The following is a 55,849-nucleotide window of genomic DNA, read 5'->3' as shown; positions in this document are numbered from 1 at the left end:
AGACCTTCAGGCGGGACTCGTAGTCGCCGGTCTCGCGGTGGTCCTCCTGCTGCAGGGAGACGATCTTCTGCTGGAGGGTGCGGATCAGCTCCAGGCCGGTGCGGTCGCCCACGTGGGCGAGGCGCGGGTACTCGTGGCCGCCGAAGTTGCGCTGGGAGATCCGGCCGTCCTTCGTACGGTCGAAGAGGGCGCCCCAGGTCTCCAGCTCCCACACCCGCTCCGGGGCCTCCTGGGCGTGCAGCTCGGCCATCCGCCACTGGTTGAGGAACTTGCCGCCGCGCAGCGTGTCCCGGAAGTGCGTCTGCCAGGTGTCGTGCGGGTTGGCGTTGGCCATCGCGGCGGCGATGCCGCCCTCGGCCATCACCGTGTGCGCCTTGCCGAACAGCGACTTGCAGATCACGGCCGTGCGGGCGCCGCGCTCGCGCGCCTCGATGGCGGCGCGCAGTCCGGCGCCACCCGCGCCGACCACGACGACGTCCCACTCCTGTCGCTCGACCACGGACATCAGAAGGCCCCACTCATCTAGAAGAAGCGCGGATCGTCGAAGACCCCGGACGCGACGAGATAGACGTAGAAGTCGGCGAGCGCCACGCTCACCAACGACGCCCAGGCGAGCAGCATGTGACGGGCGTTCAGCGTCCCGACCCACTGCCACATGCGATAGCGCACCGGGTGCTTGGAGAAGTGCTTGAGCTTGCCGCCGACGATGTGCCGGCAGGAGTGGCAGGAGATCGTGTACGCCCAGATCAGCACGATGTTCACGAGGAACACCAGCGTGCCCAGGCCCATGTGGCCCCACGCGTAGTTCTCGTCGCGGAAGGCGAGCACGGTGTCGTACGTCAGGATGCCGGCGACGAGGATCGCGGCGTAGAAGAAGTACCGGTGGATGTTCTGCAGGACCAGCGGGAAGCGGGTCTCACCGGTGTACTTCCTGTGCGGCTCGGCCACCGCGCAGGCCGGAGGGGACGCCCAGAAGCCCCGGTAGTAGGCCTTGCGGTAGTAGTAGCAGGTCAGCCGGAAGCCGAGCGGGAAGATCAGGATGATGATCGCGGGGGAGATGCCCCACCAGCCGCCGAACAGCTCCCAGTTGGGTCCCCCCTTCATCGGCTCGCAGTTCTCCGCCAGGCAGGGGGAGTAGAACGGCGAGACGTACGGGGCCGCGTAGTAGTCGGCGTTCGCGAAGGCCCGCCAGGTCGAGTACACGATGAAGGCGAGCAGGCCGGCGGCGGTGGCGGCCGGTGCCAGCCACCAGCGGTCGGTCCGCAGGTGCGGGGCTCCGATCGCGGCGCGGGCACCCGACCGGACGCCGCCGCCGGGGGGATGGGGATCTGTGGTTGTGGGTTCCGTACCAGTGGCCAAGGTGTGACTCCGGTCGGTCGGGACTCGGGCCGGTCAGGGTGCGCGTCGGTCGCGGGCGCCGAGTCCCTCGTCGTCCGTGTCGACCCACAGGCTGTTGTCGTACGGGGTGTCGGGGATGGTGACGAGCTCCGGGCGCCGCTGCGCGGCCGGAGAGGTCGCCGCCTCGCGGAGCAGCGCGACACTCTCGCGCAGGTGTTCGCAGTCGGTGCGGACGCGGCGGATGTCGAGCCCGCCGGCGCCGAGCTGCTGCTCCAGGCGGCCCAGCGACCGGGACAGGTCGTCCAGGCAGCGCTGCACCGATGTCAGTTCGTCGTGCACGGACATGACGTGACCTCACTTCCGTCGGCACGGAGGCCGTGGGTGGCAACGGTCATGCGCCTGCGAGTGTTGCGCGTCACACCTGTCGCTGGGAAGGGACGTGCACCGATTGGCCGAGGCGTGCTGGTGCATCCCGTGGTGTGTTGCGCCGCACGGGTGGGCTTCCCGGCCGTGGTCGCCGTGTCGCCCGGTGTTGCCGAACCCTTTCCTCTTCAGTGGCCGTACTAAGCCGAAAACATCTGATCAGCTCCATATACCACCAAAAGTGATCGTAACCCCCGCGGCTCCCGGAGGTAAGCAGAGATGTCCCACGACGGCGTCACACTGCGCGCGGTGATGCGCTCGGTCGCCTTGCTCACCGCGGGCGTCCTCGCGGTGCCCGCACTGGCCGGGTGCGGCTCGGACGACGAGGCCGGCAAGCCGCTGGCCGGACAGGACATCGCGCCGGCCGGCCGTGCACAGGTCGCCGACGGTGGCACCCTGGTCTGGGCGGTGGACGCCGTGCCGGAGACGCTGAACACGTTCCAGGCCGACGCCGACGCGGCCACGGCGACGGTCGCGCAGGCCGTGCTGCCTTCGCTGTTCCGGCTGAACGAGAGCGGGCGGCCGGTGATCAACCCCGACTACCTGGAGTCGGCGGAGGTCGTCGAGACCGAGCCCCGGCAGGTGGTCCTCTACAAGCTCAACCAGCAGGCCGTCTGGAGCGACGGCCGGGAGCTGGGAGCGGCCGACTTCGCCGCCCAGTGGCGTGCCCTGTCCGGGAAGGACAGCGCCTACTGGACCGCGCGCAACGACGGATACGACCGGATCGAACGGATCGAACGGGGCGGCAGCAACCTGGAGGTCAAGGTCACCTTCAGCCGGCCGTACGCCGACTGGAGATCGCTGTTCTCGCCGCTGTACCCGAAGGAGATCATGGGTACGCCCGACTCCTTCAACGACGGGGCCCGCACGAAGCTCAAGGTCACCGCCGGGCCGTTCACGCTGGAGAAGGTCGACAAGAAGAAGAACGAGGTCGTCCTCGTCCGCAGTGCCCGCTGGTGGGGGGAGCCGGCCAAGCTGGCCAAGATCGTGCTGCGCGCCGTACCACTGGAGGAGCGGGCCGAGGCCCTGGCCGCCGGCACCGTGGACCTGGCCGGCATCGACGCCGCCACCGCCCGGCTCATCGACCTCGCCGGGCAGCCGAAGAGCACCTCGACACCGGGGACCGGGGCGGCGGTGCCGGCGGACCGGCAGGCGCTGGCCCGCTACGAGGTCCGCAAGTCACTGGAACCGGCCTACACCCAGCTCGCCCTCAACGGCGCCGGCGGCCCACTCGCCGACGAACGGGTCCGCCGCGCCGTGGCCCGCGCACTGGACCGCAAGGAGCTGGCGGAGGTCGTCCTCGAACCGCTGGGCCTGCCCGCGCAGCCGGTCGGCAGCCACCTCGCGCTGTCCGGGCAGGAGGCCTACGCCGACAACAGCGGGGCCCTCGGGGGCCAGGACACCAAGGAGGCGCAGGCGCTGCTCGCCGACGCGGGGTGGGTGCGCGGCGGACCGCTGAAGGAGCAGAAGAAGGAGAAGGCGGCGGGGCCGGAGGGGAAGTCGGCGTCGCCGGAGAGCGGGGAGCCCGCGGGGGAGGACGACGGGACGTACATCGTGGGGGAGGACGGGAAGGCGGGGGAGGACTCCGAGGGGCGTGACCACCGGGACCCCGGGGAGGGCGCCGGGCAGGACCGCGCGCAGGAGGGGCGGGACCACGAGGAGGACCCGCGCAACCTCGCGCAGGACGGCAAGCAGCACGTCCAGCAGGGCGGCGGGGCACAGGGGGCCTACGCGCCCAAGGGCACCGCGGCTCCGGGCGCCGCGGCCGGGCCGCTCGCCAAGGACGGCAAGCCGCTCACGCTGCGCTTCGTGCTTCCGTCCGGGCCGGGGTCCGGCACGCTGCACCGGGTCGCCGACCGGATCTCGCGGATGCTCCAGCGGGTCGGGATCACCACGGAGACCAAGAAGGTCTCCGAGGAGAGCTACTTCAAGGACCACATCGCCAACGGCGAGTACGACCTCGCGCTGTACTCCTGGCCCGCCTCGGCGTTCCCCGCGACCGACGCCCGGCCCATCTACGCAAAGCCGGTACCGGCCGCCGACGGCTCCCTGAGCATCGAGCAGAACTACACGCGGGTCGGCACGGACCAGGTCGACCAGCTCTTCGACCAGGCCGTGGGCACGCTGGACGCGGAGGAGTCCCGCGACCTCGTCCGCAAGGCCGACTCCCGCATCTGGGCCGCGGCCGGCTCCATCCCCCTCTACCAGCGGCCCCAGCTCACCGCGGCCCGCAAGAACCTCGCCAACATCGGCTCCTTCGGCTTCGAGACACCGGTGTACCAGGACATGGGCTTTTTGAAGAAGCCGAAGAAGTCGGCGAAGCCCACGACCGAGGGCTGAGCGGGCCTTCGGCCCCGCACGGCCCCGGAGCGCCCTTGGCGGGCCGCTCCGGGGCCGTCGGCGTGGGTGGGGCGTGGGCAGGGGCGCGGGGTGGCGGGCGGCCGCTCGGACGTCCCTCGGGCGTCCCTCGGGCGGCGGTTCGCGGCTGTGCGGCCGGCCCGTTCGCGGGGCGCGGTTCTTCGAGGCCGGCGGCCCCCCGGCAAGGCTCTCACCTGCACCGACGTATCCCCGCAAGCCCCACTCGCCGCGGCCCCGTACCATGGGGTGAGGCCGTGGCGTGTCAAGCCCGGCAGGGCGCGCGTAACACAGTCCTACGCGCAGCCGTCCTCACCATCCCGGGAGTACGCCGCAATATGGCCGTGTCCGCAACACGTCACGACATCCGCAACGTCGCCATCGTCGCCCACGTCGACCACGGCAAGACGACCATCGTCGACGCCATGCTCAAGCAGGCCGGTGCCTTCGCCGCGCACCAGCTCGACTCCGTCGACGACCGCATGATGGACTCGAACGACCTGGAGCGTGAGAAGGGCATCACGATCCTCGCCAAGAACACCGCGGTGAAGTACCACCCGAAGGACGGCGGGGACCCGATCACGATCAACATCATCGACACCCCCGGCCACGCCGACTTCGGCGGCGAGGTCGAGCGCGGCCTGTCCATGGTCGACGGTGTCGTGCTGCTCGTCGACGCCTCCGAGGGCCCGCTGCCGCAGACCCGCTTCGTGCTGCGCAAGGCGCTCCAGGCCCGGCTCCCCGTCATCCTGTGCATCAACAAGACGGACCGGCCCGACGCCCGCATCGACGAGGTCGTCAACGAGACCTACGACCTCTTCCTCGACCTGGACGCGGACGAGGAGCAGATCGAGTTCCCGATCGTCTACGCCTGCGGCCGTGACGGCATCGCCTCGCTGACCAAGCCGGACAACGGCACGGTCCCGGCCGACTCCACCAGCCTCCAGCCGTTCTTCTCCGCGATCCTGGAGCACATTCCGGCGCCCACGTACGACGAGGCCGCCCCGCTCCAGGCCCACGTCACCAACCTGGACGCCGACAACTTCCTCGGCCGTATCGCGCTGCTGCGTGTCGAGCAGGGCGAGCTGCGCAAGGGGCAGACGGTCGCGTGGATGAGGCGCGACGGGTCGGTCAGCAACGTCCGCATCTCCGAGCTGATGATGACCGAGGCGCTCACCCGCAAGCCGGCCGAGAAGGCCGGCCCCGGTGACATCTGTGCCGTCGCCGGTATCCCGGACATCATGATCGGCGAGACCCTGGCCGACCCGGAGAACCCGGTCGCGCTGCCCCTGATCACGGTCGACGAGCCCGCGATCTCCATGGTCATCGGCACCAACACCTCCCCGCTGGTCGGCCGTGGCGCCACCGGCAAGGGCGCCGACAACAAGGCGGCCGTCAAGGACCGCAAGGTCACCGCACGCCAGGTGAAGGACCGCCTGGACCGTGAGCTGATCGGCAACGTCAGCCTCCGGGTGCTGGACACCGACCGGCCGGACGCCTGGGAGGTGCAGGGCCGTGGTGAGCTGGCGCTGGCCATCCTGGTCGAGACGATGCGCCGGGAGGGCTTCGAGCTGACCATCGGCAAGCCCCAGGTCGTCACCAAGGAGGTCGACGGCAAGGTCCACGAGCCGGTCGAGCGCATGACGATCGACGTGCCCGAGGAGCACATGGGTGCCGTCACCCAGCTCATGGGCGTCCGCAAGGGCCGGATGGACAACATGTCCAACCACGGTTCGGGCTGGGTCCGTATGGAGTTCGTGGTCCCGTCCCGCGGTCTGATCGGTTTCCGGACGGAGTTCCTGACCCAGACCCGGGGCACGGGCATCGGGCACTCCATCCACGAGGGCTTCGAGCCGTGGTTCGGCGCCCTGCAGACCCGTAACAACGGCTCGCTCGTCGCGGACCGCTCCGGTGCCGTCACCGCGTTCGCGATGACGAATCTCCAGGAGCGCGGCGTGCTCTTCGTGGAGCCGGGCACCGAGGTGTACGAGGGCATGATCGTCGGCGAGAACTCCCGCTCCGACGACATGGACGTCAACATCACCAAGGAGAAGAAGCTCACCAACATGCGGTCTTCCACGGCCGATGTGACCGAGTCGATCGTCCCGCCGCGCAAGCTGTCGCTGGAGCAGTCCCTGGAGTTCTGCCGCGACGACGAGTGTGTCGAGGTGACTCCGGAGGCCGTTCGCATCCGCAAGGTCAACCTGGACGCGCGTGAGCGCGCCCGCGCCGCGAGCCGCGCCAAGCACGGCTGACGGCCTCCAGGGCCCTCCAAGGACCCGGCTCTCCTCCCTGACGGAGGAGAGCCGGGTCCTTGTGTTGGGCACATTCAGGAGCCCGTCAGCAGGTCTTGAAGCGCTGTTCGCATATCGGTGCTTCGGCGATCAAGTTTCGGACATGTAAACAAAAATCCCTCCCACTATGCCCGATTCGCCGGGTTGCCGTCTCACCTGTCAAGCGCGCGCAGGTGTCAATCTTTGCAATTTTTGCTCAAAAAATGGACGGTAGGGAGATCCCTGTGCCTTCCGCCCTTGACGCGCGTTGATGCACTTGGCGAAAGTTCCCCCAAACCACAGAACCTGCCGGTATCTGTGCTGCGCTCAACTCTCCAACCCCCCGGGGGAAGAACAACATGACCAGTCCAACCAAGGCCGAGGGCTCCGGGTCCGCGGTCGCCTTGGACCCAGAGCTCGAGGCGACGTCGGAAGTCGCCACGGGAGCGAAGACGCTTGAGGGTCGTTCCCCCGGGCAGTTGATGTGGCAGCGCTTCAAGCGTGACCGTACAGGGATGGTCTGCGCCGGCGTAGTGATTTTCTTCTTCGTCGTCGCGCTCGCGGCGCCGCTGCTGACGTCGATCAGCGGCACCGACCCGTACACGCTGTACGGCCAGGACCCCACCTATGCGGACCGGCCCGTGCTGGACGACTTCGGGCTGCCGCTCGGCTGGTTCGGGGGTGTCTCGGCCGACCACTGGTTCGGCGTCGAGCCGCAGTACGGGCGTGACCTGTTCGCCATGCTCGTGTACGGCATGCGCACCTCGCTGTTCATGGCGCTGGGCGTCTCGGTGCTGCTGACGGTCACCGGTGTGGTCATCGGCCTGGTCGGTGGCTACTTCGCGGGTCGCACCGACTACTGGCTCGGCCGGATCACGGACTTCTTCCTGTCCTTCCCCGCGCAGCTCTTCTTCATCGCCTTCATGCCCGTGGTGACCTCCTTCTTCGTGGACCCGCGGGACGAGACGCCCACGTACTTCCGGGCGCTGGCGATCTTGATCGTGCTGTGGATCCTCGGCTGGATGGGAATGTCCCGACTCGTGCGCTCCGTCGTCCTGGCGCTGCGCGAGCGGGAGTTCATCGAGGCCGCCAAGGTCTCCGGGGCCTCGCCGGGCCGGATCATCCGCAAGGAGGTCCTGCCGAACATCGTCACGCCGGTGCTGGTGCAGTTCACGTACCAGCTGCCCAGCACGATCCTCACCATCGCCTTCCTCTCCTTCGCGGGCGTCGGCTTCGTCGAGCCCACCCCGGACTGGGGGCGTCTGTTCGCCGCCGGCGCGAACTACACCCAGCAGGACCCCGCGTTCATCTTCTTCCCGGGTGTGGCGCTGGTGATCTTCATCCTGTGCTTCAACCTCCTCGGAGACTCGGTACGGGATGCCTTCGACCCCAAGTCCGGGCGCTGAGCCGTCCATTGGTGGGGGGTGGCTGCCGCCCCCGCGTCGGCCTACCAGCCGCGTCAGGCAGTACTCATGGATAACAACCGACAGGTAGGTGCATACACCGCTATGAAGTCGTTCACCTCACGCAGAGGGCGCGCCATTCTGGTCGCCATCGCGGCTGGTTCCCTCGCGCTCACCGGCTGCTCGGAGAACACCGGCAGCAACTCCGGCGGGAACAAGGGCGAGAGTCAGGACAAGGCCAAGGAGCAGTCCGAGGGCGTTGCCTACCTGGACGCCAAGGCCTCGACCGGTCCGGCCGAGGAGGTCCCCGGGGCCAAGCCCGGCGGCACCATCACGGTCTTCCAGGAGTCCGCTCTCTCCCACATGGACCCGGGCCAGATCTACGTCTCGGACGCCGGCCAGTTCGCCAACCTGGTCTTCCGTGGACTGACCAACTTCGAGGAGGACGGCAAGGGCGGCGTCTCGGTCGTGGGTGACCTCGCGACCGACTCCGGCAAGCCGTCCAACGACAACAAGACCTGGACGTTCACGCTCAAGGACGGCATCAAGGACGAGAACGGCAAGGAGATAACCTCCGCCGACGTCCGCCACACCGTCGAGCGCCTGTACGCGGAGTTCATCTTCGACGGCCCGACCTACCTCCAGACCTGGCTTAGCGGCCCGGACTACCGCAAGGCCCTGCCCGACGGCGGCTTCGGCAAGAAGCACCTGCCGGACTCGGTCCTGGAGACTCCGGACGACAAGACGATCGTCTTCCACTTCGACACTCCGCGTCCCGACCTGCCGATGACGCTGGCGATGCCGGGCTACTCCGTCGTTCCGGAGGAGTCCGACACGAAGGAGAGGTACGACACGGCTCCGGTCGCCCTCGGCCCGTACAAGATCGCGGAGTTCAAGGCGGGCAAGACCCTCAAGCTCGTCAAGAACGAGAACTGGGACCCGAAGACGGACTCGGTGCGCCACCAGTACGTGGACGGCTTCAACTTCGAGTTCGGCATCACCGAGTCGTCGCAGACCAAGCGTCTGATCTCCGACCAGGGTGACGCCAAGAACGCCGTCCAGTTCACCGGCGGTGTCGACGCCACCCAGATCCAGGACGTCATCGGCGACCCGGCCGTGAACAAGCGCACCATCAAGGGCTACCAGCCCTACGTGATGCAGTTGACGTTCAACTTGGACCGCGTCAAGAACAAGGCCGTCCGTGACGCCGCCACCTACGCGGTGAACTCCAAGTCGCTCATCGCCGGTGAGGGCGGCGCGTACGGTGGTGACGTCGCCCCGAACCTGTTCGCCCCGACCCTGCCGGGTTACGACGCGAAGTACGACCCCTACGGCCGTCTGAAGACGCCGGCGGGCAACATCGAGAAGGCCAAGGAACTGCTTGCGGACGTTCCGGCCGCCGAGAAGAAGCTCGTCTTCGCCTACGCCAACTCCGAGGCGGGCCAGAAGCGCAAGGTCGCCATCGAGGACGCGCTCGGCAAGGTCGGCTTCGACGTGGTCTCCAAGGAGATCGACGCCGCCAGCTACTACGAGCAGATCGGCAAGCTCAAGAACCCGTACGACATCTACATCACCGGCTGGGGCCAGGACTGGCCGTCCGCCGCGACGGTCGTGACCCCGATCTACGACGGTGACCAGGTCGCCGACGGTGCGTCGAACTACTCGCACATCGACGACCCGAAGGTCCAGGAGCTGATCAAGAAGGCTCTGACCGAGCAGCCCGAGCAGGCCGCCAAGACCTGGGAAGAGGCCCACAAGTACATCCTGGAGGAGGTCAACCCGGCCGCTCCGCTGTGGTACACCAAGCAGTTCCAGCTCTACGGCTCGAACATCGGCGGTGCTCGCTACAGCACTGAGTCCAGCTACATGGACGTCACCCGACTGTTCCTGAAGTCGTAGCTCTCTACGGCTGTTCGCGGGGGCGCGCACCAGGCGGAGCGCGTCCCCGCGGTTCCGTGAACCCGTCCACCGTCTCCGCAGAGAGCAGCCCCCCGCCATGCTTCAGTTCATCCTCCGGCGCTCGGTCGGTGCCCTCGTCACTTTGTTCCTGATCGGCGCCGCAACCTTCTTCCTCTTCGTCGCCGCGCCCTCCGACTACGCCTCCCTGGCGTGTGGCAAGGACTGCTCGCCCGCGCGACTGGAGGACATCCGGCACGCCCTCGGCCTCGACCAGCCGCTTGCCGCGCAGTTCTGGGAGTTCATGTCCGGCATCGTGGCCGGGCGCGACTTCCCGCAGGGTGACTGCCCCGCCCCGTGCCTGGGCCGGTCGTTCTTCTACAACGACAACGTCACCTCGATCATCATGGACCGCTTCCCGCTGACCCTCTCCCTGACGGTCGGCGCCCTGGTCGTCTTCCTCATCCTCGGCATCGGCGCGGGTATGCTGGCCGCCTACCGGCGCGGCTCCATGATCGACAAGGCCGCCACCGGCGCGTCCATGGTCCTCAGCTCGTTCCAGATCTACTTCCTCGGTCCGATCGTGCTGCTGATCTTCGTGTACAGCACCGGCTGGGTGGAGAACCCCAAGTACGTCCCGTTCACCGAAGACCCGTTCGGCTGGCTCGCCGGTCTGTGGATCCCCATGGCCGTCATGGCGACGATCTTCACCGGCCAGTACACCCGTATGGCGCGCTCCTCGATGATCGAGCAGCTCCAGGAGGAGCATGTGCGCACCGCCCGCGCCAAGGGCATGGGCAAGAAGTACGTGTTCTTCCGTTACGCCTGGCGCGGTTCGCTCATTCCGATCGTGACCATCCTCGGCATCGACCTGAGCGCCCTGCTCGGCGGCGGTGTCGTCACCGAGATCACCTTCGACCTCCAGGGGATCGGCCGCCTCGCCGTGGCCGGAGCGGTCACCAAGGACCTGCCGCTGACGATGGGTGTCATGCTGGTCGGAGCCTTCTTCATCCTGCTCCTGAACATCCTCGTCGACATCGCGTACGCCTGGATCGATCCGCGCGTCCGGCTCTCCTAGGAAGAACGAACCACCGTGACCACAGTGACCAAAACCGAGGACGTCCCGGCCCAGACCGGGCCCGAGAGCTTCCTCTCGGTCCGTGACCTGCGGGTGCAGTTCTCCACCGAGGACGGCATCGTCAAGGCGGTCGACGGGCTCTCCTTCGATGTCGAGCGGGGTAAGACCCTGGGCATCGTCGGCGAGTCGGGTTCCGGCAAGTCCGTCACCAACCTGACCATCCTGGGCCTGCACAACCCGCGGACCACCACCATCGACGGCGAGATCGTCCTGGACGGCCAGGAACTCGTCACCGCCAAGGAGAAGGAGCTGGAGAAGCTCCGTGGCAACAAGATGGCGATGATCTTCCAGGACCCCCTGACGGCGCTGTCGCCGTACTACACGGTGGGACGGCAGCTCTCCGAGCCGTACATGAAGCACATGGGCGTCTCCAAGAAGGAGGCGAAGGACCGGGCCATCCAGATGCTGGAGAAGGTCGGCATCCCGCAGCCCAAGGTGCGCTTCGACGACTACCCGCACCAGTTCTCCGGCGGTATGCGCCAGCGTGCCATGATCGCCATGGCGCTGATGTGCGACCCCGACCTGCTCATAGCCGACGAGCCGACCACCGCGCTCGACGTGACCGTGCAGGCGCAGATCCTGGACCTGCTCAAGGACCTTCAGCAGGAGTTCGGCTCCGCGATCATCTTCATCACCCACGACCTCGGTGTCATCGCCAGCATGGCCGACGACCTGTTGGTGATGTACGCGGGCCGGGCCGTGGAGCGCGGCAGCGTCAAGGAGGTGCTGCGCACCCCGACGCACCCCTACACCTGGGGTCTGCTCAGCTCCATGCCGCGCCTCGACGGCGACATCGACAAGGAGCTGACGCCGATCCCGGGCAGCCCGCCGTCGCTGCTCAACCCGCCGTCCGGCTGCCCCTTCCATCCGCGCTGCGCCTACCGTGACAAGGTCTCCGGCAATCTGTGCACCGAGTCCCGGCCGCCGCTGGGCGAAGGCCGGGCCGCTGCCTGCCACCTCACGACGGAGCAGAAGCAGACCATCTTCATCGACGAGATCCAGCCCCGGCTGCGCTAGGGAGAACCGAGATCATGAGCGAGAACCTCACCCTCCCCGCACAGCAGGGCTCCACGGCCACCTCCACGGAACCCCTCCTGGAGGTCAAGGGCCTGACCAAGCACTTCCCGATCTACGGCGGCTTCCCCATCAAACGCAGGGTCGGCGCCGTCCAGGCCGTCGACGGCGTCGACCTGAGCGTCGGGGTGGGCGAGAGCCTCGGCCTGGTCGGCGAGTCGGGCTGCGGCAAGTCCACCACCGGACGTCTGATCACCAGGCTCCTGGAGCCGACCGCCGGACAGATCACCTACGCCGGTCAGGACATCACGCGTGCCAAGCGCAAGCAGCTCGCGCCGGTGCGGTCCGAGATCCAGATGATCTTCCAGGACCCGTACTCCTCGCTGAACCCCCGGCAGACCGTCGGCAGCATCATCAAGTCGCCGATGGAGGTCAACGGGATCAGCCCGGAGGGCGGCAGGGAGAAGAAGGTCCGCGAGCTGCTGGAGCTGGTCGGCCTCAACCCGGAGCACTACAACCGCTTCCCGCACGAGTTCTCCGGCGGTCAGCGCCAGCGCATCGGCGTCGCCCGCGCCCTGGCCCTGAACCCGAAGCTGATCGTCGCCGACGAGCCGGTCTCCGCGCTCGACGTGTCGATCCAGGCGCAGGTGGTGAACCTGCTGCAGAAGGTGCAGCAGGAGCTGGGCATCGCCTTCATGTTCATCGCCCATGACCTGGCCATCGTGCGGCACTTCTCGCAGCGCGTGGCGGTCATGTACCTCGGCAAGGTGGTCGAGGTCGGTGACCGGGACTCGATCTACAACCGGCCGCGGCACCCGTACACCCACGCCCTGCTGTCGGCCGTGCCCGAGGTGGCCATGGACGACGAGAGCGAGCAGCGTGAGCGCATCCGCCTCGCCGGCGACGTGCCGTCGCCGATCCACCCGCCGTCCGGCTGCCGCTTCCGTACCCGCTGCTGGAAGGCGCAGGACAAGTGCGCCACCGAGGAGCCGCCGCTGCTGCAGCTCTCCGGCAACCGCGACGGTCACCTGACGGCCTGCCACTTCCCGGAGGAGCCGACGACGGAGGCCCGCGACGAGGACGTCGTCCTCGACCCGGCGCTGAAGGCGCTGGAGGAGACCCAGGCCACGGACTGAGCCGGTACCAGGCCCCCGGAAACCGATGCTCCGGTTCCCGGGGGCCTCGTCGCGTTTTCGTCGCCGGCCGGCAGAGGGGAGTGTGCCGGACGACCCCTAGCGCGCCCGCCCGGCGAAGCTGATGATCTCCGGGCTGGAGGGCGTGAACGGCTGCCTGGACCAGTCTCCGTACCGCTGCCTCACGACGAGCCCCGCCTCGTCGAGGAAGCGGTCCAGCGCGCCGACGCCGAGGAACCTGACGGTGCTGTGGCTGATCCGCGGCAGGTCCCGGCGCGGGCCGTCGAACGTCTCGGTGAACGCCACCCGCTCACCCCGGACCGGTGTCGCCGCCTCGTGCCACACCCGCACCAGGTCCCCGTCCGGGCCGCGTACCTCCCGGATCCGTTCCGGGGTCCAGTTCTCCCAGGCACGGGCGGCCGGATTGCGGGTGTCGAAGACGAACTCCCCGTCCCGCCGCAGGCCCTCGCGCACCGCGGCGAGCGCGAGCCGCAGGTCCTCGTCGCCGAGCAGCTCCTGGAACGCGTGCCCGGTCATCACGACCAGGTCGAACTCCTCCCGCCACGCCGTGCAGCGCAGGTCCCCGAGCACCCATTCCACCTCGCGGGTCCCGTCGCGGCCCTGTACGAGCATGGCGGCGGCGGGGTCGAGCCCGGTCAGCCGTCCCTCGTGCCCGGCCTCCCGGGCCCGCCGCAACAGCCGTCCGGTGCCGCAGCCCACGTCGAGGACGGAATCGGCGGACATCACCAGATCGAGGAAGAACTCGTCACCCGGCCCCCACGGATTCAGCGCGTCGTACAGCCCGGCGAGGGAGGCATCACCGAAGGAACGATCAACCATCCGGGCAGTGTGCCTGCTGTACGGCAGGTCAGTACAGAGATCGGGGATTTACGCCGGGAGAACGGAAAGCCGCGCCGCGGCCGGCCTTCCCGGCGGCTGCACGGGCCGTCCCACCCGCCACCGCGGGCGCGCCTGCCTCACTTCACTCGTGTGTCCCCGCTAGCCCAAAGGGCCGCCCGCATGTGCATTACCTGCCGTATGCGTCGATATTGGCTGATAGCGGGTCAGGACATCGGTCGACAACGGGTCAGCGTCCCGGCGCTGGCGGCAGCGGATCCTGAGGAGGCACCCCATGCGTGGAGCACGGCACGCCCGATGGGCCGCGTGTGCGGCGGCGCTCGCCCTCGTGGGCACCGCCTGCGGCGGAGGCGGCGGCAGTGGTGACGGCGGTGCGGTGCTCAGCTCCTCCTGGGGTGACCCGCAGAACCCGCTGGAGCCCGCCAACACCAACGAGGTGCAGGGTGGCAAGGTCCTCGACATGATCTTCCGTGGGCTGAAGAGGTACGACCCCGTGAGCGGCAAGGCCGAGGACATGCTCGCCCAGAGCATCGAGACCACCGACTCACGGAACTTCACCGTCACCGTCAAGGACGGCTGGACCTTCAGCAACGGCGAGAAGGTCACCGCCCGCTCCTTCGTCGACGCCTGGAACTACGGCGCGAGCCTGCGGAACAACCAGCGCAACGCCTACTTCTTCAGCTACATCGACGGCTACGACAAGACGCACCCCGAGGACGGCGGCGAGCAGAGCGCCGACACCCTCTCCGGTCTGAAGGTGACCGGCGAGCGCACCTTCACCGTACGGCTGCGCCAGAAGTTCTCCGGCTTCCCCGACACCCTCGGCTACGCCGCCTTCGCCCCGCTGCCCCGGGCCTTCTTCGACGACCACGACGCCTGGCTCAGCAGGCCTGTCGGCAACGGCCCCTACGCCGTCGACGCGTACGTCAAGGGCTCCCAGATGTCGCTGCGCGCCTGGGACGGCTACCCGGGCCCCGACAAGGCGCTGAACGACGGAGTGGACCTCAAGGTCTACACCGACAACAACACCGCCTACACCGACCTCATGGCCGGCAACCTCGACCTGGTCGACGACGTCCCCGCGGCGCAGCTGAAGAACGTCGAGCAGGATCTCGGGGACCGCTACCTCAACACCCCGGCCGGCATCCTGCAGACCCTCGCCTTCCCGTACTACGACGAGAACTGGAGCAAGTCCGGCATGGACAAGGTCCGCAAGGGCCTGTCCCGGGCGATCGACCGCGAGCAGATCACCGAGACCATCTTCCGCGGGACCCGCACCCCGGCCACCGACTGGACCTCGCCGGTCCTCGGCGCGGACGGCGGCTACAAGGCGGGCCTGTGCGGCGAGTGGTGCGCGTACGACCCCGCCGCGGCCCGGAAACTGATCGAGGAGGGCGGCGGGCTGCCGGGCGGCCAGGTGAAGATCACGGTCAACGCGGACACCGGCTCGCACAAGCAGTGGGTGGAGGCCGTCTGCAACTCCATCAACAACGCCCTCGACAACGACCGCGCCTGTGTGACCAACCCGGTCGGCACCTTCGCCGACTTCCGTGGCCGGATCACCGACAAGGAGATGACCGGCCCGTTCCGCGCCGGCTGGCAGATGGACTACCCGCTGATCCAGAACTTCCTCCAGCCGCTCTACTACACCGACGCCTCCTCCAACGACGGCAAGTGGTCCAACGAGGAGTTCGACGAGCTGGTCGACCGGGCCAACGCCGAGACCGACGCCGCCAAGGCGGTGCGGACCTTCCAGCAGGCCGAGGAGGTCGTCCGGGACGACATGGCCGCCATCCCGCTCTGGTACCAGAACGGCAGCGCCGGCTATTCGCAGCGGCTCTCCGGCGTGAAGCTCAACCCGTTCTCCGTCCCGGTCTACAACGAGATCAAGGTCAGCTGAGGCGGCGCCATGGGACGGTACGTCGTCCGGCGGCTGCTGCAGATGATCCCGGTCTTCTTCGGGGCCACCCTGCTGATCTTCCTGATGGTCAACGTGATGGGAGATCCGATCGCCGGCCTGTGCGGCGAACGCGAGTGCGACCCGGCGACGGCCGCGCAGCTCAGGAAGGAGTTCGGCCTGGACAAGCCGGTCTGGCAGCAATACCTGACCTACATGGGCAACGTCTTCACCGGCGACTTCGGCACCGCCTTCAACGGCCGGCCGGTCACCGAGCTGATGGGCAGCGCCTTCCCCGTCACCATCCGGCTGACCGTCGTCGCGATCCTCTTCGAGATCGTCATCGGCATCACCCTGGGCGTGGTCACCGGCCTGCGCCGCGGCCGCCCCGTCGACACCGGCGTCCTGCTCGCCACGCTGGTCGTCATCTCCGTCCCCACCTTCGTCACCGGCCTGCTCCTGCAACTCCTCTTCGGCGTCGAGTGGGGCTGGATCCCGCCGTCCGTCTCCCCCGAGGCCCCCTTCGGTGAACTGCTCCTGCCCGGTCTGGTGCTCGCCTCCGTCTCCCTGGCCTACGTCACCCGCCTGACCCGCACCTCCATCGCGGAGAACCTCCGCTCCGACTACGTCCGCACCGCCGTCGCCAAGGGCCTGCCCAGGCGCCGGGTCATCACCCGCCACCTGATGCGCAACTCCCTCATCCCCGTGGTCACCTTCATCGGCACCGACATCGGCGCCCTGATGGGCGGCGCCATCGTCACCGAGCGCATCTTCAACATCCACGGCGTCGGCTACCAGCTCTACCAGGGCATCCTGCGCCAGAACACCCAGACCGTCGTCGGTTTCGTGACCGTCCTGGTCCTGGTCTTCCTGCTCGCCAACCTCCTCGTCGACCTCCTCTACGCCGTACTCGACCCGAGGATCCGCTATGTCTGACGCCCAGCACACCGGCGCACGCTCGGGCGCCGTCGCCGGCACCGGCATGGGCGGTGGGATGGACCTCGCCGCCGACGAGGCGCGGACGCTGGAGCGCGTGCCCGGCGGCCCGGACGGCGGCGGTCCCTCCGGCAAGCCCCGTTCCCTGTGGTCCGACGCCTGGCACGACCTGCGCCGCAACCCGGTCTTCCTGATGTCCGCCCTGGTGATCCTCTTCCTGGTCTTCATCTCGCTGTGGCCGTCCGCGATCGCCTCCGGCAGCCCCTTGCGCTGCGACCTCGCCAAGGCGCAGGAGGGCTCCCAGCCCGGCGCCCCCTTCGGCTACGACGGACAGGGCTGCAACGTCTACACCCGCACGGTCTACGGCGCCCGTACGTCCGTCGCGGTCGGCGTCTGCGCCACCCTCGGGGTCGCGATCCTCGGCAGTGTCCTCGGGGGGCTCGCCGGCTTCTTCGGCGGCCTGAGCGACTCGCTCCTGTCCCGGCTCACCGACATCTTCTTCGCCATCCCGGTGGTCCTCGGCGGCCTGGTCCTGCTGTCGGTGGTGACCAGCAACACCATCTGGCCGGTCATCGGCTTCATGGTGCTGCTCGGCTGGCCGCAGATCTCCCGGATCGCCCGGGGAGCGGTCATCACGGCCAAACAGCACGACTACGTGCAGGCCGCCCGTTCCCTCGGCGCCTCCCACACCCGGCTGCTGCTGCGGCACATCGCGCCCAACGCCGTCGCGCCGGTGATCGTCGTGGCGACCATCGCACTCGGCACCTACATCGCGCTGGAGGCCACCCTGTCGTACCTCGGCGTCGGCCTGAAGCCGCCCAGTGTCTCCTGGGGCATCGACATCTCGGCCGCCTCGCCGTACATCCGCAACGCCCCGCACGCCCTGCTCTGGCCCTCCGGGGCGCTCGCGGTCACCGTGCTGGCGTTCATCATGCTCGGCGACGCGGTGCGCGACGCCCTCGACCCCAAGCTGAGGTGAGGTGCCGGCATGCTGCTCGACGTACGTGATCTGCACGTGGAGTTCCGGACCCGGGACGGGGTCGCCAAGGCCGTCAACGGCGTCAGCTACCGCGTGGACGCGGGCGAGACGCTCGCGGTGCTCGGGGAGTCGGGCTCGGGCAAGTCCGTCACCGCGCAGGCCGTGATGGGCATCCTCGACATGCCGCCGGGGCGGATCACCGGCGGCGAGGTCCTCTTCCAGGGCCGGGACCTGCTCACGCTGAAGGAGGAGGAGCGGCGCAGGGTGCGCGGCGCCGGGATCGCGATGATCTTCCAGGACGCGCTGTCCTCGCTCAACCCCGTGCTGACCGTGGGCGACCAGCTCGGCGAGATGTTCGTCGTGCACCGGGGCATGTCCAGGAAGGACGCGCGGGCCAAGGCGGTCGAGCTGATGGACCGGGTGCGCATCCCGGGCGCGAAGGAGCGGGTCAGGCAGTATCCGCACCAGTTCTCCGGAGGGATGCGCCAGCGCATCATGATCGCGATGGCGCTGGCCCTGGAACCGGCGCTGATCATCGCCGACGAGCCCACCACCGCCCTCGACGTCACCGTCCAGGCCCAGGTCATGGAGCTGCTCGCGGAGTTGCGCCGCGAGCTGGACATGGGCCTGATCCTGATCACCCACGACCTGGGCGTGGTCGCCGACGTCGCCGACCGGATCGCGGTGATGTACGCGGGCCGGATCGTGGAGTCGGCGCCGGTGCACGACATCTACAAGGCGCCGGCGCACCCGTACACACGTGGCTTGCTGGACTCCATCCCGCGCCTGGACCGCAAGGGCCAGGAGCTCTACGCCATCAAGGGCCTGCCGCCGAGCCTGCTGAGCATCCCGCCGGGCTGCGCCTTCCACCCGCGCTGCCCGATGGCCCGTGACGTGTGCCGCACGGACCCGCCCCCGCTGTACGAGGTGTCCGCGGAGCGGGGGAGTGCCTGCCACTTCTGGAGGGAGTGTCTGCATGGCTGAGCCGATCCTCCAGGTCAGCGGGCTCGTCAAGCACTACCCGCTCACCACGGGCATCCTCTTCAGGAAGCACGTCGGCTCGGTGAAGGCCGTCGACGGCGTCGACTTCACGCTCGACCGGGGCGAGACCCTCGGCATCGTCGGCGAGTCCGGCTGCGGCAAGTCGACGGTCGCGAAGATGCTGGTGAACCTGGAGCGGCCGACGGCCGGGGAGATCCGCTACAAGGGCGAGGACATCACCAGGCTGTCCGGCAGGGCGCTGAAGGCCGTCCGGCGCAACATCCAGATGGTGTTCCAGGACCCGTACACCTCGCTCAACCCCCGGATGACGGTGGGCGACATCATCGGGGAGCCGTACGAGATTTACCCCGAGGCGGCCCCGAAGGGCGACCGGCGCCGGCGCGTCCAGGAGCTGCTGGAGGTCGTCGGGCTCAACCCCGAGTACGTCAACCGCTATCCGCACCAGTTCTCCGGCGGCCAGCGCCAGCGCATCGGTATCGCCCGGGGGCTGGCGCTGCGTCCCGAGATCATCGTCGCCGACGAACCGGTCTCCGCGCTGGACGTGTCCGTGCAGGCGCAGGTGGTCAACCTGATGGAGCGGCTGCAGGCCGAGTTCGACCTGTCGTACGTCTTCATCGCGCACGACCTGTCCATCGTCCGGCACATCTCGGACCGGGTCGCGGTGATGTACCTCGGCCGGATCGTGGAGACCGGCCGGGACACCGAGATCTACGACCACCCGACGCACCCCTACACCCAGGCCCTGCTCTCCGCCGTCCCCGTGCCCGACCCGGAGGCCCGTGAGCACCGCGAGCGGATCATCCTCGCGGGTGACGTGCCCTCCCCGACGAACATCCCGTCCGGCTGCCGGTTCCGCACCCGCTGCTTCAAGGCGCAGGAGCGCTGCGCCGTGGAGGTCCCGGCGCTGACGGTCCCCGCCGGGTACCGGACGGCCGGCGGGCCCGCCGCGCACCCCTCGGCCTGCCATTTCGCGGAGGAGAAACAGGTCGTGGGCCCCGGCGGGACGCGGTAACACGGAGGCAACTGCCGCGACCCGGTTCCGATATACGGACGCGTCACTCTCTTCACGTACGGCCGTGCGGGTGCCGTTGAACGGGCCGGGGTGCGCCATGTCACCCCGGCCCGTCGTCCGTTCACCGGGGCAGGCCCAGCGACCTCTTCAGGAAGTCCACCTGAAGCAGCAGCAGGTTCTCGGCGACCTGTTCCTGCGGCGTCATGTGGGTCACGCCGGACAGCGGAAGCACCTCGTGGGGGCGGCCGGCGGCGAGCAGGGCGGAGGACAGCCGCAGCGCGTGGGCGACCACCACGTTGTCGTCGGCCAGGCCGTGCACGACCATCAGCGGGCGGTGCGGCTCGGCCGGGGCGGACAGCCCGTCGTCGGTGACCAGCGAGCTCTTCGCGTACGCCTGAGGGGCCTCGGCCGGATGGCCCAGGTACCGCTCCGTGTAGTGCGTGTCGTACAGCCGCCAGTCCGTCACCGGCGCGCCGGCGATGCCCGCATGGAAGACATCCGGCCGCCGCAGCACCGCCAGGGCGGCCAGCCAGCCGCCGTAGGACCAGCCGCGGATCGCCACCCGGGTGAGATCCAGCGGGTAGGCCAGCGCGAGGTCCTGGAGTGCCTCGATCTGGTCGTCGAGGGAGACGGTGAAGTCGTCCCGGACCGCCTTCTCCCAGGCCGGGGAGCGTCCGGGGGTGCCACGCCCGTCGGCCACGACGACCGCGAAACCCTGGTCGGCGAACCACTGCGAGGTCAGGTGGGCGTTGTGCGCGGCGACCACACGGGGGCCGTGCGGGCCGCCGTAGGGGTCGAGGAGGACCGGAAGGGAAGTGTCTCCCTGGTAGTCCTGCGGCATAAGCACGGCGCACGGAATCCTCCGTGCGCCCCCCACGGTGAGCGTCAGGCGCGGCGACATACCGGGATCCTCCGCGTACGACGGGACGGTGGCCGCCTGCTTCCCCTCGCGCAGCACCCGCACCGTGGCGCCCGGCCGGTCCGGCGTCGCCGACACGAGGACGGTCACGTCCCCGGAGCGCACCGCCGCGTGCACCCCCGGCTCCTGCGAAAGGCGCTCGACGCCCAGTTCGTTGACGCGATAGACGTGCACCTCACCGGTCTCCGCCGCCGCCTCGGCCCCGGCCGACGCCGAGACGAGCACGTCGTCGGCCCCGACGTCGAGCACCGCACGCAGGTGCAACTGCGGTCCCGTCAGCGGGCGTTCACCCACCGCGAGTACTCGCGCGCCGCCCTCGTCGGCGATCCGCACCAGCTGCCCCGAAGGGGACCAGCACGGCACCCCAGGGAAAAGATCAAGCCAAATCGGATCTTCGTCGGCGTGCACCATGCGGGTCGAGCCCGTGTCCGGATCCACGGCCAGGAAGAGCTGGCTGCGCTGGTCGCGCGCCTGCACCAGGATCAGCGGCGCGCCCGCCGCTGACCAGTGCACTCGCGCCAGATACGGATACCGCGCCCGGTCCCAGGCGACCTCCGTGCGCGTCCCGTCCAGGCCGAACACGAACAGCCGGACGTCCGCGTTCTCCGTCCCGGCCGCCGGATAGGGCACGTGTTGTGGATCACGTTCCGGCTGGGCCGGGTCGGAGATCCACCACCGCCGCACCGGCGTGTCGTCCACCCGGGCCACCAGCAGGCGGTCGGACTCCGGCGCCCACCAGAAACCTCGCGAACGCCCCATTTCCTCGGCCGCGATGAACTCGGCCAGACCGTAGGAAACCGACTCCGCGTCCGGCTCCGCGAGCGCCCGGTCACCCTCGCCCTCGGCGCCGACCACCCGCAGGGCGCCCCGCGTGACGTACGCGATGTGCCGCCCGTCGGGGGACGGCCGCGGGTCGACGACCGGTCCGGGGACCGTGAGTTCACGCGCCGTCCCGGCCCGCAGCTCGGCCGTGAAGAGCCGCCCTGACAAGGTGAAAGCCGCCAGCTCCACGGCGCTGTCGGTGGCGTAGCCGACGATGCCGGCGCCGCCCTCGCGGCTGCGTTCGCGGCGCGCCCGCTCCTCGGGCGGGAGGTCCTCCGCGGCCCCGCCCAGCAGGTCGCGCGGGCCGGCCGCCAGGCGCTCGGCGGAGTCCGCCAGGTCCAGCACCCACAGGGCGTTCGCCCGGTCCGTGCCGGATGACGAGCGCAGGAACACGACACGAGAACCGTCGGGAGCCACGGTGAACGAACGCGGCGCGCCGAGCGTGAACCGCTGGGTGCGGGCGTGCCGTCGGGGGAAGGAGTCAGGCTCGGTGGTCATGCCCCGACCATATTGGCCATGCGCCCCCTTGTGCGGCCGTGCGCCATTCGATGCGCGCGCACGGATAGTTATGATCACTAGCGCTGCGTGGGTATGAACCTGCTGGCCGCTGTATGGACTTACACGTTCCCTCGCTCTGTTCTCCCATATTCCGGGTCCTTGGAGGTGAGCCGCCGTGGCACTCTCGATTTCGGCGGTGGTGCTGCTGGCGATCATCGTCTTCCTGCTGATCAAGAAGTCGGGGCTGAAGGCCGGTCATGCCGTGGTGTGCATGCTGCTGGGCTTCTACCTCGCCTCGTCCACCGTGGCGCCCACGATCAGCGAGCTGACCACGAACATCGCGGGCATGATCGGCAGCATCAAGTTCTGAGCCGGCCGGTCTGCTCGTAGGGTGGGGCCATGACGGAACGGCCCTCCCGGCGTCTGCTCCTGGTGCACGCGCACCCGGACGACGAGTCGATCAACAACGGCGCGACCATGGCCAGGTATGCGGCCGAGGGTGCCCATGTGACCCTGGTCACCTGCACCCTCGGTGAGCGTGGCGAGGTCATCCCGCCCGAACTCGCGCACCTCACCGGCGCCGCCCTCGGCAAGCACCGCCTGGGTGAGCTCACCGCCGCCATGCGTGAACTCGGCGTGGAGGACTTCCGGCTGCTCGGCGCACCCGGCCGCTACCAGGACTCCGGGATGATGGGCCTGCCCGACAACGACGACCCGAGTTGTCTGTGGCAGGCGGACGTCGAGGAGGCCGCCACCCAGCTCGTCGAGGTGATCCGCGAGGTACGGCCCCAGGTCCTGGTCACCTACGACCCAGACGGCGGCTACGGTCACCCCGACCACATCCAGGCCCACCGCATCGCCATGCGCGCCGCCGAAATCGCCGCCGAGGCCGGCACCGACATCGCCAAGGTCTACTGGAACCGCGTCCCGCGCACGGTCGCCGAGGACGCCTTCGCCCGCCTCCAGGACGCGCTGCCCGGCCTGGCCTTCACCAGGAGCGCGGTGGTCGACGACGTACCCGGCGTGGTCGACGACGAGCGGATCACCACCGAGATCGACGGCACCGCGTACGCCGCCGCCAAGGCATCCGCGATGGCCGCGCACGCCACGCAGATCGAGGTCGCCGAGCCGTACTTCGCACTGTCCAACGAACTCGCGCAGCCGCTGTTCGGCACCGAGTACTACGAGTTGGTGCGCGGCGAGCGAGGCGGGACGGGGCGGGAGACGGACCTCTTCGCCGGGATCGAGGTGGCGTCATGAACGACCGGCACTCCATGATCTCGCAGCCGCTGCGGCGTCCCTCCGCCGGACGGATCGCGTCCTGCCTCGGCCTGTTCGTGCTCGGCCTGGTGGTCGGAGGCGCCGGATCGCTGGTGCAGGCGGCCTGGTTCCCGGGCGGGCTGCTGCTGGCGCTGGCGGGTGCGGCCGGGGCGTTCCTCGGCGGGGCGTGGGTGACCGGCGGCCGGGCCGGAGCCGTGGCGGGCGTGGCCGGCTGGCTGCTCTCCGTCATCCTGCTCACCGCCAGCCGTCCCGAAGGGGACTTCCTCTTCGCCGCGGGCGTGGGCTCGTACGCCTACCTGCTCGGCGGCATGGCCGTGGCTGTGATCTGCGCCACCCTCGTACCGGTCCGGCGGCCGGGCGGCCGGTAGGTCCGACTTGGCGAATGACGTACCGGTTCGCCGTCCCGCCTCGTGCGAGTCCCGTGTGGGTTTCCCCAGTGGTCGCGGGATACCCGCGCGAAGTGGCCAGTATGGTGGAGCCGCCGCCGAGCTGCCCGCGTATCTGAGGTCGTGGCGGGCGGTGGAGCAAACCGGGAGAACCTGCCTTGAGTCGTGAAACTGACAGTCCGTCCTCCGGGCCCAACGGGCGCGGGGGTAGCGCATACCCCTCGGGCACGCCGCCCTACGGCACCCCCGCGGCTTCCGACAACGGTGCGGACGCGGGCCGTTCGGGCGCAGGGTCCGAGGACCGGAAGACCGAGACCACCCTGACGACCCGGATCCGGATCAACATCCCCGGATCGCGGCCCATTCCGCCGGTCGTCGTACGCAAGCCCGTCGCCGACTCCGGCAACACCGGCAGCGGCGACGCCGAGGCGGCGGCGCCGGGCGCGGTCGCCTCCCCGCGCACGGCCGAGGCTCCCGCCGAGCAGCAACAGCCCGGGCCCGCCGAGGAGAAGACCAGCGACTGGTTCGCGCCCCGCAAGTCCGCGCCGGGCAACGCCGGTCAGGGCGGCGGCGCCGGCAACGGGCCTGCCCCGTCAGGGGGTTCGGCCGCCCCGGCCGCCCCGGCCACGCCGGCCGCCCCGGGTGCCGCGCGGCCCGGCGGTGTCGTCGGCTCCATGAACCTGCCGGGCGGCGCCCGGCCCGGCGGCACACAGGGCACGGGCCTCCCCGGCGCGACCGGTGGCCCGGTCGCCCCCGGCCACGGCGGCGGCACCGGCTCCTTCGACGTCACCGAGGCCCTCGCGGCCGGCCCGCAGGGCAACGGCTCCCGCCCGGGCGAGCCGCGCCGTGACGACCTGCCGTACTTCACGGAACCCGGGCAGAACGGTCAGCGCAACGGCCAGGGCACGCCCAACGGGCAGGACCCCTACGGCGCGCAGAGCCCGTACGGCGGTCAGGGCCCCACCCCCGAGGGCCGGCCCGGCCGGAACGGCCCCAGTGGCTACGCGGGCCCGCAGGCGCCCGCAGGGCCGACCGGCGGCCCGGTCACCGGCGACAGCCCCCTCGGCCTGCCGAACGCGGCGGGTGCCCCCGGCACGAACCCGCACCCCGGCCCCGGTGGCGGTCTGAGCGACGACACCGCGATCCTCACCCCGCAGCAGCAGGCCCCCGGGCCGCATCCCGGCAGCCCCTTCGGCGGGCCCGTGGACAACGTCTCGGGGGACACCCTCACCAGCGGCATCCCGGTCGTGCCGCCCGCCGACCGGAGCACGCCGTTCGGGCCGGGCGACCCGGCCGGCGGGGCGGTGGCGCACACCCCGCCGAAGCGGCCCGAGCCGGCGCAGCAGAGCGGGCCCACCGCGCCCAAGAAGAAAAAGAAGGGCCGCAACAAACTGGTGCTGCTCGGCGGCGGCGTGATCGCCGTCGCCGGAGTGGCCTACGGGGCCGGTCTGCTGATGAACCACTCCGACGTGCCCAAGGGCACCACCGTGCTCGGCGTGGACATCGGCGGCGGCACCCGCGACGACGCCGTCAAGAAGCTCGACGCGGCCCTCGGGGACCGGGTCGACAACCCGGTGAAGCTGTCCGTCGACGGCGAGACCGTCTCGCTCAGGCCGGACCAGTCGGGCCTCCAGTTCGACACCGACGCCACGGTCGACGCCGCCGCCACGAGCGACTACAACCCCGTCTCCGTGATCGGCTCGCTGTTCGGCCAGGAACGGGTCGTCGAGCCGGTCATGCCGGTCGACGAGGAGAAGCTGCAGTCCGCCCTGGAGTCCGCGGCGGGCGGCGCGGGCAGCGCAGGCGACGGCACGATCAAGTTCGAGTCCGGCAGGGCGGTCGCCGTCTACGGCAAGGCGGGCAAGGGCATCGCCGTCGACCAGGCCACCGAGGCCGTCGAGGACGCCTACCGCAGCCAGGTGGAGACCGGCACGGCCACGCCGGTGAAGGTGCCGACCACCACCAGGCAGCCGACGGTGTCCGACGCGGAGGTCGACCGGATGATGAAGGAGTTCGCCGAGCCGGCGATGTCCGGCATCGTCACCGTCCAGACCGACCCGGCCCACTCGGTCGCCTTCAGCCCGGAGAAGTCCCTGTGGAAGTTCCTCCGCGTCCAGGCCGTCGACGGCAAGCTTGTCGACACCTATGACGAGGCCGCCCTGCAGGAGCTCTACGGCAAGACCTTCGACGGCGTCCTCATCACCCGGGGCACCGGCCAGAAGACCCCGGTCACCGTCCAGGACGTGATCGGCGCCCTGCGCCCGGCCCTGAAGAGCACGACGAACCGCGTCGCGACGATCGAGACCGACCCGAGCTGACGCCACCCCAAGGGCACCCGGAACCCCCGGGTGCCCGGGGCCCAGTGGGGGAAGCACGCGCTTCAGGAGCGGGGAACCGCTGATGCCGGCCCAGCAGCGCGCGCTTCAGGGGCGCGGGGAACCGCGCGCCAAGCCACCACGCCCCGCACCCGCACTCCACCGTCCCCCGCCTCCCCACCCCACCCCTGGTTCAGCACCTAGTTCAGCAACGCCCGAGCCGCCCGCGCCTCCCCCCGCACCTTTTCCGCCGCACCCTCGTCCACGGCCCCCACCACCTCCGCGTACGCGTCCAGCTCCGCGGCCCCGTCGATGAAGTCCCCCCGTCGCACCAGCACCTGCGCCCGCTCGTACCGCAGCCGGGCCGGATGCGAGGGGAGCAGCAGCGAGAGCTCCACCGCCCACAGCGCCACGTCCGACCGCTCGGCCCGTGCCGCCGCCCACGCCCGGATGTTGTTCAGGATCCGCAGCACCACCTCCAGCGGATCCGCGGGCACCAGCATCGAAGGATCCAGCGGCGCCCCCGTGGCCCCCACCACCAGCAACTCCGCTTCCTTGCCGCTCAGCAACCGCCCGCCGGCGAACGGATCGGCGAGCACCTGCCCGGCGGCGGCCCCTGACGTCTCCCCGAAGCCGACGACGAAGTGCCCCGGCAGCGCCACGCCGTACACCGGAGCGCCCGCCCGCCGGGCCACCTCCAGCCACACCACCGACAGCAGGATCGGCAACCCGCGCCGCCGGGTCAGCACGCTGTGCAGCAGCGAGGACTCCAGCCGCTCGTAGTCCGCGGCCGAGCCGCGGAACCCGTACCGCTCACCCAGCAGCTCCCGCACCGCCCCGGCCCACGCCCGTGCCCCGCCCGGCCGGTAGGGCAGCTGCCCGGCGAGCCGGTCCAGCTCGACCTGCGCGGCGTCGATACCGCCCTCGTCCAGCGTCCCGTCGGCCTGTGCCCCCACGAGCAGGCACAGCGTCGCAAGATCGGGCCGCTCGGCACGCGCCTCCTCGGCGAACCGGCGGCGCAGCTCGGCGGTCCGCTCCGGCGGCGGTGGGAAGGGTGGACGCATGGCTATCGGTCCTCCGGCTCCCGGAAGTGGTGGTAGGTGTGATGCGCGCCGAAGCCCAGTCCGGCGTACAAGGCCCGTGCACCGGCATTGTCAGTCTCCACCTGGAGCCACGCGGCCGACGCCCCCTCGTCCAGCGCCCGCCGGGCCAGCGCGGCCATCACCTCGCCCGCCAGCCCCTGCCGCCGCAGCGCCGGATCCACCTCGACGGCGGCGAATCCGGTCCATCTCCCGTCCACGACACACCGCCCGATCGCGGCGGGCACATCACCGGCACCGGGAATGCTCGCGAACCACACCGACTCCCCGCTCCCCAGCACCCGCAGCGCCACCTCGCTCACCCCCTTGCGCTGGTACCGCGCCAGCCACGCGGCGTCCGCCTCCCGGGAGAGCACGACACCCGTGCCCTCGGCCCGGTCGGCGACCGGCGCGAGCCAGCCGGTCCACAGCTCGGCGGACACCTCCCGCACCCACCCGCGCCGCTCCAGCTCCGCGCACAGCATCTCCTGCGTGCCCTCGGCGCCGGTGGCGGCCTGCAGGTAGGCGGGCAGGCCACGCTCGCCGTACCAGCGCCGTACGGTGCTCAGCGCGTCGTCGAGGGACACGCCCGGGTCACCCAGCGGCAGCACGGAGTTGGCGCGCCGCGTGAAGCCCGCCCGTCGCCGTGCGACCGCCCCCGGCTGACGCCCTTCCGACGGCACGTCCTCGGCCGCCGCCCGCAGCTCCCACTCGCCGAGCCGCTCGCTCTCCAGCGGCCGCCAGCCCCGCGCGGCGACCCGCGCCAGCTCCTCGTAGGAGGCGGCGGGTCCACGTCGCCGGGCCGGTGCCGCGGGCACGACCTTTCCCGCGACCAGCGAGGACTCCTCGATCCTGACGCGTTCGCCGTCCCGCTGTGTGATCACGAGCACACCGTCGTCCCAGGATGTGAGAACACCCACCGTGTCGGTGAATTTCTGCTCCGCGACGCCAGGGTCCCCCAACCGCCGTACGGAGACTCGTTTACCCACGTCAGCAGCGGTGACACGGACTACGAGGCGTCCCGCCGACGATATTTCCACAGGTCTGTCCTCCCCTCCTGTTCGGATCATGCCCAAGAACGGAGATACTAGGGGCGGGCATCGACGACGCCGCGCTCCCGCGCGCCAGGCGGCGGAGCCTGAGGAGGCCCGCCAGCGCCCTATCGAGGAGGAACGACAGCGTGACCTACGTCATCGCGCAGCCTTGTGTCGACGTCAAGGACAAGGCGTGCATCGAGGAGTGCCCGGTCGACTGCATCTACGAGGGCAAGCGGTCCTTGTACATCCACCCGGACGAATGCGTCGACTGCGGCGCCTGTGAGCCGGTCTGCCCGGTCGAGGCGATCTTCTACGAGGACGACACTCCGGAGGAGTGGAAGGACTACTACAAGGCGAACGTCGAGTTCTTCGACGAGCTCGGCTCGCCCGGTGGCGCGAGCAAGCTCGGCCTGATCGAGCGGGACCACCCCTTCATCGCCGCGCTGCCGCCACAGGGCGAGTGACCCTCTGAGCGGCCCGAACCGCGCCGCCTCGGTCCCGTACGGCCTGATCACCCCGATCGGCGCCGCACGGGACCGAGGCGTTTGCCGTACCAGAAAGTGAGGCACACACCGTGTCCGCAGTCACCGACCGCCTGCCCACGTTCCCCTGGGACAAGCTCGCGCCGTACAAGCAGACGGCCGCCGCGCACCCGGACGGCATCGTCGACCTCTCCGTCGGCACCCCGGTCGACCCGGTCCCCGAGCTGATCCAGCAGGCGCTGGTCGCCGCCGCCGACTCACCGGGCTACCCGACGGTCTGGGGCACCCCCGAACTGCGTGACGCGATCACCGGCTGGCTGCGCCGCCGCCTCGGCGCCCGGGACGTCACCCACCACCACGTCCTGCCGGTCGTCGGCTCCAAGGAACTCGTCGCCTGGCTCCCCACCCAGCTGGGCCTCGGCCCCGGCGACAGGGTCGCCTACCCGCGCCTGGCCTACCCGACGTACGAGGTCGGCGCGCGGCTGGCCCGCGCGGAGTACGAGGTGTACGACGACCCGACGGACCTCGACCCGGCGGGCCTGAGGCTCCTGTGGCTGAACTCGCCCTCCAACCCGACGGGCAGGGTGCTGTCCCGGCGGGAGCTGACCCGGATCGTCGCCTGGGCCCGCGAGCACGGCGTGCTGGTCTTCTCGGACGAGTGCTACATCGAGCTCGGCTGGGACGCCGACCCGGTCTCGGTCCTCCACCCCGACGTCAACGGAGGCTCGTACGAGGGCATCGTCTCGGTGCACTCGCTCTCCAAGCGCTCCAACCTCGCCGGTTACCGCGCCGCCTTCCTCGCCGGTGACCCGGCGGTCCTGGGCCCGCTCCTGGAGATCCGCAAGCACGGCGGCATGATGACGTCCGCGCCGACCCAGGCCGCCGTCGTGGCCGCGCTGGGCGACGACATCCACGTCCGTGAGCAGCGCGACCGCTACGCGGCCCGCCGCACGGCCCTGCGCGAGGCCCTGCTGGCCCATGGCTTCCGTATCGAGCACAGCGAGGCGAGCCTGTACCTGTGGGCGAGCCGGGACGAGTCCTGCTGGACCACGGTCGCCCACCTCGCCGGCCTGGGCATCCTGGTCGCGCCGGGCGACTTCTACGGCCCGGCCGGCGAGAAGTTCGTACGCGTGGCCCTGACGGCGTCGGACGAGCGGGTGGCGGCGGCGGTCAAGCGTCTCGCCTGAAACGCGGCGGAGGGGCCCAGGGAACGCCCTGGACCCCTCCGCCTCAAGCGCCCGGCGCTCAGCCGATCGGCAGCCCCTTGGTGGGCAGCGACGTCGTCGGCAGCCCGCCCCTGGTCAGCCCGTCCGTCGCCAGTCCGCCCGTGGTCGCGGCGGACGCGGCGTCACCCACGACGGCACCGGCGGCACCGGCGGTGTCACCCGCGACCTTCTGGACCACCGGCGTCGCCTTCTTCGCGACCTGGCCACCGGTCTTGCCCGCGGCCGGCACCGCCTTCTTGACCGCCTTGCTGCCGGTGTCGCCGGCGGTACCGGTGACGTTCTGCGCCGCGCTGTCGACGGTGTTGCCGACGTTCGCCGTGTCCAGGGCGGTCAGGCCACCCAGGTTTCCGGTGGCGGGCAGTTCGGGGGCCGCGCTGGCGGAGCCGGCCGCACCGACCCCGGCAGCCGCTCCCGCTGCGACGAGCAGCGCGGCACGGGCGATCCGGCGGGTCAGGGGGAGGGACATGATGCTCCTTCGACGGGAGAGAACGGTGAAGTGTCCAGCCGTGCCCGGAAGCTGACCCCGCGATCTCGGTCGCGTCCTTCGGTCTCGCTCTCCGGGCTCGGACGCAGTGACTACCGCTCGAAGCCCGCGAAGGTTGCGGCACGCCAACGTAAAGAGTTGGCAATGCGTCGCATTATCGGCTGCGGATAAAAACGGGCAAAGAAGACCCGGTCCGAAAGTCTGCCGAATCCTTACGGCCCCGTGCCCGCAAGGGATTTGGCGGCTACGGGAGTGAGTTCGCGAAAACCTGAGCACCCCGTCGCCCCCAGTGGACGCACGTAACCCGTCGGAGTGATCGCTCGTACTACTGCGCAGCGACAATTCGGACGGCGTCGGCAGAGGCGCCTGCCCGGTCCGTATTCTTCGCGTCCCCCGCCGAGGCGTACCACCGGCTGTCGGTGTGCCCCGCGACCCACTCCCGTCCGCCGTACGAGACGCGTTCGATGTGCAGTTCCGAGGCGTTGGCCACGGCCCAGTGCGCGTACTGCCAGCCGCGCTCCTCGCCGCTGCGCCCGCCCGTGTCCTCGGCGACCGGCACGGTCACCGTCCGCCCGCTGGTCTCGGTGACCAGGGTCGGTGTGGGCGTCGGCGTGGCGGCGCCGACCTCGGCGCCGGCCTGCTGCACGGCTTCCCGCCCGAAGTCCCGTACGAGCGCCGAGCGCACCGCGTCCGGACCGGCGGTCGGGGTTGCCCCGGGCCGGCCCGCGCAGGTCAGCGTGGCCGCCGCGCGGCCGGTGAGGGCGGCGGCGAGCAGGGTGGCGTCCGGCTCGTGCTTGGCGTACGCCTGCGGGAAGCCGCTGCGCTGCACGCGCTGGGCGGCCACGGTGAGCGGCAGCCGGGTGTAGCCCGGGACCTTGACCAGATGGTCGTAGAACATGCCGGCCGAGTAGATCGGGTCCATGACCTGTTCCTCGGTGCCCCAGCCCATCGACGGCCGCTGCTGGAACAGGCCCAGCGAGTCGCGGTCGCCGTGGCTGATGTTGCGCAGCGCGGACTCCTGCAGGGCTGTCGCGAGGGCGATGGTGACGGCCCGTTCGGGCAGGCCGCGGGCGGTGCCGACGGCGGTGATCGTCGCGGCGTTGACGGCCTGTTCGGGGCTGAACTCGTACGTCGCCCCGTCGCCGTCGGCGGAGACGACCTTGCATCCCGGGCCACCGGTGCCCCCGGTGACGTACCGCACCGCGAGATAGCCCGCGACGGCGAGGAGCACCACGAAGGCCGCCCCGGCACGGAGGAGGCGGCCGCGACGCTTGGGAGAAGGGGACGGCTCTGGCACGCGTAACAAGGTACTGGAGAGTACGGAGTGACTGGTGCCGACTGTGGAAAGTACTCCCAGGTCGGGGGCGCTAGGGTCGGCGTATGGCCGACTCCCCGCTTGACCTCGCCCTGGACGCCGCCCGGCTCACCGCCCAGCTCGTCGACTTCCCGTCGGAGAGCGGCAGCGAGAAGCCCTTCGCGGACGCCATCGAGAACGCGCTGCGCGCCCTGCCGCACCTCACGGTCGACAGGTACGGCAACAACGTCGTGGCCCGCACGGACCTGGGCCGGCCGCAGCGGGTGATCCTCGCCGGGCACATCGACACGGTGCCGATCGCCGGCAACGTGCCGTCCCGGCTGGACGAGGACGGCGTGCTGTGGGGGTGCGGCACCTGCGACATGAAGGCCGGCGTCGCGGTGCAGCTGCGCATCGCGGCCACGGTCCCGGCCCCCAACCGCGACCTCACCTTCGTCTTCTACGACAACGAGGAGGTCGCCGCCGACCTCAACGGCCTCAAGCACATCGCCGAGACGCACCCCGAGTGGCTGCAGGGCGACTTCGCGGTGCTGCTGGAGCCGTCCGACGGCCAGGTCGAGGGCGGCTGCCAGGGCACCCTGCGCGTCCTGCTGAAGACGAAGGGCGAGCGCGCCCACTCGGCGCGCGGCTGGATGGGCTCCAACGCGATCCACGGTGCCGCCCCGATCCTGGCCCGGCTCGCCTCCTACCAGCCCCGCCGCCCGGTGGTCGACGGGCTGGAGTACCGTGAGGGGCTGAACGCGGTGGGCATCACGGGGGGTGTGGCGGGAAACGTCATCCCCGACGAGTGCGTGGTGACGGTGAACTTCCGCTACGCCCCGGACCGCACGGAGGAGGAGGCGATCGCCCATGTCCGCGAGGTCTTCGCGGACTGCGGCGTGACCGACTTCGTGGTGGACGACCACAGCGGGGCCGCGCTGCCCGGCCTGTCGCACCCGGCCGCCGCGGCCTTCATCGAGGCGGTGGGCGGCACCCCGCAGCCCAAGTACGGCTGGACGGACGTCTCCCGCTTCAGCGCCCTGGGCGTCCCGGCGGTCAACTACGGCCCCGGCAACCCGCACCTGGCCCACAAGCGGGACGAGCGGGTGGAGACGGCGAAGATCCTCGCGGGTGAGGACCGGCTGCGGGCCTGGCTCACGGCGTGACACGCGCGCGAAGGGCGCGAGCGGCTCTCCGCGCGGTCGCTTCGCTGCGGACATTCACATGTCCCCCCTCTGTAACCGGCGTGGATCTACGCTGAGGTGGAAACACCCCGCAAGCGGAGGGAGCGCACATGGTCACCGGCAGTCCTGAGGGAAAGCGGCAGCCGCCGGAGGAGCAGCGGCTCGGCCCGGTCCTCCGGCGGCGGAGCCAGGTGACGGCTAGCACGACGGACCAGCGCCTGCTGGACGCGGGCGGGCCGTCGGACTGGGTCCACACCGACCCGTGGCGTGTCCTTCGCATCCAGTCGGAGTTCATCGAGGGCTTCGGCACGCTCGCCGAACTCCCGCCCGCGATCAGCGTGTTCGGCTCCGCCCGTACGCCGGTGGAGTCCGCCGAGTACGACATCGGCGTCCGTCTGGGCCGCGGCCTCGTGGAGGCGGGCTTCGCGGTCATCACCGGCGGCGGCCCCGGGGCGATGGAGTCGGCCAACAAGGGCGCGGTCGAGGCGGGCGGCATCTCGGTCGGCCTCGGTATCGAGCTGCCGTTCGAGCAGGGCCTGAACCCGTATGTCGACATCGGCCTGAACTTCCGGTACTTCTTCGTCCGCAAGATGATGTTCGTCAAGTACGCGCAGGGCTTCGTGGTCCTGCCCGGCGGCATGGGCACCCTGGACGAGCTCTTCGAGGCCCTGACGCTGGTCCAGACCCAGAAGGTCACCCGCTTCCCCATCGTCCTGTTCGGCACCGACTACTGGGGCGGCCTGGTCGACTGGCTCCGCCACACCGTCGTGGCCCAGGGCAAGGCGGCGGAGAAGGACCTCCAGCTGTTCCACGTCACGGACGACGTGGACGAGGCGGTGGCGCTGGTGTCGAAGGAGGCGGGCCGCTAGGAAGGCCGAGCCGTTCCCGGCTGACCGGCGTGGGCGGCGCTCCGGGGCCGGCGCTCCCGGACCCCCGCGCCGGGCCGGGGCCAAGCCCCAGGGGCGCTCGCCTCCCGGCCGGGGCGGTCGTGCGGGTGGGTGAGCGCGTCAGGCCAGCCCGCGACGTGCCACCGCCGGGTCACTCCACCCCGCGATCGCCGAAACCATCTCCAGCACCTGCCGGGTCTCCGCCACCTCATGCACCCGGTACACCTGCGCCCCCAGCCACGCGGACACCGCCGTCGTGGCCAGCGTCCCGATCACCCGCTCCTTCACCGGCTTGTCCAGGCTCTCCCCGACGAAGTCCTTGTTGGACAGCGACACCAGCACCGGCCACCCGGTCCCGACCATCTCCCCGAGCCGCCGGGTCGCCTCCAGGCTGTGCCGGGTGTTCTTCCCGAAGTCGTGCCCGGGGTCGATCATCACGGACTCCCTGGGCACCCCCAGCGACACCGCCCGCTCGGCCAGCCCGAGCGTGACGCGCAGGATGTCCGCCATGACGTCGTCGTACTGCACCCGGTGGGGCCGCGTACGTGGCCGCGCCCCGCCGGCATGCGTGCACACGAGCCCCACCCGGTACCGCGCGGCGACCTCCGCGAGCCGCGGGTCCACCCCGCCCCACGCGTCGTTCAGCAGGTCGGCCCCGGCCTCGCAGACGGCCTCCCCGACGTCGTGCCGCCAGGTGTCCACGCTGATGATCACGTCCGGGAACCGCCGCCGCACCTCCGCCACGAACCCGACCGTCCGGCGTGCCTCCTCCTGCGCGGTCACCTCCTCGCCGGGCCCCGCCTTGACCCCGCCGATGTCGATGATCGCGGCCCCCTCCGCCACCGCCTGCTCCACCCGGGCGAGCGCCGGCTCGTCGCGGAAGGTGGCCCCCTGGTCGTAGAAGGAGTCCGGGGTCCGGTTCACGATGGCCATGACCACCGGCTCGCGCGGGTCGAACTCCCGCCTGCCCAGCCTGAGCATCCCGTGCGACCTCTCCTCGTTCGTCCTGGTCCTGGCCCTGTGCGACCGCCTGTGACCCTAACTGTCAGACTCGCATGGCACGATCGGACCCTGACACATCCGACGTCGGCGTACGCCACGGGTACGCCGCCACACTCCGCGTGGGGACCTCAGCGATGGTTATGTTCTTGTTCCTGGTCGTCGCCCTCGCCGTCGTGGTCGCCGCGGTGACCCTCGCGGTGGTCGGCGGCGGCGACCACGGCCCGCTCCCGGAGGTCGCGCCCGAACGGCTCCAGGACCCGCTGCCCCTGGACCGCCCGGTCGGCCGCACGGACATCGACGCCCTGCGCTTCCCCCTCGCCGTCCGTGGCTACCGCATGGCCGACGTCGACGACGCCCTGAACCGCGTCGGCGCCGAGCTCGCCGAGCGGGACGCCCGGATCGCCGACCTGGAGTCCGCCCTGGCAGGCGCCCGGGCCACGGCCCATGCCCCCCTGGACAAGCCCGGCCGGGAAGAGGGCCCGCGATGAGCGACGGGACCGCCCTGCCCGGCCCGGACGGCGTGCGGCGCTGTCCCTGGGCCCTGTCCACCCCGGACTACGTGACGTACCACGACGAGGAGTGGGGCCGCCCGGTCCACGGTGACGACGCGCTGTTCGAGCGGCTGTCCCTGGAGGCATTCCAGTCCGGGCTGTCCTGGATCACCATCCTGCGCCGCCGCCCCGGCTTCCGCGCCGCCTTCGCCGACTTCGAGATCGCGCAGGTCGCCGCCTTCACGGACGACGACCGCGAACGCCTCCTCGCCGACGTCCGCATCATCCGCAACCGCGCGAAGATCGACGCCACCCTCGGCAACGCCCGCGCGCTGGCGCGGTGGGCGCCGGGCGAGCTGGACGCGCTGATCTGGTCGCACGCTCCCGACCCGGACACCCGCCCGGTCCCCAAGACCCTCGCCGACGTCCCCGCCGTCACCCCGGAGTCGACGGCCCTGTCCAAGGACCTGAAGAAGCGGGGCCTGCGCTTCGTGGGGCCGACGACGGCGTACGCGCTGATGCAGGCGTGCGGCCTGGTCGACGACCACCTGGCGGACTGCGTCGCACGCCGCGTCGGCTGACCGGGGCGGGCCGGCTCAGCGCCCGAGGTACTTCGGCTTCTCCTTGTTCACGAACGCCTGGACCGCGATCCTGTGGTCCTCCGACGCCCCCGCCCGCGACTGCAGCTCGTCCTCCTTCTCCAGCGTCTCGGCCAGCGAGTGGGAGAACCCGTACGCCACGGCCTCCTTGAGCGCCGCGTACGCGACCGTCGGCCCCTCGGCCAGCAGGCGGGCCACCTGCTCGGCCTCCCCGCGCAGCTCAGCCGCCGGCACGACCCGGTTCGCGATGCCCAGCTCGTACGCCTCCTGCGCCTTGACGCTGCGCGGGAAGAGCAGCAGGTCGGTGGCGCGCCCGGGGCCCACCACGCGCGGCAGCGTCCAGGACACACCGGAGTCGGCGGTCAGCGCGACGCCCGCGAACGAGGTGTTGAAGGCCGCCGTGTCCGCCACCACCCGGTAGTCGGTGGCGAGCGCGAAACCGAAGCCCGCGCCCGCGGCCACCCCGTTCACGCCCGCCACCACGGGCTTCGCCATGTCGGTCAGCGCCCGCACGATCGGGTTGTAGTGCTCACGCACGGTGCTCATCGTCCGCCCGTCGCCCTCCTCCCGGTCGGCGGCCAGCAGCCCGATGTGCTCCTTGAGGTCCTGGCCCACGCAGAACGCCCGGTCCCCGGCCGCCGTCAGCAGCACCGCCCGGACGGCGTCGTCGGCCGCCGCGGCTCGCACCGCGTCCCGGAGGGCGACCTTGGCCTCGATGTTCAGCGCGTTCATCGCCTCGGGGCGGTTCAGCGTGATCGTCGCGAGCCCGTCGTTCACCTCGTAGAGCACGGTGTCGGCCATGGCGTATCCCCTCCGGTTCGGCGGCTCGGGCGTACCGGCCGGTACGTCCCTTCTGAGGACAGCATGGCGGAGATCACGGAGAACGGCCCCCGGCGTCCGTGTGAGCTGCGTCAAAGAATTCGGCCCGGTTTCCGGCCGGCGGAAGTCCGTGCGGCTGCGCAGTATCGCAGCCACATCGCCGAATTGAGTGGTTTTGCTCGCGCGCGTTGCCCAAGCGATGCCGACCGATGTTGGTCATCGGGTCGTGAGATGCGGGATAATGGCTTGGAAGCAATGTGTTCGATGCCGGTGTCGCGTGTCTTGTTTCACGGACCGCGCGTGCCCATCAGCGGGCGCCGTCGGCCTTGACGATGAGCTGGTTTTCAGGAAGGGGAACGAGCATGGCGGCCATGAAGCCGCGGACGGGTGACGGCCCGCTCGAGGTGACCAAGGAGGGGCGGGGCATCGTCATGCGCGTTCCGCTCGAAGGCGGCGGTCGGCTCGTCGTCGAGCTGACCCCGGACGAGGCCGACGCGCTCGGCGACGCCCTCAAGAAGGTCGTGGGCTGACCCGCAGGCGACCATACCCTTTCAGTCGCCCCGGCACCGCATCCGGTGCCGGGGCCGCTGTTTGCGCCGGTCGGGCACCGTGCTCACCGCCACCGTGCTCACCGCTTGACGGCGCACAGCAGCCCGTCTCCCACCGGCAGCAGCGACGGCACCAGCTCCTGGCTCTCGCGCACCGCGCGCAGCAACTCGCGCAGCCGCAGCACCTCCGTCGGCTGCGGACCCGAATCCACCGTGCGCCCGTTGGCGAAGACGCCCTCGAAGACCACCAGACCGCCCGGACGCAGCAGGCGCAACGATTCAGCGAGGTAGTCCAGCACCTCCAGCCGGTCACCGTCGCAGAAGACGAGGTCGTATCCGGCGTCCGCCAGCCGGGGCAGCACCTCCAGGGCGCGGCCGGGGATGAACCGGGCCCGGTTGCTGGCGAACCCGCAGGCGCGAAAGGCCTGCCGGGCGAACTGCTGGTGCTCCGGCTCGGGGTCGACGGTGGTCAGCACGCCGTCCGCGCGCATGCCGTGCAGCAGATGGATCCCGGAGACACCGGTGCCGGTGCCGATCTCGGCGACCGCCTTGGCATCCACGGAGGCGGCCAGCAACCGCAGCGCGGCGCCCGTGCCGGGCGAGACCGAGCGCAGCCCTGCGTCCCGGGCCCGGTCGCGGGCCCAGTGCAGCGCGTCGTCCTCGGCGACAAAGGCGTCGGCGAACGCCCAGCTCGTCAGCCGGTTGCCGGTAATGACCCTCTCCTGTCCCCGTGGTTGCCTGGGCGTGACTGTATCCGTTGGCGTCGGGAACCCGCAGATGGGACCGGGCGTTAAGAGGGGTGGGAGACGACGGCGGGGGACACGGTTGGATCACGACGACGGGCGGGGCGCCGAGCAAGTGCTGACGCAGCCGCATGAGCCGTATCAGCACAGATCAATTTCTCGTAAAACCGCTTATGGGGAGCTAACGGGCGAGGTGGCTATGGTAGGGGCTCCACTGGACACCACCAGAGCTGACAGGGGAGGTGCGGCTGCGCCTGTGGACCGCACAGGGGTGCTGAGGCGCCTCCTCGGGTCGGCGGGCAGGCCGAAATCCGTGAACGACACCGCTGCTGACCACAGCCACGCCGCTGACCACGACCGGACCGCGACGTTCTCCACCGACGCGGACGGGCAGGCGTGGACTCCGCCCACCTGGGAGGAGATCGTCAGCACCCACAGCGGTCGTGTCTACCGGCTGGCGTACCGCCTCACCGGTAACCAGCACGACGCGGAGGACCTCACGCAGGAGGTCTTCGTCCGTGTCTTCCGCTCCCTGTCGACGTACTCGCCGGGGACGTTCGAGGGCTGGCTGCACCGCATCACCACGAACCTCTTCCTGGACATGGTCCGCCGCAAGCAGCGCATCCGCTTCGACGCCCTCGGCGAGGACGCGGCCGAGCGGCTGCCCAGCCGCGAGCCGTCCCCGCAGCAGGTCTTCAACGACGCGCACTTCGACGCGGACGTCCAGCAGGCCCTCGACACCCTCGCACCCGAGTTCCGCGCCGCGGTCGTCCTGTGCGACATCGAAGGACTGTCGTACGAGGAGATCGCCGCGACCCTCGGCGTCAAGCTCGGCACGGTCCGGTCCCGGATCCACCGTGGCCGCTCCCAGCTGCGCAAGGCCCTGGCGCACCGGTCCCCGGAGGCGCGCGCCGAGCGTCGCTCCTTCGTGCCCCGCGTGCCCGCTCTGGGGGGAGGAGGCGCGTCCGCGTGAGTGGCACACGTCCGACGGCTGCCGAGGAGCGCCTCGCAGAGCAGCACCTGGGAGACCGACTCGCCGCCCTGGTGGACGGCGAGCTGGGTCACGACACGCGTGAGCGTGTGCTGGCGCACGTGGCGACCTGCCCGAAGTGCAAGGCGGAGGTCGACGCCCAGCGACGGCTGAAGAACGTCTTCGCGGAGGCCGCACCGCCGCCGCCCTCGGAGAGTTTCCTGGCCCGCCTCCAGGGGCTGCCCGGCGGAGGCGGTCCCGACGCTGGTGTGCGATCGGCGGGGGAGGGCTTCGGCGCAGGCGTCTTCGGCATGCGGCGCGGCGAGCGCTTCGACTTCGAGTACGTCCCCACGGCCGCGCACGCGTCCGTCCTGCCCGCCTCCGCGCAGCGTGGCTTCCGGATCCACGACGTCGGCCGCAGCGAGGCCGAGCGGGCGGCGGCCTCGCGCGGGCGCAGGTTCGCGTTCGTGGCCGCCGGGGCGGTGTCCCTAGCGGCGATCGCGCTGGGCGGCGTCACCACCGGCACGCCGGGCGACACCGAGACCCGGAGCGGCTCGGGAAGCAACGTGACACCCGCGCGTCCGGGGGCGGGGACGGCGACGACACCCGAGAGCCAGCGGCGCCGCGGGTCCGGCCCGCTGCTCGCGCAGATCCAGGGTGGACGGACGCTCGGGGAGACGCCGGCGGCCCCGACGGAGATGTCCGCACCCCTGCTGCCCGGGGTGGCCTCCCAGCCCGCGCACGCCCTCACGGCGCCCATGGTGGCCGGTGCGGCCGCGATGTCGCCGCTGATACGCCCCCTGGTGGCGCCTCCGCCGATCACGCTCACCACGTGGTCGACGGCACCGGAGGTGACCACGCCCGGCCTGCTCACGGCGCCTGTCACCGGCGGGATCGCCAATCCGTCCACGTCCTCCACCGTCACACCCCGCTGACCGTTCCCTGCGCCGCGACGTGCGAACCTGGTTGAATCCCAGGTGAACCGCGCCCGCGCCAAGGCGTCCGGCGCGGAATTCACGAACTGCGGCCACACCGAGGACGAGCCGGGCCGCGGCCAGCTGTGGGGAGAGCATGAACGAGGGCACCACGCCGACGCCGGGCAAGGGGGAGGGCGACTTCGAACTGAGGCGCCCGGAGGACGCACCCGCGAAGACGCCGGGGGCGCCGCGGGACGAGGTGCCGCCGGGCGACATCGCCGCGTCCGACACGCGGCCCGACGCCCCGGCCGCCCCGCCCGCCGTCGCGGATCCCAAGCCGCTCCACGATCCCGACCCCTACAGCACCCCGCCCTACGGCGAGCCGGGCCCCTGGGCGCCCGCCCCACCGGTGCAGCATCCGGCGGCCACGCCGGCGCAGGGTACGGCGACGGCGGCGCCGGTTGCGGCCCCCGTGACGCCACCGCACGGGGTGCCGGGTCCGGGCGCTGAGGCCGGCCCTGCTCCGGCTGCCGCTCCGGGTGTCCCGGGCCTGGCCGGTCCGCCTCACGCTCCGGCTTCTCCGGGCCCGGCTGCTCCGACCCCCGCACCAGTGATCCCGAATCCCGCTCAGGCCGTACCAGGGTTCGCGCTGCCGGCGCCGGCGCCGGCTCCCGCGTCGGCTCCGGCGCCGGCTCCGGGGGGCCCGGCGCCCGCCTCCGCACCTGCGCTCCCGGCTCCGGGGGGCCCGGCGCCCGCCCCGATGCCCGCTCAGGCCGCTGCCGCTGCCGCTGCCGCGGTACTCGTGCCGCCCGCCCCTGTGTCCTCTGAGGCCGCTCCCGGTGCCGCGGTACCCGTACTGCCCGCCCCCGCCGCCCCCGCACCGCCTGCGTCCGACGGCACCCCCGCCGGCAGCCCGCCCTCCGCCGCGCCCGGCCCCTGGCACCGCTACGACCCCTGGGCGGGCGGGACCGTCGGCGGCGGGCTGCAGACCGCCCCGCTCCAGCAGACGGGTGCCGCGGTGCTCACCGACCAGCAGCGGCGCAGGCGCGGGCGCAAGATGCTCGTCGTCGGCACCCTGCTCCTCGCCCTCGTGTCCGGCGGCATCGGCGGGGTCGTCGGCGCCTATCTGGAGCGCAACGGTGGGTTCGGGCAGGTCGAGCTGGAGCAGGCCGGGCAGGAGGACGCCGGGCGGGACGCCGACAGTGTGGCCGGGATCGCCGCGCGGGCCCTGCCCAGCGTGGTCACCCTGCACGTCAGCGGCGGCTCCGGTGAGGCAGGCACCGGCACCGGCACCGGCTTCGTGCTCGACGGCCGGGGCCACATCCTCACCAACAACCACGTCGTCGACCCCGCGGGCGAGGACGGGGACATAACCGTCACCTTCCACAGCGGTGAGACCGCGAAGGCCGAGGTCGTCGGGCGCGACGGGGGCTACGACCTGGCGGTCGTCCGCGTCCGCGGCGTCAGTGGCCTGGAGCCCCTGCCTCTCGGCAATTCCGACAACGTCCAGGTCGGCGATCCGGTCGTCGCCATCGGCGCCCCCTTCGACCTGGCGGGTACGGTCACCTCCGGCATCATCAGCGCCAAGGAGCGACCCATCACGGCGGGCGGTGAGGGCGGCGGCGCCAGCGACGTCTCCTATGTCGACGCCCTCCAGACCGACGCCCCCATCAACCCGGGAAACTCCGGCGGCCCCCTCCTCGACGCCCGGGCCCGGGTGATCGGCATCAACTCCGCCATCCGCTCCGCGGACGGCGGCGGCGACCCGGAGGGCGGTCGGTCCGGCTCCATCGGGCTCGGCTTCGCCATACCGGTCAACCAGGGCAAACGCGTCGCCGAAGAACTGATCAACACCGGCCGGGCCACCCACCCTGTCATCGGCGTCACCCTCGACATGGACTACACCGGCGACGGCGCACGCGTCGGCACGCAGGGCAGCGACGGCGGCGAACCGGTCACCCCGGGCGGCCCCGGCGCCAGGGCCGGGATCAAGCCCGGCGACGTGATCACCGCGGTCGACGGCCAGCGGATCCACTCCGGTGAGGAACTGATCGTCAAGACCCGTGCCCACCGCCCCGGTGACCGGCTGGAGCTGACCCTGCGGCGGGACGGCGCCGAACGGACGATCTCGCTGGTGCTCGGCTCCTCCGCCGGAGACTGAGCGGACGCGAACAATCTCACAGACCGGACGGCGGCCCACGCCCACAAGGCAAACAACCGGAAAAACGCTCACTTACCCGCACGTGTGGCGCCCGGGACGGTACCGGTCGGACGGGATCGGCGGGTACCGTGGATCCGGCCCGGGACATCGCAAGGAGCTTTCAGGTGTTCAATGACATAGGACCGCTGGAGCTGGTGACGCTCGTCGTCCTCGCCGTGCTCGTGTTCGGTCCGGACAAGCTCCCGAAAGTCATCCAGGACGTGATGAGCACGGTCCGGAAGATCCGTGAGTTCTCGGAGAGCGCCAAGCAGGACATCCGGCAGGAACTGGGCCCGGAGTTCAAGGACTTCGAGTTCGAGGACCTCAACCCCAAGACCTTCATCCGCAAGCAGCTGGACAACGAGGACCTGGGGCTGAAGGAGATCCGCAACGGCTTCGACCTGAAGAAGGAGATGGCCGAGGTCACGGACGCCGTGCACAGCCGCGACGCCGAGCCGCCCGCCGCCCCCGGTTCCGCCGGTGCCCGCGTCGACATGACGAAGAAGCCCGACGACCGCCCGCCCTTCGACGCGGACGCCACCTGACGGCTGCGGACCGCCCGCTCGCGCCTGCCGGCCGCCTTCTTCCGCGCGCCACCTCGCCGTGAGCGCGCGTGTCGCTCGTTCTCGGTCCACCCTTCAAGGGCTTGAACGCGTCGTCCGCGCGACCCACGCGCCGGGCGCATTCCCGGCTGCCCGCAGAGGTGTGGATATGCTGCCGAGTTGTTGTGCGGACCGGACGAGTACGCCCGAAGGGGGGCGGGCCGTTCGATCCGACGAGAGCGAGGAGGCGTCCGGGCACATGGAGACGACGAGTCGGGCAGTCGCGCAGGCGCCGGCCGCGGAGGGCGGACAACAGGTCCCCTCCGCCCGGCGTACGGTCGACGGCTACCTGCGTGCGCCCTTCCCGTGGTACGGCCTCGACGAGGCGTTCACGGGCCCGCGCTGGCTGATGCAGGTGGGCATGACGGCGGACGGTGCCGTGGAGCACGGTTCGATCGGGCACGGCGACGAGCCCTCGGTGCGTGCCGAAGGTGTCGCCGAGGAACGGGAGCGGTTCGCGGTCGTGGTGACCGTCGCCGCGAACCCCGTGCGGCGCAGTGCCGACGGCACGGGGCTGCTGGAGGCCACGTCGGTCTCCTCGGCCGCCTGGCTCGCGGGTGTGGGACTGCTGTCCTTCACCTGGCCCGGGCAGATGGACCACAGCCTGCGTGACCACTGGCTGGAGCAGCAGACGGAGACCGCGTGGGCGCTGGCCGACGACCTCGCCGGGTCGGAGTGGTCGACGCTGTCCCTTCCCGTCGACGGCGTCCCCAGCCCGTTCCACTACCGTGAGTCCGAGTTCGGGTGGGTGCTGGCCGGGTCGACGCAGGAGGGCCTTCACCTGGGTGCGTACGGCCGGGGCATGAGCGCGTACGGGCTGGGTTTCGCGGTGATCAAGGACATCACCGACTACGCGTAACGCCATCGCCGACCACGCGTGAGAGGGGGCGCCGCCGGTGTGGGGCGCCCTCTCGCCGCGGGGCCGGAGCCGGTCGTCGCAGGTGTGGTCGGAGGTTCCCCGCGCCCCGGAAGGCCCCGCACCCGTGCGCGTGTCTAGAACTTGTTGCGCGGCGTGATGCCCAGCGACATGCCCGACAGGCCCCGCTGACGGCCGCCGAGCTTGCCCGCGATCGAGCGCAGGGCGGCGCCCGCCGGGGAGTCCGGGTCGGTCAGGACGACGGGCTTGCCCTCGTCGCCGCCCTCGCGGAGGCGGACGTCGATGGGGATGCTGCCGAGGACCGGGACGTTCGTACCCGTGGTGCGGGTCAGGCCGTCGGCGACCACCTGGCCGCCGCCCGTGCCGAAGACGTCGACCATCTCGCCGCAGTGCGGGCAGGGCAGGCCGGACATGTTCTCGACGACGCCGACGATCTTCTGGTGGGTCTGTACGGCGATGGAGCCGGCCCGCTCCGCCACCTCGGCCGCCGCCTGCTGCGGGGTCGTCACGACCAGGATCTCGGCGTTCGGGACCAGCTGGGCCACGGAGATCGCGATGTCGCCGGTGCCGGGCGGCAGGTCCAGGAGCAGGACGTCGAGGTCGCCCCAGTACACGTCCGCCAGGAACTGCTGGAGCGCGCGGTGCAGCATCGGGCCGCGCCAGACGACCGGGGCGTTGCCCGGCGTGAACATGCCGATGGAGATGACCTTCACGCCGTTCGCGGACGGCGGCATGATCATGTTCTCGACCTGGGTGGGCCGCCCGTCGGCGCCCAGCATGCGCGGCACGCTGTGGCCGTAGATGTCGGCGTCGACGACCCCGACCTTCAGGCCGTCGGCCGCCATCGCCGCCGCCAGGTTGACCGTGACGGACGACTTGCCGACGCCGCCCTTGCCGGAGGCCACCGCGTACACGCGCGTCAGCGAGCCGGGCTTGGCGAAGGGGACCTCGCGCTCGGCCTGGCCGCCGCGCAGGGCGTTCGCCAGCTCCTTGCGCTGCTCGTCGCTCATCACGTCGAGCGTGACGCCGACGCGGGTGACGCCGTCGACCCGGGAGACCGCCTCGGTCACGCGCTGCGTGATCGTGTCGCGCATCGGGCAGCCCGAGACCGTGAGGTACACGGTGACCGCGACCGATCCGTCAGTGCCGATCTCCACCGACTTGACCATCCCGAGTTCGGTGATGGGCCGGTTGATCTCGGGGTCGTTCACCGTCGCCAGTGCCTCGCGCACCGCGTCTTCCGTAGCCATAAGGACGATGGTACGGCGCCGCACAGGCGCTGCGGAAAGCCCGTCAGCGGTCGTCTACGTCACGCGGCCCCGACCGTTCTGCCGGGAATACGCGCTGACCGTCCGGGTGCCCGTCCTGAATGTCCCTGACCATGTCCTGCAACTCGGAGCGGATCCAGTCCCGGGTGGCCACCTCGCCGAGCCCGATCCGCAGGGCCGCGATCTCCCGCGTCAGGTACTCGGTGTCAGCGATCGACCGCTCGTTCTGCTTGCGGTCCTGTTCGAGGTTGACCCGGTCGCGGTCGTCCTGCCGGTTCTGCGCGAGCAGGATCAGCGGGGCGGCGTAGGAGGCCTGGAGCGAGAGCATCAGGGTCAGGAAGATGAACGGGTACTCGTCGAAGCGCAGCGGCGCCGGTGCGGACACGTTCCACAGCAGCCACACCACGATGACGACCGTCATCCAGACCAGGAAACGCCCGGTGCCGATGAAGCGGGCGATCCGCTCAGACAGCTTCCCGAACGCCTCCGGGTCCCATTCGGGCAGGATCCGGGGCCGCCGGGGGCGAGGCTGGTCGAGCCGGGCGCGCGGGCGCGTGGTCGCCGTGGCGCCGGCGGGCATCCGGTCCCGGACGAGGTCGCGGCCCGCCTCGCGCCGCGCCGGCTCGCGCTCAGGAGCCATGGGCGCTCACCCCCTCGCCCTCGTCCAGCTCGAACTCGGACTCCCGCCAGTCCTCGGGCAGCATGTGGTCCAGCACGTCGTCCACGGTCACCGCGCCGAGCAGCGACCCGGACTCGTCGACGACGGGCGCCGAGACCATGTCGTACGTCGCGAAGAACCCGGCCACCAGGGGCAGTGCGGCGCCCGGCGCGAGGGGCTGCAGGTCGTCGTCGAGGATCGAGCTGACCAGCGTGTACGGCGGGTCGCGCAGCAGCCGCTGGAAGTGGACGGTGCCGAGGTACTTGCCGGTCGGCGTCTCGTCGGGCGGGCGGCAGACGTAGATCTGGGCGGCGAGGGCGGGGGAGAGGTCGCGGTTGCGGACCCGGGCGAGGGCCTCGGCGACGGTGGCGTCGGGGCGCAGCACGATCGGCTCGGTGGTCATCAGACCACCCGCGGTGTGCTCCTCGTAGGCCATCAGGCGCCGCATGTCGGCCGCGTCGGCCGGCTCCATCAGGCTCAGCAGCCGCTCCTTCTCCTCCTCCGGCAGCTCGGAGAGCAGGTCGGCCGCGTCGTCCGGGTCCATCGCCTCCAGCACATCGGCGGCGCGCTCCTCCTTCAGCTTGCCGAGGATCTCGATCTGATCGTCCTCGGGGAGCTGTTCGAGCACGTCTGCCAGCCGGTCGTCGTCGAGGGCGGCGGCGACCTCGGCACGCCGCTTCGCCGACAGATGGTGCAGGACGTTGGCGAGGTCGGCGGGGCGCAGCTGCTCGAAGGTGGCGAGGAGGCTCTCGGCGCCCTGCCCGTGCTCCTCCAGGGAGAAGCCGGTGACGCCGGACCATTCGACGGTCAGCGTCTCGCCCTTGGCCCGCCGGAAGGCGCTGCCCTTCTTCCCCTTGCGGACGAAGACGCGGTCGATCTCCCAGTCCCTGCGGGCCGGCAGCTGCTGCACCGCGAGGTCGAGGACGGTGACCTGCTCACCGGTCTCGACGAGTGTGACGCTCTTGTCGAGCAGTTCGCCGAACACCAGCCGCTCGGTGGGGCGCTGTTCGAAACGGCGGACGTTGAGCACGCCGGTGGTGATGACCTGTCCGGACTCGACGCCGGTGACCCGGGTCATGGGCAGGAAGATCCGGCGCCGTGTGGTGAGTTCGACCACCAGCCCGAGCAGCCGCGGAGGCTTGCTGCCGACCCGCAGCATGACGACCAGATCGCGCACCCGCCCCACCTGGTCGCCGTTCGGGTCGAAGACGGCGGTGCCGGAGAGGTGCGAGACGAAGATCCGGGGGGCGCCCGCGGCCATGGCTGCGCCTCCTTTTCCTGCCGTGCGTGGCGTTTGCTCCGCTTGTGCTGAACTGCTCGCTCGGATGGCCTTCAGGCTAGCCCGTCCCGATCGGATCCGCCCTGGTGAGCGGTCCGGACGGACTGGCTCCGCCGGCCGCCCGGCACCCCGGTACGCTGCGTTACGCCGCTGAAGGACCGACGTCAGAAAGGCAGCACCACCTGTGACTGCGATGCGCCAGGGCCGTACGCGCCGGACCGCACTGGTGAGCGCGATGTGCGCACTGGCTGTGGCGGGGACGGGGCTGACCGGGTGTGGCAGCGAGGACCCGGACGCGGGCACGAACGGTGTGGGCAAGCTGCCCGCCGAGAAGATCCAGGCCACGACCCGTGCGGCGGCCGAGTCCGCGAGGGCCGTGCGGTTGTCGGGCACGGTGGTCGCGGGCGGGAGCACGTACAAGCTGGACATGCGCCTGAAGGCGGACGGTGGCACCGGGTCGGTGAGCGCGGAGGGGGCTACCTTCCAGCTGCTGCGGGTCGGCGAGAAGCTGTTCCTGATGGCGGACGCGGAGTTCTGGAGCAACGGCGAGGGCGAGGGTGACGGCGAGGGCGGCACGTCCGACGCCGCCGCGGCCGACAAGCTCGACGGCAAGTTCGTGAAGGTGCCGGAGGGCGACCCCTCGTACAAGCGGTTCAGCGGATTCACCGACAAGGATGTCCTGCTCGGCGGCCTGTTGACCCTGCACGGCGCCCTCGCGACGGACGGCCGTCACGAGGAGGCCGGAGTGCGCACCGTCCGCATCACCGGGGACAAGGGCGCCGGCGGCACGCTGGACGTCTCCCTGGAGGGCCGGCCCTACCCGCTGCGCCTGGTCCGCGCGGGCGGCGCGGGCACCCTCACCTTCTCCGACTGGGGCGAGGACTTCGCCCTCGAGCAGCCCGCCAAGGACAGGACGGTGGACTACGGCCAGCAGCTGCCGACGTCGTAGGTACCGGCAGCGTCCGCGCGTGCGCCCGTCGCGGACCGCCTGGGCGTCAGGAGCGCCCGCGCTTCTTCCGGAAGAGCAGGCGCGGCAGCCCTGCGGGGATCGGCTCACGCGTCGTCACCGGCGTCGGCAGCGGCGCCTCGGCCAGCGAGCCGTCCGGCAGTGGCGCGGTCGCACCGGTCGGCTCCAGGCGCACCACACGGCACTCCCGGGCCCACCGCGCGGGCATCGCCTCACCGTCGGGCGCGTTCAGGCGCTTGCCCTTGAGTTCGCCGACGGCCGCCTCCCACTGCTCGGAGCCGGACGGCAGTTCGACCACTCGCGCCGTCCAGGACACCAGCCGACCGCCCTTGTCCTTGCTGCGCACGGTCACCTCGGCCGTGCCACCGTCGGTCAGCCCCGGCAGCGGCTGCTCGCCGGGCCCGTCGCCGACCACGCAGGCGGCACCCTCGTGCCACACGTGCCACAGCGCACGCGCGGCCGGAGCCCCGGCACCCCGCACCCAGATGAGGCCGGACTTCTTCGTGGCCTCCTCGACGAGGGCCTGGCCGAGCCGTTCGCTAGTCATGGGAGCAGCCTAGCGAGGCCGCTCACAGCCAGCCGTTGCGCTTCAGCGTGCGGTGGATGCCGAGGCAGATCATCGCCGTGATGCCGAGCACCATCGGGTAGCCGAACTTCCAGCGCAGCTCGGGCATGTGGTCGAAGTTCATCCCGTACACGCCGCACACCATGGTCGGTACGGCGATGATGGCGGCCCAGGACGTGATCTTGCGCATGTCCTCGTTCTGCGCGACGGACGCCTGCGCGAGGTTTGCCTGGAGGATGGAGTTGAGCAGCTCGTCGAAGCCGGTGACCTGCTCCTGCACCCGGGCGAGGTGGTCGGCGACGTCGCGGAAGTACTTCTGGATGTCGGGGTCGATCAGCCGCATCGGCCGCTCGCTCAGCAGTTGCAGCGGACGCATCAACGGCTGCACCGCCCGCCTGAACTCCATGACCTCCCGCTTGAGCTGGTAGATCCGCCCGGCGTCGGTACCCCGCGGCGTGCCCTTGCGGCCCGGCGAGAACACCTCGGTCTCCACCTCGTCGATGTCGTCCTGCACGGCGTCGGCCACCGCGATGTAGCCGTCGACGACGTGGTCGGCGATGGCGTGCAGCACCGCCGAGGGGCCACTGGCGAGCAGCTCGGGGTCGTCCTGGAGCCGGTGCCGCAGCGCCCGCAGCGAGCCCTGGCCCCCGTGCCGGACGGTGATGAAGAAGTCCCGCCCGGTGAAGCACATCACCTCGCCGGTCTCGACGACCTGGCTGTTGGCGGTGAGTTCGTCGTGCTCGACGTAGTGGATGGTCTTGAAGACGGTGAACAGGGAGTCGTCGTAGCGCTCCAGCTTCGGCCGCTGGTGGGCCTGCACGGCGTCCTCGACCGCCAGCGGGTGCAGCCCGAACTCACCGGCGATACCGGCGAATTCGGATTCCGTGGGCTCGTGCAGCCCGATCCACACGAAACCGCCGTCACGCCGCACCCGGCGCATCGCCTCGTGCGGGGTGAGCGGGCCCGGGGTCTCGACGCGGGCGCCGTCGCGGTAGACGGCGCAGTCGACGACGGCGGTGGTGGTCTGGGGGTCGCGGGTCGTGTCGTACGCCCCGGTGTCCTTGCGCAGTGCGGGACGCGGCGTGCGGACCGCGGCACGGAGGTCACGGATCATCGACATGGCGGGCTCCTTCGCGGGCGAGCAGCGAGAGGCCGTGGGCGCCGGGTGGAACTGCCCGGAATGAGGACGTCCTGCGGGGATCCCCGCCCAGCGGGCAGGGGAAGGATGTTTGGCACGTCCACAAAGCGGGGAGCACCGCACCGTCGCGGTGGCGAACTTCGCTACTGGTTCAGCTGCTGATGCGGGTCATACAGATCAGGCAGAGGCAGGACGAGACGAAGTGCTCTTCCGCGGACACCGCAGGAGGTGCGCATGCGAGAGGTGGCGGCAGGCTGGAGCCAGAGCAACGTCAGCGGCCGGAAGAGCGGGTGGTACTGCACGGTCGACTTCGGTCCATTGCAGCCCCACCTCCTCCGGCCGGTCCCTCGTAAGGGAGTGTCGTCGGCGTCGGGACTTGATCGCGACGCTTCTGCGTGCTGCCCCGAACCACCGGGCAAGAGTATCAGCAGACCGAAGTGTCAAGGCGCTGCTTCGCCTGGTACTGACGAGTTCTATGCTCGCCCCATGGCTGATGTTCTCCCGCTGGTCGAGGCCAGGTTGCGCTCCGCGCTCGGCGAACCGGACGCGCGCGCCGCGGTCACCTTCCTCGGTACCGACCGCGTGGAGGTGCTGCGTTTCCAGGAGGGGGACATCGTCCGCTACGCCACGCTCGGCATGTCCGCGCAGCCCATGGCGGACCCCACCGCGGTCCTCGCCGACCCGGTCAAGGGCCCGCGCGCCGAGCTGGTCCTCTCCGTGCGGTCCGGGCTCGCCGAGACCGACAAGGTGCTCCGCCCGCTCGCCGTCCTCGCGGCGTCCCCGCAGGTCGAGGGCGTGGTCGTGGCGCCCGGCGCCTCTTTGGACGTCGGCGAACCACTGTGGCCCGGGGCGCCGTTCACCTCGGTCCTGGTCGCCGAGCCGGGCGGCCTGGTCGAGGACCTGGAACTGGACGAGCCCCTCGACCCGGTCCGCTTCCTGCCGCTGCTCCCCATGACCCCGAACGAGGCCGCCTTCAAGCGCGTCCACGGGGCCCAGGTGCTCCAGGAGCGCTGGCTCACCAGTGGCACCGACCTGCGCGACCCGTCGCGCAGGTCGGTGCCGCTGGACTGAGCGAAGGGCGTGAGGAAGCTCACCAAAGCCCTTTCGTGAGCCGTCAGTTGGCGAAGACCCCCACATTGACCCCGGGGGCGTGCCGCACCGGGAGCTCGTCCGCCCGCGCAGTCGGCGCCCCGCGCCGTACGGCGACCACGGCCGCGCCCAGCGCCGCGGTGACCGCCGCCACCACGAACGGCATGCGCACACCGCTCCACTCCTCGATCTTCGGCGCGAGGAACGGCGCCGCCGTCGCGAACCACCGCACGAAGGCGCAGCCCGCACTCGCCAGGCCGCGGCGCGTCCGACACCCCGAGCGCCGGCTCTGTGGAGACTGTGTCGTTCACGCCGTTCCAGCACGAACGGTGTGAAGGGCCGGCGCGGTGAAGAACGTGCAGATGTAAATTAATGTAAGTTACATCTAATAGTTCGGGGTGATGCTGCCGCCCGGACGGGTGATCGTCCTTGACGTGGCGAAGAAGGGGTAGGACCGTGGGGCCCTATGAGGGGCGAACCCAGTTGCCCGAAGTGTGGTGGCCGGGTCAGGGCCCCCGGACTCTTCGCCGATACCTGGCAGTGCGATGTGCACGGCACGGTGCATCCGCTCCAGCCCGTGATCCCGCCCAGCGTCGAGGCCCTCGGGGTCGTGGTGGCTCGGACGCAGGTGCCGGTGTGGATGCCGTGGCCCCTGCCGGTCGGCTGGCTCTTCACGGGCGTGGCCTGCGCCGGTGACGACCGCAGCGGCGGTCGCGCCACCGCGGTGGCCTGCTCGGGACCCGGGCCGCTGGGCGGCATCGGTGAGCTGATCCTGGTCGCCGAGGAACTCGGCGTCGGTCTCGGAGCACGCTATGCGGGGATCGACGGACCCGACCCGGGGCCGTACATGAACGTCGAGAAGCCGCCCCAGGCCAAGGTGCTCGCCGCGGGGCGGCCGACGCCGCTGTGGCACGTGACCGGGGCGCCGGACGACCGCGCGGTGTTCGCGGGGGAGGCCCGCGGGCTGTGGCTGTGGGCCGTGGTGTGGCCCGAGCAGTCCGGGTTGCTGATGTACGACGAGCTGGTGCTCGCGGATGTGCGGGACGCGGGTGCGGAGGTCGAGCTGGTGCCGTGCGGCGCGTTGTCGCCGCGCCTGCTGCAGCCGTAGAGGGTGGTCCGCCCTCGTCACTCGTCCGGCATGTAGGGGGCGCTCGCCGGTTGCGGGTGTGACATAGGCATACAGGACTACCGGCTATCCTTAGGTGTCCCTTCCGTTCGGTGACCGCCTGGAGCCCGTGTCGTGCGAATAGACCTGCACACCCACTCCACCGCGTCCGACGGGACGGACACCCCCGCCGAGCTGGTGCGGAACGCCGCCGCTGCCGGGCTGGACGTCGTCGGGCTCACCGATCACGACACGACCCGGGGCTACGCCGAGGCGATCGAGGCGCTGCCCGAGGGGCTCACGCTGGTCACCGGAGCCGAGCTGTCCTGCCGCGTCGACGGTATCGGCATGCACATGCTGGCCTACCTCTTCGACGCCGAGGAGCCCGCGCTGCTCGCCGAGCGGGAGCTGGTGCGCGACGACCGGGTGCCGCGGGCCAAGGGCATGATCGCCAAGCTGAACGAGCTGGGCGTGCCGGTCACCTGGGAGCAGGTCGCCCGGATCGCCGGCGAGGGGTCGGTGGGACGGCCGCATGTGGCCTCCGCGCTGGTCGAGCTGGACATCGTGGCGAGCGTGGGCGACGCCTTCACGCAGGACTGGCTGGCCGACGGCGGACGGGCCTACGTCGAGAAGCACGAGACCGATCCCTTCGAGGCGATCCGGCTGATCAAGGGCGCGGGCGGAGTCGCCGTGTTCGCGCATCCGGGGGCCGCCAAGCGCGGGCGTACGGTGCCGGAGTCGGCGATCGCCGAGCTGGCCGCCGCCGGGCTCGACGGCATCGAGGTCGACCACATGGACCACGACCCGGACACCCGGGCGCGGCTGCGCGGGCTGGCCAAAGAGCTCGGGCTGCTGGTCACCGGGTCCAGCGACTACCACGGCAGCCGCAAGACGGTCACGCTCGGCGAGTATGTGACCGACCCCGAGGTGTACGGGGAGATCACCCGGCGGGCGACGGGCGCGTTCCCGGTGCCGGGCGCCGGCGGAGCCTGAGCGCACCACCCCACGCTCACCTCCGGCATCTCATCGCAAGGCCTGTAGCTCCGTCATGTTCGACCTCGCTGTCTTCGGTTCTCTCTTCCTCACCCTTTTCGTCATCATGGATCCCCCCGGGATCACCCCGATCTTCCTCGGTCTGACCGCCGGGCGGCCCGCCAAGGTGCAGCGGCGGATGGCCTTCCAGGCCGTCTGCGTCGCCGGTGGCGTGATCACCGTGTTCGGGGTGCTGGGGCATCAGATCCTCGACTACCTGCACGTCTCCGTACCGGCGCTGATGATCGCCGGTGGGTTGCTGCTCCTGCTGATCGCGCTCGACCTGCTCACGGGCAAGACCGACGAGCCGAAGCAGACCAAGGACGTCAATGTCGCCCTCGTACCCCTCGGTATGCCGCTGCTGGCCGGACCCGGTGCGATCGTGTCGGTCATCCTTGCCGTGCAGAAGGCGGACGGCATCGGCCTCCAGGTGTCGGTGTGGGCCGCGATCCTCGCCATCCATGTCGTGCTGTGGCTGGTCATGCGGTACTCGCTGCTGATCATCCGCGTCATCAAGGACGGCGGTGTGGTGCTGGTGACCCGGCTCGCGGGCATGATGCTGTCCGCGATCGCCGTGCAGCAGATCATCAACGGGGTCACGCAGGTGATCCAGGGGAGCTGAACCCCTGCCGGGGGCCGGGGGCCGGGGAGGGGGGGATCGGCGGGTTCCGGCACGGCAGGGCCCCGTACGGTGTGTCCGTACGGGGCCCTGAAGCTTGGGGGTGGGATCCGCTGTTACGAGGCCGTGGTCTCGGCCGGGCGGATCCAGAGTCGCTGCCCTGTGGCGGCGGCCTGCTGAACGATCCGATTGACGGAGGCGGCGTCCACGACGGTCGTGTCCACGGGCGTGCCGTCCACGTCGTCGAGTCGCATGATCTCGAAGCGCATGGCTTCTCCCTTCGTCTGGTCATCCTCCTGAGGAGAACTACTGGGGGCCTGGAGGCGGGGTGCCTCCGGTCCATACGTATGCAACGGCCTGTGGGTTACAAACATTCCCTACGCTAACGAAATTTTTCGAACGACTAATTACTGAACGGTAAGCAGCTCTCTTGAGACTAACCGGGACCAGTTGTGTTCGCAGCGTGACCAACGGGACAATGGAAGCAATGAACGACGACCTCGCGGCCCTGTCCGCCCGTATCGACCGCACGAACGAGCTGCTTCAGCGCATGCTCGCCGAGGTGGCGAAGACGCCCTCGACCCACGCCATCTTCGTCGACGCGGGGTATCTCTACGCGGCCGCGGGCCGGTTGGTCGCCGGGACCGAGGACCGGCGCGCCTTCGACCTGGACGCCGAAGGTCTGATCGAGGCGCTCATCGACAAGGCCCGCCAGATCTTCGCGGACAGCCGGCTGCTGCGGGTCTACTGGTACGACGGCGCCCGGCGCCGTATCCACACCAGCGAGCAGCAATCCATCGCCGAACTGCCCGACGTCAAGGTGCGCCTCGGCAACCTCAACGCCAACAACCAGCAGAAGGGCGTCGACTCACTGATCCGCACCGATCTGGAGTCCCTCGCCCGGCACCGCGCCATCAGCGACGCCGCACTGCTCGGCGGTGACGAGGACCTGGTCTCGGCGGTCGAGGCGGCGCAGGGGTACGGGGCGCGGGTACACCTGTGGGGTATCGAGGCGCCCGAGGGCCGCAATCAGGCGGAGCCGCTGCTGTGGGAGGTCGACAGCCAGCGCACCCTCGACCTCGACTTCTTCAAGCCGTACGTCTCCCGCCGCACGGCCGCCGCCTACGAGCCGGCCGCCGCCGCCCGGCCCGCCCGCGAGGACGTGCGCTTCGTCGGCGCGCAGATCGCGGCGAAGTGGCTGGCGGCGCGGGGGCGGGAGTCGCTGGTCGAGCTGCTGCCCGGACATCCTTATCTGCCCGGGTCGGTGGACCAGGATCTCCTGGTGGAGGCCGAGGGTCTGCTGCAGTACTCGCTACGGGGCCAGGCGGATCTGCGGCGGGCGCTGCGGGACGGATTCTGGGAGCACCTGCGGACGCAGTACTGAGGCAGGCAGGGGCGCGGAGAGGGCGTGTGCCACGAGCCGGCTCGTGGTGTGGGTCGTGTTTCAGTAGCTGGGGTCGGGCTCGTGGTGCTGGTCGTGTCCCAAAGGGTGGGAGCTAGCTGGAAGTGTGGGCCGTGTCCCAGAAGTCGGCGATCGCCTGGGCCGTCGGGAGGGGCTGCTCCGCGTTCGGCGAGTGTTCGGCGTCCTCGACGACCGTGCGGTGCGCGTGCAGTCGTAGGGCCATGTCGTCCAGGAGCGGCAGCGGCCAGGTGTCGTCCCGCACCCCTGAGAGGACGTGGAACGGCAGTGGCACGGCGGCGAGTTCGGTTACGCGGTCCGGCTCGGTGGACAACTGGCGGCCGGTGGCGCTGAGTTGTGCGGGCTTGTTGCCCAGCCAGCGGCGGCGCAGGAGTTCGGGGCCGCCGATGCCGCGAGCGGGTCCGCCGACCTCCTCCGGTGCGCCCATCGACTGGATCACCTCCCAGACCTCGGCCATCGACATCACGGCGAGCGCGTCCCGCAACAGCTTCACGCGCTGCTGCTGGGAGACCGAGATCTGCGCCGGGCCCGAGGACATGAGGGTGAGCGAGACGAAGGGGGAGTGGTCCAGGAGCACCGCGGCCCGGGTGATCTGGCCACCCAGAGAGTGCCCGAGAAGATGCAGCGGAGTGCCCAGGGCCGCTGCCTGTGCCAGCACGTCGCGCGCCAACTCCGGCTGGGCGTAGGCCGTTTCGTCGTGCTCCGGACCGTCCGACTCGAACTGTCCGCGCCCGTCCACGGCCACCGTGCGGTACCCGCGCGCCGCGAGCGGCCCCTGCATCAGGCGGAAGTCCTCCTTGCTGCCGGTGAAGCCGGGGATCAGCAGAGCCGTGCCGCGTGGCCCGACGCCGGGGGCGACGGGCACGTCCACGACCGCGAAGTCACCGCGTGCCGTGTGCAGGGGGTAGGCGCGGGCTCCGGGGGGCGGGGTGTGGGCGGCGGGGGTGGTCACGGGGTGAGGGTAACGGGTGAGGGTGTGCGGGGAGGAACGGCGCCGGTGGGCACCGCAGATGGGGGCACGGGCACCGGGTGCGGCCGGCCGCCGCGTGCGCCGCCTGCCGGAACGCCGACGGCCCGGTCCCACGGGAAGTGGACCGGGCCGTCAGGCTGCCGTGCTCAGCTGTCCGCTGCCTCCGCGGTGGCCGTGGCCTTGCGGGTGCGGCGGCGAGGCTTGGCCTGAGGCTCCTGCGTGGCCTGCGCCGGGATCTCGGCGGCCGCCTCCGGGGCGGGGGCGGTCGCCTTCCGCGTGCGGGTGCGCTTGGGCTTGGCTTCCGCGCCTTCGGCGGTGTCCACGGCGGTTTCGGCCGTGGCGGCCGCCGTCTTGCGGGTGCGCTTGGGCTTGGCCTCGGTGTCCTCGGTGGTGGCGGCCGTTTCGGGGGCGGCGGTCGCC

The 55,849-nt window shown here is 71.0% G+C and carries 53 protein-coding genes and 2 pseudogenes (1 of these 55 running past the window's edge); 34 read left to right on the top strand and 21 right to left on the bottom strand.

Annotation, left to right across the window (positions count from 1 at the left end; genetic code table 11):
* The 3 genes in view from ACGF8A_RS08785 to ACGF8A_RS08775 are tightly spaced (at most 33 nt apart) and all read right to left on the bottom strand, a layout consistent with a single transcriptional unit that may run on beyond the window.
* Positions 1-505: the 5' end (the start) of a fumarate reductase/succinate dehydrogenase flavoprotein subunit gene (locus ACGF8A_RS08785; RefSeq protein WP_393105694.1), read on the bottom strand. 1,436 nt of this gene lie to the left of the window's left edge; only the first 505 of its 1,941 coding nucleotides appear in the window; it begins with the start codon at positions 503-505; the stop codon falls past the left edge of the window.
* 17 nt (positions 506-522) lie between these two features.
* Entirely contained in the window at positions 523-1,359 is an 837-nt protein-coding gene (locus tag ACGF8A_RS08780) for a hypothetical protein (RefSeq protein WP_393105692.1), read from the bottom strand.
* A gap of 33 nt (positions 1,360-1,392) precedes the next feature.
* A complete protein-coding gene (locus ACGF8A_RS08775) occupies positions 1,393-1,683 on the bottom strand; it encodes a hypothetical protein (RefSeq protein WP_393105690.1) in 291 nt (96 codons plus the stop codon).
* 297 nt (positions 1,684-1,980) lie between these two features.
* On the opposite strand from ACGF8A_RS08775, the gene ACGF8A_RS08770 reads away from it, so the two are divergent.
* From ACGF8A_RS08770 to ACGF8A_RS08740, 7 genes are all read left to right on the top strand, one after another.
* Positions 1,981-4,101 (top strand): ABC transporter family substrate-binding protein, encoded by a 2,121-nt coding sequence (locus ACGF8A_RS08770; RefSeq protein WP_393105688.1) that lies wholly within the window; start codon positions 1,981-1,983, stop codon positions 4,099-4,101.
* Positions 4,102-4,454: 353 nt separating this feature from the next.
* Entirely contained in the window at positions 4,455-6,371 is a 1,917-nt protein-coding gene (gene typA / locus ACGF8A_RS08765) for a translational GTPase TypA (protein WP_393105686.1), read from the top strand.
* A gap of 377 nt (positions 6,372-6,748) precedes the next feature.
* Entirely contained in the window at positions 6,749-7,795 is a 1,047-nt protein-coding gene (locus ACGF8A_RS08760; protein ID WP_393105684.1) for an ABC transporter permease, read from the top strand.
* Between the two features lie 102 nt (positions 7,796-7,897).
* Positions 7,898-9,691 (top strand): ABC transporter substrate-binding protein, encoded by a 1,794-nt coding sequence (locus tag ACGF8A_RS08755; RefSeq protein WP_393105682.1) that lies wholly within the window; start codon positions 7,898-7,900, stop codon positions 9,689-9,691.
* A gap of 97 nt (positions 9,692-9,788) precedes the next feature.
* Positions 9,789-10,766: an ABC transporter permease gene (locus ACGF8A_RS08750; protein WP_393105680.1), complete on the top strand. Its 978-nt coding sequence runs from the start codon at positions 9,789-9,791 to the stop codon at positions 10,764-10,766.
* Positions 10,767-10,781: 15 nt separating this feature from the next.
* Positions 10,782-11,843, top strand: a complete 1,062-nt coding sequence (locus tag ACGF8A_RS08745; RefSeq protein ID WP_393105678.1) for an ABC transporter ATP-binding protein — start codon at positions 10,782-10,784, stop codon at positions 11,841-11,843.
* Between the two features lie 14 nt (positions 11,844-11,857).
* Positions 11,858-12,976 (top strand): ABC transporter ATP-binding protein, encoded by a 1,119-nt coding sequence (locus ACGF8A_RS08740; RefSeq protein WP_393105676.1) that lies wholly within the window; start codon positions 11,858-11,860, stop codon positions 12,974-12,976.
* A gap of 96 nt (positions 12,977-13,072) precedes the next feature.
* On the opposite strand, the gene ACGF8A_RS08735 is transcribed toward ACGF8A_RS08740, so the two are convergent.
* A complete protein-coding gene (locus tag ACGF8A_RS08735; RefSeq protein ID WP_393105674.1) occupies positions 13,073-13,813 on the bottom strand; it encodes a class I SAM-dependent methyltransferase in 741 nt (246 codons plus the stop codon).
* A 292-nt stretch (positions 13,814-14,105) separates the two neighbouring features.
* Here ACGF8A_RS08735 and ACGF8A_RS08730 point away from each other — a divergent pair, with 292 nt between their 5' ends.
* Genes ACGF8A_RS08730 through ACGF8A_RS08710 form a run of 5 tightly spaced genes read left to right on the top strand, consistent with a single transcriptional unit; the run spans position 14,106 to position 19,657 of the window.
* On the top strand, positions 14,106-15,731 hold the full coding sequence (locus tag ACGF8A_RS08730) for an ABC transporter substrate-binding protein (RefSeq protein ID WP_393105672.1): 1,626 nt from the start codon (positions 14,106-14,108) through the stop codon (positions 15,729-15,731).
* Positions 15,732-15,740: 9 nt separating this feature from the next.
* Complete coding sequence (locus ACGF8A_RS08725; RefSeq protein WP_393105670.1) at positions 15,741-16,664, top strand: ABC transporter permease; 924 nt, start codon at positions 15,741-15,743, stop codon at positions 16,662-16,664.
* Entirely contained in the window at positions 16,657-17,643 is a 987-nt protein-coding gene (locus tag ACGF8A_RS08720; RefSeq protein ID WP_393105666.1) for an ABC transporter permease, read from the top strand. The genes ACGF8A_RS08725 and ACGF8A_RS08720 overlap by 8 nt, the downstream gene beginning before the upstream one ends.
* 9 nt (positions 17,644-17,652) lie before the next feature.
* On the top strand, positions 17,653-18,627 hold the full coding sequence (locus tag ACGF8A_RS08715; protein WP_393105664.1) for an ABC transporter ATP-binding protein: 975 nt from the start codon (positions 17,653-17,655) through the stop codon (positions 18,625-18,627).
* On the top strand, positions 18,620-19,657 hold the full coding sequence (locus ACGF8A_RS08710; RefSeq protein WP_393105662.1) for an ABC transporter ATP-binding protein: 1,038 nt from the start codon (positions 18,620-18,622) through the stop codon (positions 19,655-19,657). Before ACGF8A_RS08715 ends, ACGF8A_RS08710 begins: the two co-directional genes overlap by 8 nt.
* Before the next feature lie 121 nt (positions 19,658-19,778).
* Here the strand turns inward: ACGF8A_RS08710 and ACGF8A_RS08705 are convergent, their stop codons facing one another.
* Positions 19,779-21,896: a prolyl oligopeptidase family serine peptidase gene (locus tag ACGF8A_RS08705; protein WP_393105660.1), complete on the bottom strand. Its 2,118-nt coding sequence runs from the start codon at positions 21,894-21,896 to the stop codon at positions 19,779-19,781.
* A gap of 175 nt (positions 21,897-22,071) precedes the next feature.
* On the opposite strand from ACGF8A_RS08705, the gene ACGF8A_RS08700 reads away from it, so the two are divergent.
* From ACGF8A_RS08700 to ACGF8A_RS08685, 4 genes are all read left to right on the top strand, one after another.
* Positions 22,072-22,266, top strand: coding sequence for a hypothetical protein (locus ACGF8A_RS08700; protein WP_019755516.1), 195 nt, complete (start codon positions 22,072-22,074; stop codon positions 22,264-22,266).
* Between the two features lie 29 nt (positions 22,267-22,295).
* Positions 22,296-23,156: an N-acetyl-1-D-myo-inositol-2-amino-2-deoxy-alpha-D-glucopyranoside deacetylase gene (gene mshB / locus ACGF8A_RS08695; RefSeq protein ID WP_393105657.1), complete on the top strand. Its 861-nt coding sequence runs from the start codon at positions 22,296-22,298 to the stop codon at positions 23,154-23,156.
* A complete protein-coding gene (locus ACGF8A_RS08690; RefSeq protein ID WP_393105655.1) occupies positions 23,153-23,545 on the top strand; it encodes a DUF6113 family protein in 393 nt (130 codons plus the stop codon). Before mshB ends, ACGF8A_RS08690 begins: the two co-directional genes overlap by 4 nt.
* Positions 23,546-23,721: 176 nt before the next feature.
* Positions 23,722-25,881 (top strand): hypothetical protein, encoded by a 2,160-nt coding sequence (locus ACGF8A_RS08685; RefSeq protein ID WP_393105653.1) that lies wholly within the window; start codon positions 23,722-23,724, stop codon positions 25,879-25,881.
* Between the two features lie 197 nt (positions 25,882-26,078).
* Here ACGF8A_RS08685 and ACGF8A_RS08680 read toward each other — a convergent pair whose 3' ends face one another.
* Complete coding sequence (locus tag ACGF8A_RS08680; protein ID WP_393105651.1) at positions 26,079-26,942, bottom strand: transglutaminase-like domain-containing protein; 864 nt, start codon at positions 26,940-26,942, stop codon at positions 26,079-26,081.
* Positions 26,943-26,944: 2 nt separating this feature from the next.
* Complete coding sequence (locus ACGF8A_RS08675) at positions 26,945-27,997, bottom strand: GNAT family N-acetyltransferase (protein ID WP_393105649.1); 1,053 nt, start codon at positions 27,995-27,997, stop codon at positions 26,945-26,947.
* Between the two features lie 140 nt (positions 27,998-28,137).
* On the opposite strand from ACGF8A_RS08675, the gene fdxA reads away from it, so the two are divergent.
* Positions 28,138-28,458, top strand: coding sequence for a ferredoxin (fdxA, locus tag ACGF8A_RS08670; protein ID WP_393105647.1), 321 nt, complete (start codon positions 28,138-28,140; stop codon positions 28,456-28,458).
* A 110-nt stretch (positions 28,459-28,568) separates the two neighbouring features.
* Complete coding sequence (locus tag ACGF8A_RS08665; protein WP_393105645.1) at positions 28,569-29,663, top strand: bifunctional succinyldiaminopimelate transaminase/glutamate-prephenate aminotransferase; 1,095 nt, start codon at positions 28,569-28,571, stop codon at positions 29,661-29,663.
* Between the two features lie 58 nt (positions 29,664-29,721).
* Here ACGF8A_RS08665 and ACGF8A_RS08660 read toward each other — a convergent pair whose 3' ends face one another.
* Together ACGF8A_RS08660 and ACGF8A_RS08655 are read right to left on the bottom strand one after the other, a co-directional pair.
* Complete coding sequence (locus ACGF8A_RS08660; RefSeq protein WP_393105643.1) at positions 29,722-30,168, bottom strand: ATP-binding protein; 447 nt, start codon at positions 30,166-30,168, stop codon at positions 29,722-29,724.
* 343 nt (positions 30,169-30,511) lie between these two features.
* Entirely contained in the window at positions 30,512-31,483 is a 972-nt protein-coding gene (locus tag ACGF8A_RS08655; RefSeq protein ID WP_393105641.1) for a heavy metal transporter, read from the bottom strand.
* Between the two features lie 83 nt (positions 31,484-31,566).
* Here ACGF8A_RS08655 and dapE point away from each other — a divergent pair, with 83 nt between their 5' ends.
* Positions 31,567-32,646, top strand: coding sequence for a succinyl-diaminopimelate desuccinylase (gene dapE / locus ACGF8A_RS08650; RefSeq protein WP_393105639.1), 1,080 nt, complete (start codon positions 31,567-31,569; stop codon positions 32,644-32,646).
* 128 nt (positions 32,647-32,774) lie between these two features.
* A complete protein-coding gene (locus ACGF8A_RS08645; protein WP_393105637.1) occupies positions 32,775-33,533 on the top strand; it encodes a TIGR00730 family Rossman fold protein in 759 nt (252 codons plus the stop codon).
* Between the two features lie 138 nt (positions 33,534-33,671).
* On the opposite strand, the gene folP is transcribed toward ACGF8A_RS08645, so the two are convergent.
* Positions 33,672-34,532 carry a dihydropteroate synthase gene (gene folP / locus ACGF8A_RS08640; protein WP_393105635.1) on the bottom strand — a complete coding sequence of 287 codons (861 nt, stop codon included), beginning with the start codon at positions 34,530-34,532 and terminating at the stop codon, positions 33,672-33,674.
* 155 nt (positions 34,533-34,687) lie between these two features.
* Here folP and ACGF8A_RS08635 point away from each other — a divergent pair, with 155 nt between their 5' ends.
* Together ACGF8A_RS08635 and ACGF8A_RS08630 are read left to right on the top strand one after the other, a co-directional pair.
* On the top strand, positions 34,688-35,041 hold the full coding sequence (locus ACGF8A_RS08635; RefSeq protein ID WP_393105633.1) for a DivIVA domain-containing protein: 354 nt from the start codon (positions 34,688-34,690) through the stop codon (positions 35,039-35,041).
* On the top strand, positions 35,038-35,625 hold the full coding sequence (locus ACGF8A_RS08630) for a DNA-3-methyladenine glycosylase I (RefSeq protein WP_393105631.1): 588 nt from the start codon (positions 35,038-35,040) through the stop codon (positions 35,623-35,625). The genes ACGF8A_RS08635 and ACGF8A_RS08630 overlap by 4 nt, the downstream gene beginning before the upstream one ends.
* A 15-nt stretch (positions 35,626-35,640) precedes the next feature.
* Here the strand turns inward: ACGF8A_RS08630 and ACGF8A_RS08625 are convergent, their stop codons facing one another.
* Complete coding sequence (locus ACGF8A_RS08625) at positions 35,641-36,444, bottom strand: enoyl-CoA hydratase/isomerase family protein (RefSeq protein WP_393105629.1); 804 nt, start codon at positions 36,442-36,444, stop codon at positions 35,641-35,643.
* Between the two features lie 380 nt (positions 36,445-36,824).
* Here ACGF8A_RS08625 and ACGF8A_RS08620 point away from each other — a divergent pair, with 380 nt between their 5' ends.
* Complete coding sequence (locus ACGF8A_RS08620; protein WP_003966491.1) at positions 36,825-36,992, top strand: DUF3117 domain-containing protein; 168 nt, start codon at positions 36,825-36,827, stop codon at positions 36,990-36,992.
* Positions 36,993-37,090: 98 nt separating this feature from the next.
* On the opposite strand, the gene ACGF8A_RS08615 is transcribed toward ACGF8A_RS08620, so the two are convergent.
* Entirely contained in the window at positions 37,091-37,789 is a 699-nt protein-coding gene (locus ACGF8A_RS08615; RefSeq protein ID WP_393105730.1) for an O-methyltransferase, read from the bottom strand.
* 235 nt (positions 37,790-38,024) lie between these two features.
* Between ACGF8A_RS08615 and sigE the strand changes: the two genes are divergently transcribed.
* The 5 genes from sigE to ACGF8A_RS08590 all read left to right on the top strand — a co-directional run bounded on the left by sigE (position 38,025) and on the right by ACGF8A_RS08590 (position 43,301).
* Entirely contained in the window at positions 38,025-38,726 is a 702-nt protein-coding gene (gene sigE / locus ACGF8A_RS08610) for an RNA polymerase sigma factor SigE (protein ID WP_393105728.1), read from the top strand.
* Positions 38,723-39,658 (top strand): zf-HC2 domain-containing protein, encoded by a 936-nt coding sequence (locus ACGF8A_RS08605; RefSeq protein WP_393105627.1) that lies wholly within the window; start codon positions 38,723-38,725, stop codon positions 39,656-39,658. Before sigE ends, ACGF8A_RS08605 begins: the two co-directional genes overlap by 4 nt.
* 136 nt (positions 39,659-39,794) lie before the next feature.
* Positions 39,795-41,801: a S1C family serine protease gene (locus tag ACGF8A_RS08600; RefSeq protein ID WP_393105625.1), complete on the top strand. Its 2,007-nt coding sequence runs from the start codon at positions 39,795-39,797 to the stop codon at positions 41,799-41,801.
* Positions 41,802-41,965: 164 nt separating this feature from the next.
* Positions 41,966-42,385, top strand: coding sequence for a sec-independent translocase (locus tag ACGF8A_RS08595; RefSeq protein ID WP_393105623.1), 420 nt, complete (start codon positions 41,966-41,968; stop codon positions 42,383-42,385).
* A 256-nt stretch (positions 42,386-42,641) separates the two neighbouring features.
* Positions 42,642-43,301, top strand: a complete 660-nt coding sequence (locus ACGF8A_RS08590) for a hypothetical protein (protein ID WP_393105621.1) — start codon at positions 42,642-42,644, stop codon at positions 43,299-43,301.
* A 134-nt stretch (positions 43,302-43,435) separates the two neighbouring features.
* On the opposite strand, the gene ACGF8A_RS08585 is transcribed toward ACGF8A_RS08590, so the two are convergent.
* From ACGF8A_RS08585 to ACGF8A_RS08575, 3 genes are read right to left on the bottom strand one after another with little or no spacing between them, the layout of a single operon-like run.
* Positions 43,436-44,569, bottom strand: a complete 1,134-nt coding sequence (locus tag ACGF8A_RS08585) for an Mrp/NBP35 family ATP-binding protein (RefSeq protein ID WP_393105619.1) — start codon at positions 44,567-44,569, stop codon at positions 43,436-43,438.
* A 43-nt stretch (positions 44,570-44,612) separates the two neighbouring features.
* On the bottom strand, positions 44,613-45,227 hold the full coding sequence (locus ACGF8A_RS08580; RefSeq protein ID WP_393105617.1) for a DUF1003 domain-containing protein: 615 nt from the start codon (positions 45,225-45,227) through the stop codon (positions 44,613-44,615).
* Positions 45,217-46,506 carry a magnesium transporter MgtE N-terminal domain-containing protein gene (locus tag ACGF8A_RS08575; RefSeq protein ID WP_393105615.1) on the bottom strand — a complete coding sequence of 430 codons (1,290 nt, stop codon included), beginning with the start codon at positions 46,504-46,506 and terminating at the stop codon, positions 45,217-45,219. The genes ACGF8A_RS08580 and ACGF8A_RS08575 overlap by 11 nt, the downstream gene beginning before the upstream one ends.
* 202 nt (positions 46,507-46,708) lie before the next feature.
* On the opposite strand from ACGF8A_RS08575, the gene ACGF8A_RS08570 reads away from it, so the two are divergent.
* Positions 46,709-47,473, top strand: coding sequence for a hypothetical protein (locus ACGF8A_RS08570; RefSeq protein WP_393105613.1), 765 nt, complete (start codon positions 46,709-46,711; stop codon positions 47,471-47,473).
* A 46-nt stretch (positions 47,474-47,519) separates the two neighbouring features.
* Here the strand turns inward: ACGF8A_RS08570 and ACGF8A_RS08565 are convergent, their stop codons facing one another.
* Positions 47,520-48,038: a hypothetical protein gene (locus tag ACGF8A_RS08565; RefSeq protein ID WP_393105611.1), complete on the bottom strand. Its 519-nt coding sequence runs from the start codon at positions 48,036-48,038 to the stop codon at positions 47,520-47,522.
* A 22-nt stretch (positions 48,039-48,060) separates the two neighbouring features.
* On the bottom strand, positions 48,061-49,176 hold the full coding sequence (locus ACGF8A_RS08560; protein WP_393105609.1) for a magnesium and cobalt transport protein CorA: 1,116 nt from the start codon (positions 49,174-49,176) through the stop codon (positions 48,061-48,063).
* A gap of 504 nt (positions 49,177-49,680) precedes the next feature.
* On the opposite strand from ACGF8A_RS08560, the gene ACGF8A_RS08555 reads away from it, so the two are divergent.
* Positions 49,681-50,265 carry a suppressor of fused domain protein gene (locus ACGF8A_RS08555; RefSeq protein WP_393105607.1) on the top strand — a complete coding sequence of 195 codons (585 nt, stop codon included), beginning with the start codon at positions 49,681-49,683 and terminating at the stop codon, positions 50,263-50,265.
* 43 nt (positions 50,266-50,308) lie between these two features.
* On the opposite strand, the pseudogene ACGF8A_RS08550 reads toward ACGF8A_RS08555, so the two are convergent.
* Positions 50,309-50,597, bottom strand: a pseudogene (locus tag ACGF8A_RS08550) (MFS transporter); the annotation flags it as partial.
* Between the two features lie 152 nt (positions 50,598-50,749).
* On the opposite strand from ACGF8A_RS08550, the gene ACGF8A_RS08545 reads away from it, so the two are divergent.
* The 3 genes from ACGF8A_RS08545 to ACGF8A_RS08535 all read left to right on the top strand — a co-directional run bounded on the left by ACGF8A_RS08545 (position 50,750) and on the right by ACGF8A_RS08535 (position 53,042).
* Positions 50,750-51,391, top strand: a complete 642-nt coding sequence (locus ACGF8A_RS08545) for a DUF6758 family protein (RefSeq protein WP_393105606.1) — start codon at positions 50,750-50,752, stop codon at positions 51,389-51,391.
* A gap of 132 nt (positions 51,392-51,523) precedes the next feature.
* Positions 51,524-52,381 carry a PHP domain-containing protein gene (locus ACGF8A_RS08540; protein WP_393105604.1) on the top strand — a complete coding sequence of 286 codons (858 nt, stop codon included), beginning with the start codon at positions 51,524-51,526 and terminating at the stop codon, positions 52,379-52,381.
* Between the two features lie 55 nt (positions 52,382-52,436).
* Positions 52,437-53,042 carry a MarC family protein gene (locus tag ACGF8A_RS08535; RefSeq protein WP_393105602.1) on the top strand — a complete coding sequence of 202 codons (606 nt, stop codon included), beginning with the start codon at positions 52,437-52,439 and terminating at the stop codon, positions 53,040-53,042.
* 113 nt (positions 53,043-53,155) lie between these two features.
* On the opposite strand, the gene ACGF8A_RS08530 is transcribed toward ACGF8A_RS08535, so the two are convergent.
* Complete coding sequence (locus ACGF8A_RS08530) at positions 53,156-53,308, bottom strand: hypothetical protein (protein ID WP_393105601.1); 153 nt, start codon at positions 53,306-53,308, stop codon at positions 53,156-53,158.
* Positions 53,309-53,517: 209 nt separating this feature from the next.
* Between ACGF8A_RS08530 and ACGF8A_RS08525 the strand changes: the two genes are divergently transcribed.
* Positions 53,518-54,423 (top strand): NYN domain-containing protein, encoded by a 906-nt coding sequence (locus ACGF8A_RS08525; protein WP_393105599.1) that lies wholly within the window; start codon positions 53,518-53,520, stop codon positions 54,421-54,423.
* Between the two features lie 112 nt (positions 54,424-54,535).
* Here the strand turns inward: ACGF8A_RS08525 and ACGF8A_RS08520 are convergent, their stop codons facing one another.
* Together ACGF8A_RS08520 and ACGF8A_RS08515 are read right to left on the bottom strand one after the other, a co-directional pair.
* Positions 54,536-55,411, bottom strand: coding sequence for an alpha/beta fold hydrolase (locus ACGF8A_RS08520; protein WP_393105597.1), 876 nt, complete (start codon positions 55,409-55,411; stop codon positions 54,536-54,538).
* A gap of 164 nt (positions 55,412-55,575) precedes the next feature.
* Positions 55,576-55,849, bottom strand: a pseudogene (locus ACGF8A_RS08515) (ATP-dependent helicase); the annotation flags it as partial.

The organism is Streptomyces sp. NPDC047706 (assembly GCF_043204795.1).
In the GTDB taxonomy this organism is placed as follows: Bacteria; Actinomycetota; Actinomycetes; order Streptomycetales; family Streptomycetaceae; genus Streptomyces.
The sequence above is the reverse complement of the archived record's forward strand: the minus strand, read 5'-3'. Positions and strand labels throughout refer to the sequence as shown.

Excerpts from the sequence above, each read along its gene's own strand:
- ACGF8A_RS08775 (WP_393105690.1), bottom strand. The coding sequence starts at position 1,683 with ATGTCCGTGCACGACGAACTGACATCGGTGCAGCGCTGCCTGGACGAC.
- ACGF8A_RS08770 (WP_393105688.1), top strand. The coding sequence starts at position 1,981 with ATGTCCCACGACGGCGTCACACTGCGCGCGGTGATGCGCTCGGTCGCC.
- typA (WP_393105686.1), top strand. The coding sequence starts at position 4,455 with ATGGCCGTGTCCGCAACACGTCACGACATCCGCAACGTCGCCATCGTC.
- ACGF8A_RS08760 (WP_393105684.1), top strand. The coding sequence starts at position 6,749 with ATGACCAGTCCAACCAAGGCCGAGGGCTCCGGGTCCGCGGTCGCCTTG.
- ACGF8A_RS08755 (WP_393105682.1), top strand. The coding sequence starts at position 7,898 with ATGAAGTCGTTCACCTCACGCAGAGGGCGCGCCATTCTGGTCGCCATC.
- ACGF8A_RS08750 (WP_393105680.1), top strand. The coding sequence starts at position 9,789 with ATGCTTCAGTTCATCCTCCGGCGCTCGGTCGGTGCCCTCGTCACTTTG.
- ACGF8A_RS08740 (WP_393105676.1), top strand. The coding sequence starts at position 11,858 with ATGAGCGAGAACCTCACCCTCCCCGCACAGCAGGGCTCCACGGCCACC.
- ACGF8A_RS08735 (WP_393105674.1), bottom strand. The coding sequence starts at position 13,813 with ATGGTTGATCGTTCCTTCGGTGATGCCTCCCTCGCCGGGCTGTACGAC.
- ACGF8A_RS08730 (WP_393105672.1), top strand. The coding sequence starts at position 14,106 with ATGCGTGGAGCACGGCACGCCCGATGGGCCGCGTGTGCGGCGGCGCTC.
- ACGF8A_RS08725 (WP_393105670.1), top strand. The coding sequence starts at position 15,741 with ATGGGACGGTACGTCGTCCGGCGGCTGCTGCAGATGATCCCGGTCTTC.
- ACGF8A_RS08720 (WP_393105666.1), top strand. The coding sequence starts at position 16,657 with ATGTCTGACGCCCAGCACACCGGCGCACGCTCGGGCGCCGTCGCCGGC.
- ACGF8A_RS08715 (WP_393105664.1), top strand. The coding sequence starts at position 17,653 with ATGCTGCTCGACGTACGTGATCTGCACGTGGAGTTCCGGACCCGGGAC.
- ACGF8A_RS08710 (WP_393105662.1), top strand. The coding sequence starts at position 18,620 with ATGGCTGAGCCGATCCTCCAGGTCAGCGGGCTCGTCAAGCACTACCCG.
- ACGF8A_RS08705 (WP_393105660.1), bottom strand. The coding sequence starts at position 21,896 with ATGACCACCGAGCCTGACTCCTTCCCCCGACGGCACGCCCGCACCCAG.
- mshB (WP_393105657.1), top strand. The coding sequence starts at position 22,296 with ATGACGGAACGGCCCTCCCGGCGTCTGCTCCTGGTGCACGCGCACCCG.
- ACGF8A_RS08690 (WP_393105655.1), top strand. The coding sequence starts at position 23,153 with ATGAACGACCGGCACTCCATGATCTCGCAGCCGCTGCGGCGTCCCTCC.
- ACGF8A_RS08680 (WP_393105651.1), bottom strand. The coding sequence starts at position 26,942 with ATGCGTCCACCCTTCCCACCGCCGCCGGAGCGGACCGCCGAGCTGCGC.
- ACGF8A_RS08660 (WP_393105643.1), bottom strand. The coding sequence starts at position 30,168 with ATGTCCCTCCCCCTGACCCGCCGGATCGCCCGTGCCGCGCTGCTCGTC.
- dapE (WP_393105639.1), top strand. The coding sequence starts at position 31,567 with ATGGCCGACTCCCCGCTTGACCTCGCCCTGGACGCCGCCCGGCTCACC.
- ACGF8A_RS08645 (WP_393105637.1), top strand. The coding sequence starts at position 32,775 with ATGGTCACCGGCAGTCCTGAGGGAAAGCGGCAGCCGCCGGAGGAGCAG.
- folP (WP_393105635.1), bottom strand. The coding sequence starts at position 34,532 with ATGCTCAGGCTGGGCAGGCGGGAGTTCGACCCGCGCGAGCCGGTGGTC.
- ACGF8A_RS08635 (WP_393105633.1), top strand. The coding sequence starts at position 34,688 with ATGGTTATGTTCTTGTTCCTGGTCGTCGCCCTCGCCGTCGTGGTCGCC.
- ACGF8A_RS08630 (WP_393105631.1), top strand. The coding sequence starts at position 35,038 with ATGAGCGACGGGACCGCCCTGCCCGGCCCGGACGGCGTGCGGCGCTGT.
- ACGF8A_RS08625 (WP_393105629.1), bottom strand. The coding sequence starts at position 36,444 with ATGGCCGACACCGTGCTCTACGAGGTGAACGACGGGCTCGCGACGATC.
- ACGF8A_RS08620 (WP_003966491.1), top strand. The coding sequence starts at position 36,825 with ATGGCGGCCATGAAGCCGCGGACGGGTGACGGCCCGCTCGAGGTGACC.
- ACGF8A_RS08600 (WP_393105625.1), top strand. The coding sequence starts at position 39,795 with ATGAACGAGGGCACCACGCCGACGCCGGGCAAGGGGGAGGGCGACTTC.
- ACGF8A_RS08590 (WP_393105621.1), top strand. The coding sequence starts at position 42,642 with ATGGAGACGACGAGTCGGGCAGTCGCGCAGGCGCCGGCCGCGGAGGGC.
- ACGF8A_RS08585 (WP_393105619.1), bottom strand. The coding sequence starts at position 44,569 with ATGGCTACGGAAGACGCGGTGCGCGAGGCACTGGCGACGGTGAACGAC.
- ACGF8A_RS08580 (WP_393105617.1), bottom strand. The coding sequence starts at position 45,227 with ATGGCTCCTGAGCGCGAGCCGGCGCGGCGCGAGGCGGGCCGCGACCTC.
- ACGF8A_RS08575 (WP_393105615.1), bottom strand. The coding sequence starts at position 46,506 with ATGGCCGCGGGCGCCCCCCGGATCTTCGTCTCGCACCTCTCCGGCACC.
- ACGF8A_RS08565 (WP_393105611.1), bottom strand. The coding sequence starts at position 48,038 with ATGACTAGCGAACGGCTCGGCCAGGCCCTCGTCGAGGAGGCCACGAAG.
- ACGF8A_RS08560 (WP_393105609.1), bottom strand. The coding sequence starts at position 49,176 with ATGTCGATGATCCGTGACCTCCGTGCCGCGGTCCGCACGCCGCGTCCC.
- ACGF8A_RS08555 (WP_393105607.1), top strand. The coding sequence starts at position 49,681 with ATGGCTGATGTTCTCCCGCTGGTCGAGGCCAGGTTGCGCTCCGCGCTC.
- ACGF8A_RS08545 (WP_393105606.1), top strand. The coding sequence starts at position 50,750 with ATGAGGGGCGAACCCAGTTGCCCGAAGTGTGGTGGCCGGGTCAGGGCC.
- ACGF8A_RS08535 (WP_393105602.1), top strand. The coding sequence starts at position 52,437 with ATGTTCGACCTCGCTGTCTTCGGTTCTCTCTTCCTCACCCTTTTCGTC.
- ACGF8A_RS08530 (WP_393105601.1), bottom strand. The coding sequence starts at position 53,308 with ATGCGCTTCGAGATCATGCGACTCGACGACGTGGACGGCACGCCCGTG.
- ACGF8A_RS08525 (WP_393105599.1), top strand. The coding sequence starts at position 53,518 with ATGGAAGCAATGAACGACGACCTCGCGGCCCTGTCCGCCCGTATCGAC.